The organism is Bacillus cereus group sp. N6 (genome assembly GCF_016483705.1).
Lineage (GTDB): Bacteria > Bacillota > Bacilli > Bacillales > Bacillaceae_G > Bacillus_A > Bacillus_A wiedmannii.
The window spans coordinates 1-57,671 of record NZ_JAEHBI010000023.1 but is presented as its reverse complement, the minus strand read 5'-3'; the positions used below and the strand labels follow the sequence as shown (position 1 = coordinate 57,671).

The following is a 57,671-nucleotide window of genomic DNA, read 5'->3' as shown; positions in this document are numbered from 1 at the left end:
TCTCAAATGAAGAGGTAGAAATAGATAAGGCGAAACTAAAAGCAAAATCCGCTGTTATTTATAATCATGGGAAGAAAACAATGTATACACCGCTTGAGGGATAATATGAAATGTATTGTTGCATTACTAATTTTTCAGGTGAAAATTGAAGGGTTCGAAACGAATAAATTTATAAATCTGTAATTTCGGATGTTACGAAGCGTTAAATTTTTGAAGTTGAAAAATAGTGACTTGCCAAAAATAAGCACGAGAGTATAATGTGAAATGGAATACATATTGGATTCACCATGTAACCTTACAAAAATGTAAGGTGTTTGAAAGGAAATTCAATATGAAGATTGCTAGACATACATTATACTAGGGAAAGAGAAAGAGAGGCGAATGAAGATGAGCTCTGAATTAGAACAAAATACGAGAAGCAATAAAAAACGTTCTAAAAGAAAGTCAATAAAATGGTTCATTTTAATTCCATTTTTCCTACTTATTTTTGGAGGAGTAGGATATGGATCATTAATATATAATAAAGCAAAAGCTGTTGTAAGTGATGCGTATGCACAAATTGATAAATCATCAAAACGTGATAAAGAAGTTGAGCCTTTAAAGGATAACATCTCTATTTTAATTATGGGTGTAGATGGTAGTGAAATGCGAAAAAGTCAATACGGAGAAGCAGTTCGAACAGATGCACTTTTATTAGCAACAATTAATAAAGATGATAAATCAGTAAAATTAGTAAGTATTCCGCGTGATTCACGTGTATATATTCCATCTAGAAAGAAATTAGATAAAATTACACACGCACACGTATTTGGTGGTGTTGAAAGTACACGAGATACAGTGGAAAGATTTTTAAATGTTCCTGTTGATTATTATGTGAAGTTTAACTTTGAATCATTCGTACAAATTGTCGATTCACTTGGTGGTATTGATATTGATGTACCTGTTACTTTCACAGAGCAAGATAGTAAAGACCAAGCAGGTATGATTCATTTAGAAAAAGGCTTCCAACATTTAAATGGAGAACAAGCACTTGCACTTGCAAGAACGCGTAAAATTGATAGTGACGCAATGCGTGGCCAAAGACAACAACTTGTAATAGAAGCAATTGCAAAAAAAGCAATGTCTGTCCAATCTATTAGCAAAATGGGCTCTTTACTTGATGCGGTTGATAAAAATATGAAAACGAACTTAACTTTCGATGATATGATTGCCATTACAAAAAATATGGCAGGATCTAATTTGGAAATGGAAAAAATGCAAATAGAAGGTACGGATAAACGTATCGGAGGTATTTATTATTACATTCCAAATGAAAAAAATGTGAAAGATATTTCGAAAAAATTAAATGATCATCTAGGTGTAACACCAAAACCAGTTCGAAATGAATAATAAAAAAAGATTGGCCTTTGCCAATCTTTTTTTATCGAGATGGATTTGTAACTTTTCTGTAACGATTTTTTATTTTAGAAAAATTATACTCATATGTATGAGAATATTGGAGAAGTAGAAAGTAAAGAGAAATAATGAAAATCTGTAATAAGGAAAGATATCATATGCAGAAATGGATAGGCATTATGGGAATCATTTTTATGTTGACTGGATGTAAAATGTCTGAAGCTCCAACAAGTTTAATGGGGGCTCCTGCCAATGAAAAATGGATTAATGAACTAAAAGAGCAAATAGATAAAGATTTGCCTGTAAATTATCGATTGCTTACTCCAATGTCTAATAAAGATAAACAGATGATTTGGTCAATGGATTTTAAACAAGATAATAAGAAAGAAGCCATCTTATTTTATAAATTGCCGAATGAAGATCATAGCGTATATTTAGCTGTATATGAAGAAGTCGGAAATGGCTGGAAAGTAAAATCCACGCAAAAATTTGATGGTGGAGATGTAGATATCGTTGAAGTCGGTGATTTTACAGGGAACGGGAAGCGAGAGTTATTAATCGGAATTTCTGTAAGTCGTGAATCGTTAGAACATGTTATGTATGTTTTTTCAGAAGAAAATGAAGATATGAAGGGAATATATAATCGAAGTTATACGAAGTTATTCATAGAGGATCTAAATAAAAATGGATTGAAAGATATAAGCCTTGTTACGTATGAAAAAGATGAGAAATTGACAGTTGAGTTCATGGAACAATTTAAGACTTTATCTGAAGCGTCATTCGATCCATTTATAAATAGCATCCAAAGAATACAAATGGGCCGCATTTCTAAATCACTAAAGGCGGTTGTAATTGACGCAGGTGTTGGCGCTCATTCAGGGATAACATATGTAGCAAAATTTGATAAGGGTCATTATGAGCCACTACCTATAGATGGAAAAGAAGATTTATTCAATGATTATGTAGTTGAAAGCAAAGATATAAATGAAGACGGCATTATTGAATTTGTTCGTACAGTGCGTCCAAAAGGTTGGGAAGAGGTAGCGTACGGAGAGAGTACGATGTTTGAACGTTATATTCAGTGGAGTGAAGATGGAATTAAACCGATAGAAGAAAGATATGTAAATATAGAGAAAGGTTATTTTGTGAAAATCCCGCAAGCGTTAATTGGGAAAATAACTGTTCCAGTTCAGCGAGAAGTATCAGATGTTCAAAAATTTATAGATACTACGACAAATGAACTATGGCTTGAAGTCCATATATTTAAGCGGAAAGAATGGTTCAAAATAAAAGGATACGAGGCAGCAGTAAAAACGGCCTCTCACGTATACGCCGTACCGAAACAACCACATTTTGAAAAAGTGAAAGCATATGTAAAGCCGCTAGCGGATTATCAACAAGAGTAGGGAGGTGGGAAGTATGCCAACAATTTTAGTTTTAGAAGATGAAATGCCTATTCGTAGTTTTATCGTATTAAATTTGAAACGTGCTGGATTTTATGTATTAGAAGCTAGTACTGGAGAAGAGGCGTTACAGATATTATGTGAACATACTGTTGATGTAGCATTGCTTGATGTAATGTTACCAGGAATTGATGGTTTTCAAGTTTGTAAAGCGATTCGGGAAGAAAATAAAACAATCGGTATTATTATGTTAACCGCACGTGTGCAAGATGAAGATAAGGTACAAGGATTAGGAATTGGTGCAGATGATTATATCGCAAAGCCGTTTAGTCCAGTGGAATTAACTGCACGTATACAATCGTTATTAAGAAGAATAGAAGTACATGATGAAAAAGCGAATACGATCACATCTGGCCCGTTTTTGTTAAATATTATAGAAGAAAGATTATATAAAAGTGGACAATTAGTCGATCTAACCCCTACAGAGTATATGATATTACAGTATTTAATGAATCAGGCTGCAAAGCCGGTTTCGCGTGATGAAATTTTAAATATGATTTGGGGAACGAATTATGTAGGTGAGACGAAAGTAGTAGATGTAAATATGAGACGGTTACGTCAAAAAATAGAATGTAATCCATCAGAACCTGAATTTATTCTTACTGTGTGGGGAAAAGGATATGTGTGGAAGGAAAGTATGAGATGAAAAGAAAAGTGACTTTATATTTTATGACGGTCATTATACTTATGCTTGTATTATTTGAAGTCGTATTTTCAGTCTCCATTTATCGTTATTATTATAATGGTATTGTGCAATATATAGAATCTCATGCGAAGACAAGTACACGATTTTTCTCTGAATACAATTCACTATACTTTATTCGGTTGCAAGAATACAGCGGTGATATAATTGAGAGCTTTCAGTTAGAAGGAACAGAATTACAATTAATTGATCGACATGGTACGATTATACAGTCATCAAGTGGACGAAAGGTAGAAGGTAAAATAGTTATTCCGTATACGTTACTAGAAGGAGAAATGTATCATCAAGTGACTACTACGAAAGACAATGTGAAACAATTAGAAGTGATTAGTCCGCTTATTCATCAAGGACAAACGATTGGTGTTTTGAAATATACGACTATTTTAACGAATGTAAATGCCAAGATTATCGAAATCATTGTGTTTACTATTTCTGTAGGCATTGTTATTTCAGGAATTGTCTTCTTAATCAGTAGACGATTAGCGAATTCGTTTGTTAAACCTATCGAATCTATTATTCATGCTTCTTCACAAATCGCAGAAGGTACATTAAAGAAGAAAATTAAAGAGGATTATCCTGGTGAATTAGGTGAGTTGGCACATAGTTTAAATCATATGTCTAATAAAATAGAAAAAGCGGAACAGATGAAAAATGAATTTATTGCTTCGATTTCTCATGAAATACGAACGCCTTTAACTGGAATTAAAGGTTGGAGTGAGACGTTAAAAACGGTAGATCATTTAACGGAAGAAGAGATAAAGCAAGGCATGGGAATTATATCAGGTGAAACAGACCGATTGATTCATTTAGTAGAAGAATTGCTAGATTTTTCAAGATTACAATCAAATCATTTTAATTTATATAAACAAAAGGTGCAATTATACGATATACTAGAGGAGACGATTTGGCAATTAACTCCTAATGCTGAAGAGAAGCAAATGCAATTCATCAAAACTATAGAACGAATTGAATTGATAGGAGATCGAAATAGGCTAAAGCAAGTTTTCTTGAATATTGTTCAAAATGCCATTAAATATTCACATAAAAATGGTAAAGTATATATTGAAGCGACTAAAAATGAAGGACAAGCAGTGATAAAGGTGAAAGACGAAGGGATTGGAATTGCTAAAGAGCATTTACCATATATAGAACAGTCATTTTACCAGATTAATAACCATGCTACAGGTGCCGGTCTTGGTTTAGCTATCGTTAAAAAAATGGTAGAGCTTCATGGAGGTACACTTAGTTTTATAAGTAAAGAAGGAATAGGAACAACTATTTTGATAAAACTCCCATTATAATACATATATAGATCTGTTTATATAGTGTAATAAAATAAATAGATGTATAATTATATTGGGTGATTTATATATAAGATTAATAGGGAGAGGAATTCGATAGAATGGAAAAAGCTTTTAAAATTAAACGAGTAGTAGTCGTTTTAATAGCGATTGCAGCAGTAGCTATTGGGTATTTCATGTTTCAATCCATTACTTCACCAGCAAAGGCTGTTGCAAAACAAGAAAACATAGTACAGCTTGCAAGTGAACAACCGAAAGTAGAAATGAATAAAACGGCACCAAGTCGTTTTAATGGGAAAGAAAGAAAAGTTGCTTATCTTACATTTGATGATGGCCCAGGGAAATATACGGCTGAATTGTTAAATATGTTAAAACAGCATGATGCGAAGGCGACGTTCTTTTTAATTGGAGCGAATGTAAAAGAATTTCCAGATTTAGTGAAACGTGAAAATGCAGAGGGTCATTATGTAGGTATGCATAGTATGACACATAATTTTGCAAAGTTATATAAAAATGGCGAGTATGTAAATGAAATGAAAGAAGATCAAAGCTTAATCGCAAATATTATTGGAAAATCACCTAAATTAACACGTCCGCCATACGGTTCGATGCCTGGATTAAATGAAGGTCTTCGAAACAAAGTGGTAGAGGGCGGTTTTAAAGTATGGGATTGGACAATTGATTCATTAGATTGGAGATATAACAAAGTGCAAGTTGATGCAGCGGCAGCACAAATTGCTCAAAACGTAATAACAAATGCAACAAAACCACAGGAAGTTATTTTAATGCATGACATTCACCCACAATCAGTTGCTGCTGTGCCAGCAATTTTAAAAGGGTTAAAAGAAAAGGGTTATGAGTTTGAAGCTTATCATGAAGAGAGTCACTTCCCAGTGAATTTCTGGCATGATAACCGTATGTAATGGAGGAATGAACGTTGAAGTATGGAAAAGTAGCAGTAGTTGGAGCACTATCAGTAGGACTATTAACAGGTTGTTTCGGTGAAAAACCAGAAGAAAATCTTTATACAGCTTTTGAAACAGCGGCAACACAAGAAAAATCATTAGTTGATGAAGCGAAGAAGTTAGAGAAGTTAGAGAAGGAAGGTCAAGAGCTATATTCTCAAATTTTACAAGAAGGTAAAGATCATAATGACGCTGTTATGAAGAAAATAGAGCAAGCTACTGCAAATGTAGATGACCGTGAAAAAGTATTGAAAAATGAAAAAGAAATGCTAGAAAAAGCTCAGAAAGAAACAAAATCTGTGCAAGGAAATATAGAGAAGCTTGAAGATAAGAAGTTACAAAAACAAGCGAAAGCAGTAGAAGAGTCGTATAAAAACCGTTATGATGCATTCCAAAAGATGAATGAAAATTATACGAAGGCGTTAGCGACTGAAAAAGAACTGTATGAAAAATTAAAAGTAAAAGAAACGAAATTAAAAGAGATTGGTGAAAAAGTTAAAGCTGTTAATGAATCAACTGTGGAAGCACAAAAATCAAAAGAGCAATTTAACAATTTTACAAAAGAGTATAATGACAGTAAATTAGCATTCTACAAAGATGCAGAGATTAAGATTAAAGATCAGAAATAAAGAAGAATCTTAAGCATAATAAAAAGCCGGAGAAACATCGTTACAAATGTTTTTTCGGCTTTTTACGTTAAATGAATAGAAAAGACTGGAATTGATATCATAAAAGAGTTATAGTGAATTGTTCCAAGGGAAACATTGTAAAGTAAGGAGAATGAAATATGTCATATGAATTTTTATTCAAATTAGGTTTAGCACTCTTTTTAGGATTATTCATCGGGATAGATAGGCAGCTAAAGAATAAACCGCTTGGTGTGAAAACAAGTATGGTTATTTCTGTAGCAAGTTGTTTAATTACAATGGTTTCAATTGAATCAGTGAATGTTTATTCTGTACCGGGTCATACAAATATGGATCCAATGCGTCTTGCTGCTCAAATTGTGAGTGGGATTGGTTTTCTTGGGGCAGGTGTTATTTTACGAAGAAGTAATGATGTTATTTCTGGATTAACGACAGCTTCTATGGTGTGGGCTGCTTCAGCTTTAGGTATTGCGATTGGAGCAGGATTTTATGTACAAGCGACGGTTGCTATGATTTTAATTATTTTAGCGATTAACGTACTTCCGCAAATTGTGAAAATTGCAGGCCCTTATTCATTAAGACAAAAGGACTTATCTATAAAAATTACTGTAAAAGAGCATCATGAATTAGATGGTATATTTAAGCAAATTAAAAATTTAGGTATGCATGTGAAACGAGTGAAAATTAAAGATATTGATAATGGAGCATTCCAGCAATTGGAGATGGTTATTTTAGCTCCAGAAGATTTATATACAACTGAGTTATACAGTTCCCTAAAAGAGATTGATCGTGTTGTTTCAGTTGAAGTGGAAAGTAGATAATTGTGATAAAAAGAGTGAAGTGCATTCACTCTTTTTTTATTTGGATTTTTAAGGAAATAAATTGATATAATGATGAATAACAAGGGGGAGAAATGATGGAAATACATATTAGAAGAGCGATAAAAGATGATATACGAGGTATAGCCAAGGTGCATGTTGATAGCTGGAAAACAACATATAAAGGGATATTTGCTGACGAATTTTTAGAAAATATAACATATGAGCAACGAGAAAAACAATGGAAAAATATTTTTCAACAAGAAGATACATACCAATATAGATTTGTAGCAGAGACGTCAGATGAAACAATAATCGGATTCATTGACGGGGGAGTGGAAAGAAGTGGTACATATAATTGTGATGGGGAATTATATGCAATCTACCTTTTACAAGAGTATCAAGGAATGAAAATAGGACAAAAGTTATTTCAAGCTTTATTATCGGAATGTATAAACAATGATATGCAATCACTTTTAGTGTGGGTTGTTACGAATAATCCTTCTAAAAATTTTTATGAAAAATTTAATCCGGAAAAAATTGATACAAAATTTTTAGAGCGAGTACAGGTAGAAGAGACAGCGTATTGTTGGAGAGATATAAATAATATTATTATGTAAACTTTATGTTTGAAAGAGGTATACCAATTAAGGTATACCTCTTTTGTTTAACTATTTTGAAGGGGATTATTAATGAAATAAATAAGTATGTAGTTTGAAAGAGAGAATTTTTCTTGTTTATTATTAATTAGATTAAAGAAAAGAGAGAAAACAAGAAAAATTAAATTAGATAAAAAAATTCTGAAATATACTATTGAATTGAATATCATTATCAATTAGAATCATAGTTGATAACGATATTCAATTGTTGTTTATTATATAAAATTTCGATAGCTTTAATATAAAGAGGAGGACCAACATGCAGCATGCGAAACAAATCGCAGAACATGCAACATTACAAAGTTTTTTAAACTGTTATTTAAGGGAAACAGGGAGTGGAGAATGGATTACAGAGGATGAAAAAATGAAAAGTATCTTCAGTAATACGTTGAATAGAGATATAGTCCCCACATATTTATATTGTCGGCTATCGGCGCAGAACGTTACTTTGTATGGAGAAGTTATATATAAATCAGCAACAGATCGCCATTTGTTTGGAGAACAATTTTATTATCAAATGGGAGAAAATAAGAATGTTATAAAAGCAGATTACGTTACAGTTATTACATTCTTAATAAAAGAGATGTCTATCAACTACGGAGAAGGGACGAATCCTGCTGAACTTATGCTTCGAGTTATTCGTAGTTGTCAAAATATTGAAGAATTTACAAAGGAGAGAATAGAAGATACATCTGCATTATACGGTTTCCATACATCCTTTATAGAAGCGGAGCAATCTTTATTATTTGGACATTTAACTCATCCAACCCCAAAGAGTAGACAAGGTATTTTGGAATGGAAAAGCGCAATGTATTCTCCAGAATTAAAAGGAGAATGTCAGCTTCATTATTTTAGGGCACATAAAAATATAGTAAATGAAAAATCATTATTGTTAGATTCTACAACAGTAATTCTAAAAGAAGAGTTACGTAATGATGAGATGGTTTGTAAAGAATTTATATCGAAGTATTGTAATGAAGATGAATATTCATTACTTCCAATTCATCCGCTTCAGGCAGAATGGCTATTACACCAATCATACGTACAGGATTGGATAGATCAAGGAGTACTTGAATATATCGGTCCTGTCGGTAAGTATTATATGGCAACATCATCACTTAGGACGTTATATCATCCCCAATCAAAATATATGCTTAAGTTTTCATTCCCAGTAAAAGTAACAAATTCAATGCGTATTAATAAATTGAAGGAACTAGAGAGTGGTCTTGAAGGAAAGGAAATGCTAAATACAGCAATTGGTGAAGTATTAGAGAAGTTTCCAGGATTTGATTTTATTTGTGATCCAGCATTTATTACATTAAATTACGGAGCAGAAGAATCCGGATTTGAAGTAATTATACGAGAGAATCCTTTTTATAGAGAACATGCAAACGACGCTACATTAATTGCTGGACTAGTGCAAGATGCTATACCTGGGGAACGCACTCGTTTATCGAATGTTATACATCGACTAGCAGATGTAGAAAGTAGAAGCTGCGAAGAAGTAAGTTTAGATTGGTTTAGACGATATATGAATATTTCTTTAAAGCCAATGGTATGGATGTACTTACGTTATGGTGTGGCGTTAGAAGCGCATCAGCAAAATAGTGTTGTTCAGCTAAAGGACGGTTACCCGGTAAAATATTATTTCCGTGATAATCAAGGGTTTTATTTCTGTAATTCAATGAAAGAGATGCTTAATAATGAGTTAGCTGGTATTGGAGAACGTACTGGAAATTTATATGACGATTATATTGTAGATGAAAGATTTCGTTACTACTTAATTTTTAATCATATGTTTGGACTCATTAACGGATTTGGTACAGCTGGATTAATTCAGGAGGAAATTCTGCTCTCGGAATTAAGATCGGTACTTGAATCATTCCTTCCTTATAATCGTGAACCTTCGACCTTTTTAAGAGAATTGTTAGAAGAGGGTAAATTGGCATGTAAAGCAAATTTATTAACGAGATTTTTCGATGTCGACGAGTTAAGTAATCCTTTAGAACAAGCAATTTACGTACAGGTACAGAATCCGCTTGTTAGAGAAGTGGCTGTCCGTTCATAAATAACGATAAAATTTCACGTAATACAAATAATGGTATTTTTATAAGGTGGAGGGGCTTATGAGAGTGGACATGTATCATACGAAAATATTGAAAGCGCTTGAATCAGAAGATTACATTTCAGTGCGAAGAAGAGTGTTATGTCAATTAGTAGAATCGTTAATTTATGAGGGAATCATTACGCCAGTTCGTATAGAAAGTGAAGAACAAATTCTTTTTCTTATAGAAGGACTCAATGAAGACAACAAAAGTGTCACGTACGAATGTTATGGAAGAGAACGAATGACATTTGGACGTATTTCTATAGATTCATTAATAGTAAGATTTCAAGAGGAAAAACAAGAAGTACAATCAGTTTCGCAATTTTTAGAAGAAGTTTTTCGAGTTGTTAACGTAGAACAAACGAAATTAGATTCTTTTATTCACGAATTAGAACAAACGATATTTAAGGACACGGTTGCACAATATGAAAGACATAATAAGGTGAAATATACTCGAAAATCATACGATGAATTTGAAAGCCTTTTAATAGACGGTCATCCATATCATCCTAGCTATAAAGCACGCATTGGGTTTCAATATCGTGACAATTTTCAATATGGATATGAATTTATGAGACCTATAAAAATTATATGGATTGCAGCTCATAAGAAGTATGCGACTGTAGGTTATGAAAATGAAGTGATTTATGACAATATTTTAAAAGGTGAGATAGGCGCGCATACATTAGAAACGTATATGGAACGAATTCACAGTGCGGGATGTAATCCAAAACAGTACGTGTTTATACCTGTTCATCCTTGGCAGTGGGAGAATTTCATCATTCCAAATTACGCTGATCATATACAGGATAAAAATATAATTTATTTAGGACAATCAGCGGATGATTATTGCGCGCAACAATCGATGAGGACGTTAAGAAATGTTACGAATCCAAAGAGACCATATGTAAAGTTATCGCTGAACATACTTAACACTTCAACACTCCGTACGCTGAAACCATATTCAGTTGTGAGTGCACCAGCTATATCGAATTGGTTAAGTGATGTCGTAAGTCAGGATTCTTATTTAAGGGATGAATCGCGCATTATTTTGTTAAAGGAATTTTCGAGTGTAACGTATGATACGAATAAGAAAGCCACATATGGTTCATTAGGGTGCATTTGGCGTGAAAGCGTTCATAAATATTTAGATGAGCAAGAGGATGCGGTTCCCTTTAACGGCTTATATGCAAAGGAGAAAGACGGGACACCAGTTATTGATGCATGGTTAAACAAATATGGGATAGAAAATTGGCTACGATTACTGATTCAAAAAGCGATCATACCAGTTATACATCTTGTTGTAGAGTATGGAATCGCATTAGAATCACACGGACAAAATATGATTTTAGTTCATAAAGAAGGGCTACCTGTCCGTATTGCATTAAAGGATTTCCATGAAGGACTTGAGTTTTATCGTCCATTCTTAAAAGAAATGAATAAATGTCCAGACTTTACTAAAATGCATAAAACGTATGCGAATGGGAAAATGAATGATTTCTTTGAAATGGATCGTATTGAATGTTTACAAGAGATGGTATTAGATGCACTGTTCTTATTTAATGTAGGAGAATTAGCTTTCGTACTTGCAGACGAATATGATTGGAAAGAAGAAATTTTTTGGATGATAGTTGTCGAAGAAATTGAAAATCATTTTAGAAAATATCCACACTTGAAAGATAGATTTGAAAGTATTCAGCTATACACTCCTACATTCTATGCTGAGCAATTAACGAAGCGACGATTATATATGGATGTGGACTCGCTTGTTCATGAAGTTCCAAATCCATTGTATAGAGCAAGACAACTTATCAAACAAAAATCAGTTGTTACAGGGGGAAATTATGCTAATCGTTAATAAACAAGAGTATAGCAAAAGTGATTTTGATTTGAGATTACAAGTTTATGAGGAAATGGAACAATTTCAAAAAGCAGCAGGAAATAGATTCGCGCTTTGTCTGAAAGATCCATTCGATATTATTACGCTTGTGTTTTTCTTAAAAGAAAAGAAATCATCAGTATTGCTTATACATGAAGATACGCCAAAAGAAACGGCTATTGAAATGGCAAAGCGTGCAAATTGTATCGGGATATTATATGGAGAATATCCCGATTTTACGAAATTAGAAGTAGTGAACGCTTTACTAGAAGAGCCTTCTTTATTGCAATATAGTTCTGGAACAACAGGAGAACCAAAACTGATTCGTAGAGCATGGGCGGAAGTGGATACAGAAATTACTGCTTATAATGAAGCTTTAAACTGTGAAGTAGATGAAGTGCCGATCGTTATGGCTCCTGTTTCACATTCATACGGACTAATATGTGGTACGTTATCTGCAATTACGCGAGGAAGCAAACCTATCATCATTACGAATAAAAACCCTAAATTCGCATTAAATATAGTTCGCAATACAGAAAAACATATCATTTATGCAGTACCGCTTATGTTACATATTATGGGGAGTTTCCCGCAAGGAACGTTTCAGTTTCATAAAATTATGACATCCGGAGCACCTTTACCAGAAGCATTATTTTATAAACTAAAAGAAATGACAACATATATGATGCAGCAATACGGTTGTTCTGAAGCAGGTTGTATTAGTATATGTCATGATATGAAAAGCCATTTAGATTTAGGTAATCCACTACCTCATGCGAGTATAAGTATAGGTTCAGATGAAAATATGCCCGAAGAAATCGTAGTGAAAATGAAAGATAAGGAAATTTTCACGAAAGATTTGGGGTATAAATCTGAGCATGGTCTTCATTTTATGGGGCGCATGGATGATGTGATTAACGTTTCAGGATTAAAAGTCTTTCCGATAGAGGTAGAAGAAACAATGCTTCGACTAGAAGGCGTTCAAGAGGCAATTGTATATCGGGGAAAACATCCTGTGATGGGCGAAGTTGTTAAAGCGAAAGTAATCTCTCATGTTGATCCAGTGCGAATAAGAGAATGGTGTATGCAGCATTTACCATCTTATAAAGTTCCGCATGAGATTGAAAGTGTAACTGAAATTCCGAAAAATAAAACTGGAAAAGTAAGTAGAAAATTACTAGAGATGGGAGAGGTTACAACATGAGACGTGAAACATTAAAAAATGAAGTGTTGAAAATTATGACAGAAAAAATGGAGCTAAAAAATGTAACGCATTTAGAAGAAACGATGCGTTTAAACCAAGATTTATATATAGATTCGGTAATGATGTTACAACTCATAGTCTACATAGAAATGGATGTAAAGCTATGCGTTCCAGAGGATGAGGTAGACCCAAAAGCATTTCTTACTGTAGGATCTTTGCTTGATTTTATGGAGGGGTTACAGCCGGTATAAGTAGTAAATGTGAATAATTAACCTTTAGGAAAGTGGATGAGAATATGACTTCAATTAAAGTTCACTGTTTAGTGAGTTGTTTTTGTGAAATTATAAAAAGGTGTAGCGATATAGATTTCCGTCCATTTTATTTTGGATTATGGGACGGAGATTTTGATATAACAGAAGGCGGCATTATCTCGTATCACTCCGAAAATATTAACCATGATAATTATTTATTATGGTATGAAAAATTGTACGGTATGAAAGTGAACGAATGGTATGATCATGCAAAAGGTAAAGATAGCAATGTAGAAACGTTTTTACAATTAGTAGAAAACAAGCCAGAAAATCGCTATGTCATTGTAATGGTTGATATGTCTCTATTGCCAGAGAGGGAAAATAAATTTCATCAAAAACCGTTTCCGCATTATTTAATGATATCGAAGACAGAGAAAGATGAAGAATGGTTCATGCTAGATCCTGATTTTCGCTGGGAAGGGAATATGGAAAGAGAAAAAGTGCTTCACTCTGTTCAAGATAACCCATTTGGTGGAGGGTATTTCATTGATGTAGAAGAAATTCAGGAGCCAACAGAAGAAATGGTAGCGAGTTATTTCATAGAAACTTTCAAAAGAAATGACAATGAACTGACTATGGAATTGAAAAATTTAATTATAAAAATGGCAAATGAAGAAGAAGGTTATTCGCTTTCTGGTCTTGTAGCGGCAGTGAAGCAAATACCAGTACTTGCAATTCGTAAATATAGTTATGAACATGCCTTTGCATACTTCCGTGAAACGTTGCAATATTCGGAGCAAGAGTTTGATTATTGGTGTGATCGGGTAGAGGATATTGTACAAGGATTTACAAATGTACAGTATCGAGCAATTAAAATGGCGATGACGAATAATAAAGGCATGTTATTATCAATTGTTGAAAAGTTGGATGAAATGAATGCAATTGAACTGCAAATTAAGGCTGAATTAGAGAGACAGTTTTTATCGTGGAAAGAAATGGAAACAAACGAGTCTGTCTTAGCATTTTAAAAACCTAACTGAATTTAAGATAAGGGAGTTCAAACCTATGAAATATTCATTATGTACTATTTCCTTTCGTCATCAATTAATTTCATTTACTGATATTGTTCAATTTGCATATGAAAACGGTTTTAAAGGAATTGAATTGTGGGGGACTCATGCACGAAATTTGTATATGCAAGAGTATGAAACGACAGAACGAGAATTGAATTGTTTAAAGGATAAAAACTTGGAAATTACGATGATAAGTGATTACTTAGACATATCATTATCGGCAGATTTTGAAAAAACGATAGAGAAATGTGAACAACTTGCAATATTAGCTAATTGGTTTAAAACAAACAAAATTCGTACGTTTGCTGGACAAAAAGGTAGCGAAGGTTTCTCGGAACAGGAGAGAAAAGAGTATGTGAATCGTATTCGCATGATTTGTGAAGTATTTGCTCAGCATAATATGTATGTACTTTTAGAAACACATCCAAATACGTTAACGGATACGCTGCCTTCTACTTTGGAATTATTAGGAGAAGTAGATCATCCGAATTTGAAAATAAACCTTGATTTTCTTCATATATGGGAGTCTGGTGCAGATCCAATAGACAGCTTCCATCGACTAAAGCCGTGGATACAACATTACCATTTTAAGAATATATCGTCAGCAGATTATTTGCATGTGTTTGAACCAAATAATGTATATGCAGCAGCGGGAAGTCGAATTGGTATGGTTCCATTATTTGAAGGTGTGGTAAATTATGATGAGATTATTCAGGAAGTGAGAGATACTGACCATTTTGCTTCACTCGAATGGTTTGGACATAATGCGAAAGATATATTAAAAGAAGAAATGAAAGTATTAACAAATAGAAATTTAGAAGTAGTAACTTCTTAATATAAAATGATGTAAGAGTCTCTCATTGTAGAGACTCTTTTTTTAAAAATATAAATAACCAAAAATTACCATGTATTTAAATTAAAATTTAACACAATTTATATATAAATAAGGAGGTGATTGGTAATGGCTAGAAATCGTAACTCTAATCAATTAGCATCACATGGAGCACAAGCAGCTTTAGATCAAATGAAATATGAAATTGCACAAGAATTTGGTGTACAACTTGGCGCTGATACTTCTTCACGTGCAAACGGTTCTGTAGGCGGTGAAATTACAAAACGTCTAGTAGCGATGGCAGAACAACAACTTGGTGGCGGATATACTCGCTAATTGTAGAAGGTTATAGGAGAAAGGAAGGATTCTTCCTTTCTTTTTTTTCAATTAATTGGTATGAATATATTGCGAACTGGATTCAAAGAATAGGAATAATACTATATTTTCCCCAATTTCTTTTGTTGTAAATGGGAAGTAGTAAAGATGTAATAGCCCTGGTGGAATGAAAAATTACGTTCCAGCAGGGCTATTATATGGTCAGAAATATACGATGAAAGGGTTCCGAAGCCAACATGTTAAAAAAAGAAAACTGTTGTTTAATTGCGCTTGCATCAGTTCCACTTGTTATGACATTAGGGAATTCAATGCTCATTCCAATTCTACCGACAATAGAAAAGAAATTACATATTTCATCGTTTCAAGTATCCATGATTATTACAATTTACTCTATCGTAGCCATTCTTCTTATACCGATTGCTGGTTATTTATCAGATAGATGGGGACGAAAGATGATAATGGTTCCGAGTTTGCTGATTGCGGCTATAGGAGGAGCGATAACTGGTTGGGTATCATGGAAAGTTGATAATCCCTACACTTGGATATTGGTCGGTAGAGCGATTCAAGGTATTGGTGCTGCTGGTGCAATGCCAGTTGTTATACCATGTGTTGGTGATTTATACAAGGATGAAAAACAAGTTAGTACAGGTTTAGGAATCATTGAAACATCCAATACATTTGGAAAAGTGCTGAGCCCTATTTTAGGATCTGCTCTTGCTGCCATTGTATGGTTCTTACCATTTTGGGCAATTCCAGTTTTATGCATAGTATCAATTGTTTTATTACTTATTCTAGTAAAGGCAAAGAAACAAGAAGGAGAAGTGCCACCACTTAAAGAGTTTATAAAATCGATTATCTCTACATTTCGAGAAAAGGGGAGATGGTTAATTGCCATTTTTGTATTAGGTGCAATTATTATGCTTATTTTATTCGGAATTCTCTTTTATTTGTCGACGATACTGGAATCAAAGTATGACATACATGGTATATGGAAAGGTTGTGTACTTGCTATCCCGTTACTTGTACTGTCACTTAGTTCATATATGGCGGGTAAAAAAATTGGAGATAATCAAAATGTAATGAAGAAGTGTATTTATATTGGTTTTTTAATGGCAGCTGCATCAGTCATCATTCCTTTATTTATAAAAGGGATTTATTTACTACTTCTTTGTCTCGTTATCATGGGGATAGGAATTGGTATGGCACTCCCATGTTTAGACTCCCTAATTACACAAGGAATTGAAAAGGAGCAAAGGGGAACGGTTACATCTTTTTATAGTTCCATGCGATTTATCGGTGTAGCAGCCGGCCCACCTCTATACTCTTTTTTCATGAAAGGTGCTGACCATGAAGTGTTTTATGTAACAAGTATTTTCGCTGGTATCGGTGCTGTTATAGCAATGATTTGGATTAAACCAGCAAAAGATGCAAAGAACGTAAAACAGAAACCGGAACCTACTTCATAATTTGAAAGAGAATTGCATGATGTTTTCAGTAACATGCAATTCTCTTTCATTCATTAAGAATACATAACTTGTTTTAACATATAAAGCGCGACGCCCCATATGATGAGGCCAGAAAATTTATTTAATAATACGATTGTCTTTCCGGTTGAGTCTATTCTTTTTAGAAATTTCCCCGCTAAAGCTAAGCTTATAAACCAAATCCACGAAACGATAATAGTTGCAAGTGTGAAAGCCCATTTTTCACTTCCTATGTATTGAATAGAATTTGTTCCGATTACACCGATTGTATCTAAAATTGCATGTGGATTTAATAACGAAACCGATGCAGCGAAAAGGATTTGCTTTTTTAATGGCATACTGTTTTCTTTTTTTATATCGTTGGAAGGGTTACTTCTCCAAATAACAAAGCCCATATATAGGAGAAAGAAAAATCCAATTATATATAACGTGTTAGTTAGCCAAGAAAAAGTAAGGAGTACAAGGGAGACACCCTGCACTGCAATCAATATGAGTAACGTATCACATATAGAGGCAGTTAATACTACAGGGGCTGCCCTCCAAATGTTTGGTTGGCTCGCACCTTGGTTAAAGACGAAAACATTTTGGACACCTAATGGAATGATAAGACCAAATGCAAGAATGATACCATGAATAATTGCTTCACTCATCATATTACCTCCTATTTTAATTCAGTATGATAGTGTATATTGTATAGAAGAAATGAAAATTTGTATCCATCCATATGGTTGGAGAGGTTACCAACCAAAAAGAATATAAGGTGATATGATGGAAAGATTTGTTTGGAAACCGAATATGTCTCTAGCGACTCCTCTGTATAAACAAATAGAAACGTATATAAAAGAAAGAATCGTTAATGGAGAATGGACTGTTGGAACGAAATTACCTTCACAAAGAGATTTGGCACATACATTCGGTGTGAACCGGAGTACAATTGTAATGGCTTTCGATGAACTAGTGGCAAAGGGATACATTGAAGGGAATGGCAGGAAAGGAACAATTGTTGTAAATAATAATGAGAATGCTTCAACGTACGCGCCCCCGCCTAACTGGCAGTCTTATGTAGAAACAGGACTTCATTATCCGAATCTGCCTGCTATTCAAGAGATTAATCAAGCTGAATTTTATCCGCATGTAATTCGTTTAGGAACAGGTGAGCTCGCGCCGAGTCTTTTACCTGAAAAAAAGATGAAAGATATTATGAATAAGCTTTTAAAGTCGAGCATGATACTTGGGTATGAAGAACCAAAAGGGAATTTCTATTTAAGGAAGAAAATTGCGGACTATTTAAAAGGACATGGTATAGATGTAACTCCTGATTCTATATTAATTGTTTCAGGAGCAATTCAAGCGTTGCAACTTATTTCTATGGGACTTCTTCCAAAAGGGGCATCCATCTTATTAGAAAAACCATCTTATTTATATTCTCTTAATGTTTTTCAATCAGCAGGAATGCGTTTAATTGGTATACCAATGGATGAGAACGGTTTACATGCATCATATATTACGAAATATAAGAAGCAATTTAATGCATCTATTTTATATACAATTCCGTCTTTTCATAATCCGACGAACTTTAGTATGAATGCGAAGAAACGAATAGAAGTGATGGAAATATGTAACGAAATTGGTTTGCCTATTATAGAAGACGCGGTGTACCAAGACTTATGGTTTGATGAGCCTGTTTCAAAGCCTTTAAAAGCATATGATAAAAACGGAATTGTACTACATATTGGGAGTATGTCTAAAGTCATTAGTCCAGGATTAAGAATTGGATGGATTGTTGGATCTGAGCCAGTCATTCAAAGATTGGCAGACATAAAAATGCAAACAGATTATGGTTCAAGTTCTATATCCCAGCAAATTGCAGCGGAATGGTTTGCAGATGGATTGTATGATGAACATTTACAGTTTGTAAGAACTAAGTTGAAAAAACGTAGAGATTTTATGTTGCAAATGTTAGAGAAATATTGTCGTGATATAGCAACATGGTATGAACCGACAGGTGGTTTTTATATTTGGTTACATATGAATGTACCCGTTTCGAACCGTAGCTTATTTGACAAAGCTTTGAAAGAAAAGATTTTATTAAATCCAGGTACTTTGTATGATAGAAGTGCAAACCAATTTTTGCGTCTATCCTATTCATACGCAACGTTAGAAGAAATTGAAATAGGTATAAAAAAGCTTGCACAACTAATGAAAAAGTAAGAGGAGAAAGTAATGAAACAATACGTAATTTGCCAAATTATTAATGGAGAAAAATATTTAGCTGCTTATGCGGAGACGAAGCAGGATGCAATTGAAAAAGCAGAATTGTTAGGGTTACGAACGGGAAATCGATATACCGTTATTACTGCGGAAGAAGCTAAAGGGTTAACGTATCCTTAAGAGACGTATAATAATTTATGCAGGAAGTAAATAAGCCTCGTAATCTATGATATTACTAGGCTTATTTTTTTTGAAAGCGTTACGTGTTCTCGTATGAAAAATAATAGTATTATGAGTCAAGTTGACGGAAATACCGATTTGTTTTTCGGTCCTGATTTCCGTTTCTATAGTCATCAATATATTGTCTGAAGTTCCAAGATTGTAAAAACTTATTTGCGGCGTTATAACCAGAATTGTAAAGCCACTCTTTTTCTTCCTTTGTTAACTCAAAGTTGGTACTTGTAATGGATCCTGTTGGAATTGTAATCGTTCTTGCTTTTGATTCCTTATCTAAATGACGTAAATCATGGGCTTGCATCATTGTTTTAAAAAGTCCTTTGAACATGGAGATAGGCTCGTTATAATGGGCAGGATCAGCTTGAATCTCATCTTTTACGAAATGAAATCCAAATGTTGGCCAGCGAGGAGAGGAAGGTGAGTCGAAAATCCAAATTGGGTAATTGCTTAAAATCCCTCCATCAACCATATAACAAGGTTGCTTCCATTTAGGGGTTCTCCATTTTACCGGTTCAAAGAAGAAAGGGATTGTACTACTCATTCTTACAGCTTTAGCAATAGAGAAGCGATAATTTAAAAATCCGTAGTTCGGTAAGTCATCGGGAAAGATAACCATTTTGCCATTACTTATATCAGAAGCGATAATTTTAAGCTTATTTAAATCAGGTAAATCTGTAAATAAGTGAACTCCTTTTTTGCGAAGTAATTCTTCAATCCATTCTTCTATAAAAATATTAGAGTAAATACCAAGAGTAGTCCATGCGCTTAATCCTTTTCCGATAAACGGGATTCTGTCAATAAAGGTTCTCTTCGTAAATTTATTATAATCGATATCAGTTATAATCGTTTTTAACTCTGAACAAGAATATCCTGCTGCTAGGAGCGCAGCGATAATGGAACCAGCTGATGTTCCAGCTACACGCTCCCATTCATAGCCTTTTTCAGCTAACGCGCAAATTGCTCCTACATGCGCAATTCCGCGTACACCGCCTCCTTCAAAAACACCATCAATCTTCATCAATCATACTTCCTTTCGAATAAAAGATTTGAAAATGGCAAAAAAGCACGTATTGTACGTGCTTTTTTGCAATAGTTTTTAAATTTACTAGCAGCCTACAAAGCCGCCCCAACAGCTAGCTCCGATGATGATTAGAAGGATAAATAAAACGATTAATAAAGCGAAACCTCCATAACCACATCCACCACAACTACCGCCGTAACCGCCGTAACCGTAACCGCCGCAACTATATCCGTAACCCATGTGGAATTCCTCCTTAAATTAAAAATAAAAATGAACGAGGGGAAAATGTACTGGAAGAAATAATGAACTATCGTGTTTGTAGGAACAATGTATACTATGCTTTTTTTAACTTGTTCGCGTATGGAGGAAGAGCCCGTTTTTTTGGAGGCTTGTTGTTTTTACAAAGAATGGAGTATAATTTTTGTGCGATGATACAAATAAGTATGTAAATATAAGGAGAATTTATGAATAAACAAATTGAAGTATTAATTGATAAATATGGGCTGACACATTTAAAAGAGGAACTTATTCACACTGTATTTCCTTGTGTAAAAGTTGTGCCAAAGCAGGAGGAAACAGTTGCGGTAGGTAGTTCGAAAATGGGAGGAGTTCCTGACTTGCCAGCTACATTGGAATACCCAATGCACAAAGGAAATCCATTACAATTTATCGCTCAATTTAATTTAAATGATTTACAAAATGTTGGTATGGGTCACAATCTTCCTAAGACAGGGATGTTATATTTCTTTAGCATTGAAAATTACTTTGAAGAAGATGTGAATCCAACTGAAGCGGGGCGTGTACTTTATTATGATGTTCCTGTAGAGCAATTACGAAGAGCAGATGAATTGCAAACAAATTATAACCAGTGTGCAACTACTTTTGAACTGACATATAAATTGCCAGAGCTTTTCATTGAAGATGAGGCTGATTCAGATCGTTTCTTACAATTGCTTGAAGAACTAATCCCAGACAACTATGATAACCATCAAATGTTTGGTGAGCCATTCTCTGTACAAGAGGAAGTATTATATGAGACAGGAGAATATATGGGGATAGACCCGCAGCAAATGACGCTTTTATTCCAAATCGATTCAGATACTAAAAATTGTAATATGATGTGGGGAGATTTAGGAATGCTTTATTTCTGTATTGGAAATGAAGACTTAAAAAATCGACGTTTTGAAAATGCGTGTTGTGTATTACAAACTTGTTAATGAAAAAGGTTGTTCTTGTAAAAAGAACAACCTTTTTACAATGTTAAATATGCATAATCTCATATGACCTATACGGAAAAGTATTGTATACTCTGAAACTATACGATACTTTTTCGTATAGTTATAGAATGTAAGGAGTGACGAGATGAGAAAGACAAGTAAGTATGTGACAGCTACCCTGCTTTGTTCAACTATAGTAATGGGAGGCTTACACGCGTCAACGGTATCTTATGCAGCTACGAATCCGTCTGTAGCGACAACACAATCAGATGCAAAGCTATTAGATGATTTCCGAAAAGAATTAAAAAAACAGGTTGATAATCGAGAAGAAAATATTACAATCACATATAAAACGAAAGATAGAAATGCTAGAAATGTTATGGACCAATTGTATGGCGAGTTTAATAAAATTGTAGATGCAGATGAGTATGTAAAATATAATGTAGCGTCTACTAAATATTCTATTAAAGGGTTACCAGGAAACTATACGTTTACATTGCAAGTGAAATACCGTGAATCAAAAGAGCAAACACAATATGTAAAATCTCAGGCAAAAGCAATTATCGGTTCAATTGTAAAAACAGGGATGGATGAGCATGAGAAAGTAAAAGCTATTCACGATTATGTTGTAAAACATGTATCTTATGATACGTCTTATAAAGCGTATACAGCATATGAAGCATTAGCGAATCGTTCTGCTGTTTGCCAAGGCTATACGTTATTAACGTATGAGTTGTTAAAAGAAGCAGGTATTCAAAATCATATTGTAACAGGCACAGGGAATGGACAAGCTCATGCATGGAATTTAGTAAACATTGAAAACAAATGGTACCACATTGATACGACATTGGATGATCCAGTACCAGATAAAGCTGGGCGTGTAACATATTCATATTTTAATATGTCTGACGAGCAATTAAGTAAAGATCATGAATGGGATCGTAGTAAATATCCGGCGGCAACTGCAAGTTACTTTAATGAATTAACAAACAAAATAGAAACGGGTAGTTCAAAGACTGCTGCGTATGAACAAATGTTAAAAGAAACAAATTTAAAATATTTGTCTGCACAATACGGGGCAGATAATTATAGTGAATTTAAGAAAAAATTACAGCAACAATTCGCTTCTAAGCCAGAAAAGGTAGAAGTACGATATAAGCAATCTATGGATGGAACAATGCAAGATATAAAGAAAGTGTTAAATGAAATAAATTGGCCAAAAGGTGCAAAACGTGTATCTTATGAAGTAGCACCATATAGTGCGATGGCAGATTATTCATTAGCGACAATTACATTTACGTATTAATTAATGAAGAAGAGCATCTGTAAAAGGTGCTCTTTTTATTATGTATCACTTTAAAAAACAGAATTGTGTGATAAAATATAAAAAGGAAGGATGTGGGATTTGAATGAATTTGTTCGAAAGTAATATTTTTACATTGATATATACTTGTTTAGTAATCGGACTTATCGTTTTGTTTTTCCTATCATTTAATTTGTTCCTTAGAAGATTATTGCAAAACAGCGCTGCAAAAAAACAACATGTAATTAATATGAATAAGAAGCTAGATCGAATGATTGAATTGCTTGAAAAAGATAAGAAATAATGATAGAAGACTTATGAAAAGGGGAAGAGGATGGCTAATTATATAAAAGAATTACGTAAAAAAGTAGGGCACGACTGTGTTCTCATAAACTTTGCGGGTGGTTGTGTGTTGAATGAACATGGAGAAGTATTGCTGCAAAAAAGAGGTGATTTCAACGCTTGGGGATTTCCTGGTGGTGCAATGGAAATTGGAGAATCTGCCGCAGAAACTGCGATTCGAGAAATAAAAGAAGAAACAGGTTATGACGTGGAAATAAATGAGCTTATCGGGGTGTATACAAAATATTTTCAAGCATATCCAAATGGAGATAATGCCCAGTCAATTTTAATATTCTTTTCATGCTCAATTGCCGGTGGAGAGCAAAAAGTAGACGGTGATGAAACGTTGGAATTGAAGTTTTTCCCGCTAAACAAAATGCCGCCATTGTTTAATCAACAACATGAGGATTGTTTGCAGGATTTACTAGAGAAAAGAGTAGGGGTGTATCGTTAACAAAAAAGAAGCTAATGAGGTTAGCTTCTTTTTTATGTTTTATTTATTTCCACCAATCATCAAACATTGATGCTGGAACTTGTCTTTTATGTTCACTCACTGTGTAACGTTTTTCAATTTTTTCTGCAACGTCAGTTGGAACTGCTTTACCTTCTAAATAATCATCTAGTTGATCATACGAAATACCTAACTCCGTTTCATCAGCTTGACCTGGTTTTTCATCCAATAAATCAGCAGTTGGCATTTTTAAGTAAAGTCGCTCATCCGCACCTAATTCTTGTAAAAGAGCACGTCCTTGACGTTTCGTTAAACCCGTTAATGGTAATAGGTCTGCACCACCATCTCCGAATTTTGTAAAGAATCCTGTAACAGCTTCTGCCGCGTGATCAGTTCCGATAACAAGTAGACCTTTTTGTCCTCCAATTGCATATTGTGTAACCATACGGATACGTGCTTTCACGTTACCTTTATTGAAATCTGTTAATGATTCACCCAATAAGTTTTCGTATTGATTTGAGAAAGCATCAACTGTTGAAGCGATATCAAATGCAACAGATTGATCAGCTTGAATAAATTGTAATGCTAATTGCGCATCATCTTCATCTTTTTGCACTTTATAAGGAAGGCGCACGGCGATAAATATTGCGTTACCACCTTCATTACGAATTTCCTCCACTGCAAGCTGAGCTAAACGTCCAGCTAATGTAGAGTCTTGTCCGCCGCTAATTCCAAGTACAAATCCTTTCGCACCTGTTTTTTTCACATAATCTTTTAAGAAATCAACACGTTTACGGATTTCTGCTTTCGGATCAATTACAGGCTGAACATGTAATGCTTTCATAATCTGTTCTTGTAATGTCATTATGTTTCCTCCTATTCATATTAAAGCAGTAATTAAGTTTATATGTATATTGGTACATACTTCTATCCTTTATTATTTCGCAAAACTAACGAATATACAATAGGATGCGTGTATGAATATGAATGTAGTCATTATAATGAAACTGCTTCGTTTAAGCAATTTTTTTGAAACCTTTCAATAATGTAAGGTTTTTGTCATTTGAATCGATGGAAGGTATTTCCGTATTTTACTAATATAAAAACATAGTTAGTAGAAGGGCGGAGAAGTAATATGAACATTAGAGAACTCGCATATCGAAATGTAACACGAAATAGACGAACATACTCAGCATATTTTTTAAGTAGTGCATTTGCCATTATGGCCTTTTTTGTTTATTCATTTTTTGCGTTTCATCCCGCATTAAGTGCTGGAGAATTGGGACGATACGTATTCGTAAGTATGTCTTTTGCACAGTCCATTATTTACTTATTTACGTTTTTCTTTATTTTATATTCGATGGGAATGTTTTTAAAAACGAGAAAGCGTGAATTAGGAATTTTAATGATGTTAGGTATGACGAAATATCAATTAAAGCGTCTTATCTTCTTTGAAAATATTATGATTGGGATAGGGGCCATTATTTTTGGAATATTTGCTGGAATGTTATTTTCTGGAATATTACTATTTGTAGCTCCGATGATATTAAAATTAGATATTACTTTAGCTTATTACATTCCAATGAAAGCCATTGTTGTAACGAGTATTATGTTTTTCGTATTATTTATGATTATTTCATTGTTTAGTGCAGGAATGATTCGAAAAAATAAAATTATGAAATTGTTTAGAGGATCCGCAGAAGCGAAGCCGGAACCGAAAGCATCGATTATTTCTTCTATATTAGCGGTTATATTGCTTAGTGCGGGATATGCAGGAGCACTTATGTCACACGGGGCAATGGTATTTGTCATGATGATTCCTGTTACAACGGTAGTCATTATTGGTACGTATTTGCTGTACAAGCAGTTGAGTGTCTTTATTATTAGACTATGTAAAAAAAGTAAACGTTTCTATTGGACACAGACAAATATTGTTACGTTATCAGATTTAGCTTACCGTATGAGAGACAACGCCAGAATGTTCTTTATTGTAACTATTATTTCAACTGTAGCATTTTCAGCAATAGGTACATTAGTAGGTTTCACGTCCATGACGAAAGGGATTATGGAGAGACCAATTGCGTTTCAGTATCATTCTAAGCAAGGAAATAGTAATGAATCACAGCATTTGAAGATGATTGATGAAGGATTAAAGAAACATAGTATAACAGCTTCTAAAGCCACTATTTCAACGAAAAGGGCAGAGGAGCAGTCGTTAAGAAGTGCTATTTTTATAAAAGAATCAGATTATAAGGAATATGCGAAGTTAACAGGAGAATCATTTCAAACTGTAGCAAATAAAGAAGCTTTATTTTTATCAGTCGATATACCAGGCCCATCGATGAAAGAAAGAAAAGAAATTACTTTACCACATTTGAATGAATCTTTAAAAGTGAAAAAAGTTAATACTTCTTCATTAAGTAAAATACTAAGAGGTAACGTTTATGTAATCTCTAAAAATCAATATGATGCATTACAAGAAGGATGTAAAGAGGAAAAAGATTATGTGTACAAAACAGAAGGAACGAAAGATGAAATAGAGGTTGGTAAAGAGCTTACTCATCAAATGAAGACTTATGAAGAACATGCAACGTTTAGTGCGGAAGAGTACGAACAAAACCAAAGTTTACAAATAGCAGGACCAATTTTATTTGTAGGTTTCTTTATTGGTATAGTATTTTTCGTATGTGCAGGAAGCTTCCTTTACTTCCGTTTGTTTTCTGATTTAGAGGATGATACTCGTTTGTTTGAAATGATTAGAAAAGTAGGTTTAACGAGCGGAGAATTATCGAAAGTAGTTACAATTCGATTAGCACTATTATTCTTCGTTCCAATAGGTGTTGCAACATTACACGGGGCAGTAGCGTTAACTGCACTGGGACAGATGTTTGAGTACTCATTATTTAAAGAAAATGCGATTGTATTAAGTGTTTTCGTAGGAATTCAAGTTGTATATTTCTTATTGATACGATCTCGTTATTTAAAACAATTGAAAGAGAGATTACGTATTCGTTAAATGTGTATTTTTAACTTGAGTACAAAATTTTCTGAAAAGATACAAGTATTACCAAAAAGTGATAAAATGGAAAGAGCGAGGTGGAAAAATTAATAGAAAGTAAGGGGGGAGTAATATGAAAGCAACAGGAATTATTCGAAAAGTAGACGAATTAGGACGAATTGTTATTCCTAAAGAGTTACGAGAAGTATTAGGAATACAAATCAAATCACCACTTGAAATTTTCGTAGAAGAAGATAAAGTCATTTTACAAAAATATCAACCTTACAATGCTTGTCAAATAACAGGTGATGTTTCAAATCAAAACATATCATTAGCAAATGGAAACATTACTGTTAGTATAGATGGAGCGAAACATTTAATAAAAGAAATAGAGAAGTTTTTAAATAAGAGTGAGGCTTAGTCTTAATTTATTTTATTTTTAAAATTTCATATCATTCTTTAAAAACTATGAAAGGACCATTAAATTGGTCCTTTTATTTTGGTTATTGGTTGTACCAATCGAATTTTTGGTGAATAAAAATTACGAGATAAATAAAAAGAGTAGTATAAAATTAGTAAGCTATATTGAGAAATATTTTTAAGGAAGGAAAACGAAACGAATAAAACGAATGTTACATTTAAACCTTTTCAAAAGTGGTCTGAAATGAAAATAATATATTTTCAGGAGGGATTACGATGAATAGTAGTACAGCGAATAAACAAAAAGGTATACAATTGATTCCTTTTACAGTAGATAAGGTGGTTGAACAAGTAAATGAAATTCCACCAGGTGTACAACTCATTCATGCTCCACAAGTATGGGAGAAGAGTGCGAAAGGAAATGATATTGTTGTTGCCGTATTAGATACAGGTTGTGATGTGAATCATATAGATTTAAAGGAACGCATTATCGGTGGAAGAAATTTCACGAAAGATTACGAAGGGGATCCAAATATTTATCTTGATAATAACGGACACGGTACTCATGTAGCGGGGACAATTGCAGCGACTGAAAATGGTGTCGGTGTTTTAGGAGTCGCACCACTTGCTAAAATGTTAGTGTTAAAGGTTTTAGCGGGAGATGGTTCTGGAAGTTATGAGCAAATTATTGAGGCGATTCATTATGCTGTAAATTGGAGAGGGCCTAATAAAGAAAGAGTTAGGGTTATTTCAATGTCACTTGGTGGCCCGCAGGACGTCCCAGAATTACATGAAGCGATTCAAAATGCAGTAAAGCAAGATGTTCTCGTCGTATGTGCTGCTGGGAATAATGGAGATTGTAATGATAATACAGAGGAACTAGATTTCCCAGGTGCTTATTCCGAAGTAATTGAAGTCGGCGCTGTCAATTTAGAACGGAAAATCGCATGTTTTAGTAATTCGAATCAAGAAATTGATTTAGTGGCGCCAGGTGATGAAATATTATCTACGTATCCTGAAGGGAAATATGCGGTATTAAGTGGAACTTCTATGGCGACACCGCATGTCGCTGGAGCGCTGGCATTGCTCATTAAGCAGTGTGAGAGAGAATATGGTAGAAAGTTATCAGAGCCAGAAATATATGCACAACTTATTAAAAGAACTGTACCTTTAGGGTATGAACGTACATCTGAAGGGAATGGATTAATAGATTTATTAAAAGAATAGCAAATACTAAAAACATCTCATAATTTTATGAGATGTTTTTTTGTATGGCTTTGTCGAATATATCGTGGAATCTAGTATTTATTTCTTTTTCATGAAATGTTTATTAGGGTGGTGGTTATCCCATAGATCTGTTCATAAAATGATAAAAGGTACATAGAACTGGCATCGTAACAACGAAAACCGCTATAAGGTTAGAGGAGGTATATACTGATGATATATCAAGCTATCCAGCAGTTAATTGATCGTGCTATTGAAGTTCAATTAATTGAAAAAGAAGATGAAATATATACAAGGAATCAAATCCTTTCCTTACTTCGTTTAGATGACTTTGTAGTGGAAGCGTCAGCGCCCGCACCCGCAAAGAAAGCAATTTCGGAGTTATTGGAAGAGTTAATTGAATATGCTTGTATGCATAAAGTCATTGAGGCAGTAATGGACGAGAAGGAGATTTTAGCAAGTGCAATTATGGATGTTTTTATGTCCAAACCGTCCGTTATCAATTCTCTATTTTATGAAAAATACGAACAAAATCCGAAGGCTGCGACAAATTACTTCTATGAGTTAAGTAAAAACAGCAACTATATACAAATGAAGCAAATTGCCAAAAATATAAATTATAAAGTAAATACGGAATATGGACCCATTGATATAACGATTAACTTATCAAAACCGGAAAAAGACCCGAAACAAATTGCTAGAGAGAGAGTATTGGAAAGTACAAATTATCCAAAATGTTTACTCTGTATTGAGAATGAAGGATATAGAGGCAGAATTGGACATCCAGCACGCTCGAATCATCGTATGATTCGTATGAATCTTACAGATGAAAGCTGGTTTCTACAGTATTCTCCGTATATATATTTCAATGAACACTGTATTGTATTGTCTTCAGAACACCGTGATATGAAAATTGACCGTCAAACATTTTTACGTTTGTTAAAATTTGTAGAAAAATTCCCGCATTATTTCCTTGGTTCTAATGCAGATTTGCCTATTGTAGGAGGATCTATTCTAACACATGACCATTATCAAGGTGGAAATTATGAATTTGCTATGGCAAATGCATCAAACGACCTAATTTTTGAACTAACTAACTTTCCAGAAATGCAATGTTCTATTATTAAATGGCCTATGTCAGTTATTCGCTTAAGAAGTAAAGACATAGAACAAATAGTAAATGCAGGGGAGTACATATTAGAGAGGTGGAAGGGATATAGTGATCCATCTGTTAATATATTTGCATTTACGAATGATGTTCCACATAATACGATTACGCCAATTGCTCGTTACCGGAATAGTATGTACGAATTGGATCTTGTTTTGCGGAACAATCGTACAAGTGAAGAACATTCGATAGGTATTTTCCACCCTCATGCGGAAATACAGCATATTAAAAAGGAAAATATCGGTCTAATTGAAGTAATGGGGTTAGCAGTACTTCCGGCGCGTTTAAAAACAGAACTTCAGGAAGTGGAAAAATTCTTACTTAACATTCCAAGTGATATTCCAACGCTTCATATACGATGGGCAGAACAATTAAAAATCAAATATTACAATCGGATACATGAACAAAATGTACAGGAGATAGTAAGAGCAGAATTAGGACAGAAATTTATACAGGCGCTTGAAGATGCTGGCGTTTTTAAACGAGATGACGAAGGAATATCGGCGTTTAAACGTTTTATTCAGAGGTTAAATAAGGAATGAACTTAGTAGTGATGGTGATTACAAAATGCCCTAATTATATGATAAGGGAGGTAATAATATGGAGGAGTGTGAACATAAGCAACTACAGGAATTGAAACAGATAGGCGGCCCTATATTAATGATGTGTATAAAATGTAATCAAATAATTAAAGTGTCCAAAGGATCCAGTACAAAAATAAAGTGAAAAAGAATGAAGCGTATATATTTCTAGTGTGTGATGAACAAAGTTCCTTCTGATTAAAGTTGCATTTTATTAAAAGAATAGAACCATACTAAAAAACATCTCATATGAATATGAGATGTTTTTTAGTATGGTTCTGTCGCATGTAATACGACGTCTAATAAACCGGGGAATCTAGCATGTAAGTCATCTTCACGAATTGAAATGAAACGCTGTGTTCCTTCAATGCGTGTATACATAACACCGGATTCACGTAAAACCTTGAAATGGTGAGATAAAGTTGATTTCGCAATTGGAATGTTTAACGCACCACAAGATTGTTCATTTTTCTCTAATAGCATCGTTACAATTTGTAAACGAATTTGATCGCTAAGTGCGTATAAGACAGAAGAGAATTGAATTTCTTCTCGATTTGGATGATAGAGAGTACGCATTTTTTCACCTGCTTGTATAAGTTAATATAGTTTGCACTATAACATATAAAGTGGTATATTTCTATTGTTCGAATATATTCGAACAATAGAAATATAGGGGGAGAAAAAATGAAATATACCAAATTGCAAAAGGCAGGACTACATATTTCGAAGTTAGGGCTAGGAACAAATGCTGTAGGGGGACATAATTTATATGCTGATGTGAATGAAGAAGAAGGAAAACGATTAATAGAAGAAGCTATCCAGCGAGGGGTTACATTTTTTGATACAGCGGATTCATACGGTCTCGGTAGATCAGAGGAATTAGTAGGAGAAGTATTGAAAGAAAAACGTCAAGAAGTTGTACTTGCTACAAAAGGTGGAATACAGCCGTTATTAAATGGAGAAGTTTATATTAATAATGAACGAAGCTATTTAAGAAATGCTGTGGAAAATAGCTTAAGAAGATTACAAACTGATTATATTGATTTATATTATTTACATTTTACAAATCTAGAAACAAGTTACATAGATTCAATTGGAGAGCTTGCTCGTCTAAAAGAAGAAGGTAAAATTCGTGCAATTGGAATATCTAACGTAAACGTAGAGCAATTAAAAGAAGCGAATCAGCACGAACAAATAGATGTTGTACAATCACCGTATAATATGTTGGATCGTACTGCTGGAGAAGAACTTTTGCCGTATTGTATAGAATCAGGTATTTCATTTATACCATACGGGCCTCTTGCTTTTGGGATACTAGGTGGAAAATATACAGAAGATTTTAAATTAAACGAAGGCGATTGGCGTCAAAGTGTAAATCTATTTGAAGAAAATACATATAAGAGTAACTTTAAAAAAGTTGAGAAGTTAAAAGGTTTAGCTAAAGAAATGAATCTTGAAGTATCACATTTAGCTTTAGCATGGCTATTAAATAAAAAAGGCATTGATACTGTTATTCCTGGTGGGAAACGAGCGGAGCAAATAAGAGAAAGTGTAAGAGCGGTGGAAGTTTCATTGAATGAAAAGGTTATGGAAGAAATTAAATCTATTTTAGAAGATTAGTTGACAAGAGGGGGACTTCCCTCTTTTTATATAAAAGGAGAAGGTTTAAATGAAAAGAGTACTAGCTGTATTCTTTACGATCATGTTTATGATAGGTACAGATACTTTCTTAATTTCACCACTTTTACCGACATTACAGAAGGTGTATCATGTTTCAACTGAGCTGTCAGGGTGGATGGTGAGTTCATATGCTTTAGGATACGCTGGATTTGCGCTTATTGCTGGTCCTATATCAGATGGCTTAAACAGAAAAAAAGTGATGGTAATAGGAATGAGTTTTTTTGCGTTAAGTACGTTTTTATGTGGAATGGCACCGAGTTTTCTATGGATGCTAGCATTTAGATTTTTAGCAGGTGTAAGTGCAGCCTTTGTATCTCCACAAGTGTGGGCATCTATTCCGCTCCTTATAGAGAAGGAGCAAATTGTAAAGGCAATTGGAATTGTAACAGCAGGGTTAGCAATCTCTCAAATTTTAGGGTTGCCAGTTGGATCGTATTTGGCAATGATACACTATACAACACCATTCTTCGTCATTGGTATATTATCAACACTACTTGTAATTCTTATCTATATAGTATTACCAGAAATACAACCGGTTCATATAGGTGGAAGTAAAACAAACATCTTAAAGCGCTATAAACAATTACTTACAGATTCAAAGGTTTCGATTTCTTATTTTGCATATTTTGTTTTTCAAACTGGTAATTTTGCTGCATTTTCATTTTTTGGTGTATGGCTGTCCATTCAATTTGGCTTACAAGTTCATGAAGTAGGTACAATTATGCTTATATTAGGATTAGGGAATTTAACTGGTAATATTTTTGGCCCTAGAATCACAAATAAAATTGGTTATAACCTTTCTTTCTATGGTGGAATTATATTTACAGCAGTGCTATATGTATTACTTCCTCATGTAAAGAACATTATATTGGTGGAGTTATTGTTCTTTGTTTTGTTTTTTGTGACAGGAATTTTGTTTGTATTAATGATGAGGCACTTACAAAACATATCTAGTGTAGCAAGAGGAACAGGAGCCGCGCTTGCTAATGCTTCTATGTATATTGGTCAAATGATTGGAGCGGCAATAGCAGGACTGCTATTTGCAGCATCTCACAATTTTATACTTATAGGTAGTTTTACTGCGTTACTATATATAGGAGCTTTATTTTTGTTTAGAAAAAGTGAAAAGCTTAATGAAGATAGTGAAACAGGAATTGTATCATAAAGCCTGTACAAATAAAAAAGAGCTATATCTCCTCTTTTGAGGTGACATCAAATAAAGCGAGTGCAAGAAGTGCAGTTAGTCTATCAATGAAAATAGCAGTTAGAAACCACATATGAAATCAATATTAGAAGAGTAATAATACATGAAGGGATCTTTGAGTGCAGAGATTAAAGAAAATAGACAAATAGTATAAAGGTATCGTAATAAAGTTATGAGGAATCCAAAAATAAAAAATCCCTACAGAGATAGGGATTCATATATCGGCATATAGTTCCTTGGAAAAGGATATACTTAGTTTAGCATATAGGACTACTTATATTTGTGAAATAGATGTGAAAAAATTCTAAATAAAAAGCACTGTTTTAGCTAATGTAACTAAAACAGTGCTTTTCTCTTTGATTGAACTGTTGCTGCATTTTCATCATGTATGCCTGCATCTTTAATAATTCGTTGTTTTGCTTTATTTAATAGATGGTCTACTGCTTCACCAAAATAATTAGCTTCGCTTTTTGTGCGGGCTTCTCGTAAACATTTATAGTTTTCTAGCAGTTCCTCTTTTTCAGTGTTTGTTAAGAAATCTTCTATTTTCTTTTTTGTCATACGAAACACCCTTTCTTCTGACAAACGACGCAATAGAAAATATTTATTGTTAATTATAGCAATAATTTTTAAAGAAAGTATAGACTAACGTCGTAATAATTTGTCAATTTCTTGAATCTTCTCATCAGCTTTCCCAATTTGTTTATTTTTAGCCTGCTCACCACCAAGCGCTTGGTGCAGTAAGAAAGTCTGACCGGAAATAGCAGTCACAATGGATACTTTAATAATTTCTTTTATTAAGGTAACATCGAATAAAACGAGTCCAAGAAGTGCAGCTAGACTACCAGTGAAAATATCAGTCAAAAACCCAAAGTGAAAAAAAGTTTTCAAACGGCGTGGAAGCAATAACTTACCTTGGTTATTGATTAGATGGGAAACGAAACCGGTAATGCCACCAACGAGTATAGCGGTTAGCCATTGATACATTTCCATCGAATCCACTCCTTTTAGTGAATAAGATTCGATTCTTTTATATTGATTCCTTTTAATATTTCATAGAAGCATATTGAGAAAGTTTGTTTGGGTTTATTACGTATTCAATTTAATTATAACAGAAAAATCTGACATATTTCAGTCTATTATATGAAGCGGTTATTCCTTAATATGAATGTAGAAAGGGGTGCGTGAGATGAATATAGATTATCGAATAAGAAGTATGGATGGTTATACAAAAAATATAGGGGAATTAGTAAGCATGCTGGAGCATACGAGGGCTGTAACATTACAGGAAATAAACGATCTATCAGTTGAGCAAGTAGATTTCATTATGACGAGTGGAGGGAATTCCATCGGAGCGTTACTAAAGCATATAGCAGCTATAGAAAAAGCCCATCAACTTATTTCATTTCAAGAGCGCGACTTTACAAAAGAAGAATTAGAAATATGGGAAGACGCACTGTATTTAGGGAAAGCGGGGAGAACAATCCGTGGTAATGAAATACAGTATTATATACAAATTCTACAAAGTGTTCGAGAAGAATCTCTGAAGTATTTGAATGAACAAGATGATGAATGGCTTATGTCAGAAAGAAAGTGGCCTAACGGTGTAGTGCATAACCAACACTATCTGTGGTTTCATGTGCTAGAAGATGAGGTTAGTCACCGTGGACAAATTAGAATGATAAAAAATGTTTGAAAATTGCGTTAAATAAGGTAGCTTTTTAAATAAATATTCCATATAATGAGAGTAATTAAAATGAGAACGGGGTGATGTATTATGGTGAAAATAACGTATATGAATCATAAACCAAATACAAAGGTGGATGGAAAGGGCGAGACTGTATAAGTGAGCGCACGATCCTTCCGCTTAGCTTAAACTAGGGAGGATATCAATTTGAATCAAAATATTTTAGAATCATTCGGCTGGGATTCTTTTTTTGAAGAACAAGCTGTAGAGAACTTTGAAGTAGGGCGTATTTTACTAGAGCATAAACATATATATCGAATTATTTGTAATGATGGTGAATATATGGCAGAGCTGTCTGGAAAGTTTCGGCATGAAGCAGTAACGAAGGGAGATTATCCAGCGGTTGGTGATTGGGTGTATATAAAGAAAATAGAGAATGAAAAGAAAGCAATTATTCATCGTATTTTTCAAAGAAGAAGCTCTTTTTCTAGACAAGAGGCTGGTAATCGAACGGAAGAACAAGTAATAGCAGCAAATGTAGATTATCTATTTTTAGTAAATGCACTTAACCATGATTTTAACGTAAGAAGAATAGAACGTTATTTACTATTAGCGTATGAAAGTGGTGCAATGCCTGTTATTGTTTTAACAAAGAGTAGCTTATGTGAAGACGTGGAACAGAAAATTGTTGAAACGGAAGCTGTGGCAATTGGTGTTCCGATCTTCGTCGTTGATAGTTTAAAGCATACTGGTATTGAATCGCTGCAGCAATTTGTTTCTTCAGGAAAAACAATTGCTTTAGTCGGGTCATCGGGGGTTGGAAAATCCACTTTGTTAAATGCACTCATAGGACTTGAAGTAGCAAAAACGGGAGATATTCGTGAGGAAGATAGTAAAGGAAGGCATACGACAACTCATCGTGAATTGTTCCGATTACCGAGTGGTGGTTTAGTTATTGATACTCCGGGTATGAGGGAGCTACAGCTTTGGGAAGGAAGCGATGCAATTCAAACAACATTTTCTGATATTGAAGAATTAGCAAAAACGTGCCGTTTTAGGGATTGTAAACATGAAAATGAGCCAGGGTGCGCAGTGCATAGTGCAATTGATAACGGAATTATTACGATAAATCGTTTGCAAAGCTATAAAAAATTACAAAGAGAACTGGCGTATTTTATGAAAAAACAAGATGCTATTCTTGCGAGAGCAGAGCGTGATAAGTGGAAAAAGATTTCTAAACAGCATAAAAAAATATGAAAAGCCAAAGGGTGGTTCCCTTTGGCTTTTTTTGTATTTGTAAATTTTATAATAATATTATTCAAATATATAGACAAAGGGAATTTAATTGTTTAAACTTTACAAAGTATTCATCGTAATAGATTATGAAAATAATAATTTAGGGATGGGAAATGTTTACAACTCGCTAGATTTAACTATTGAAATTGAAAAGCAGGAGGTTTGTAATGGGTAGACTATTAAATTGGTTTCGTGATATGAAAGTAGCAAAAAAACTACTAATTTCGTTTTTTGTCATTTTAATTGCGGCTGTCTCTATTATTGGAGGCATGTCTTATCAAACAGCTAAAAAGAACTTTGAATCACAAATTACGAGCAGTGCTCACGACAATATAAAAATATTAGATAATTTAATCAATCAAATGATTGAGGCGAAATTTAATGATGTAAATAATTTTGCACGGGTGATTCAAGGTAATATGTATCAAGGGGATAATCAAGATGAATTAAGAAAAATGTTATCTCAATATATTAATTTGAATAAAGATGTTGAACAAGTATACTTTGCTGGGAATGATAAGAAATTTGTGCAAGAACCAAATATACAAATGGCAGCAGACTATGATCCAACAGAACGTTCTTGGTATAAAGATGCAGTGGCAAAACAAGGGGGTATTGTCGTTACTGAGCCATATAAGGCGCAAGGAAATGGACATATTGTCGTAACGATTGCAAAACAAGCAGAAGATAAAAACGGTGTTGTAGCAATAGATTTAAGTTTAGATAATTTATTAAAAACAACAAAGTTAATCAATATCGGTAAAAAGGGATATGCTTTCATTTTAGATGGAAAACAAAAAATAATTGCACATCCTCAAGAAAAATCAGGAGAAAAAGCAGCTGATTCTTGGGCGAAGAAAATTTATGAAGATAACCATGGTGCTTTTTCATATATGTATGATGGCAGCGAAAAACAAATGGTATTTGCTACAAATGTAAAAACAGGTTGGAAAATCGGTGGAACGATGTACTCAAATGAAATAATTGAAGCTGCGCAGCCTGTATTTTATAATATGTTAATTGTTATGTTCATTTCATTAGTTATAGGCGGAGCACTTATTTATTTTGTGACACTTTCTATAACGAAGCCATTAAAAAGATTAGTTGCTACTTCTAAAGAAATAAGTGAGGGAGATTTAACGCAAACAATCGAGATTCATTCTAATGATGAAATTGGCCAACTTGCAAAAGGATTCAATGAGATGACAGATGCATTGCGAACGTTAATTGGAAGAATTAATACGTCGGCTGGACATGTTGCAGCAGCATCAGAAGAGCTAACGGCAAGTGTAAGACAAGCGAGTGAAGCAACTGAGCAAATTACAATGGCAATGGATGAAATATCGAGCGGGGCAACAACGCAAACAACGAGCGTAGAAAATGGTGCAATGTTATTATTTGATGTAACAGAAGGAATTCAGCATGTAGCAAATAGTTCATCATCAATTAGTACGGCTTCTGCTCATACTCGTGAAAAAGCAGAAGATGGCGGGAAACTAGTAGGAAAAACAGTAAATCAAATGCAGTCTATTGCAGAATCTGTTTCACAATCAGATGAAGTTATACAGTTGCTAAATAATAAATCAAAACAAATTGGTGACATACTAGAAGTCATTCAAAATATTGCAGATCAAACGAATCTTCTAGCTTTGAATGCGGCAATTGAAGCTGCAAGAGCAGGAGAGCACGGAAGAGGATTTGCGATTGTTGCAGATGAAGTACGTAAATTGGCGGAGAAGTCTAGTGTATCTTCTAGTGAAATTAGTAAATTAATATGTGAAATACAAGATGACATGAGTAAGACGGTAAAATCAATGGGGCATGTAAATGAAGAAGTTCAATCTGGACTTGTTATTGCGAATGAAACGAAGCAAAACTTTACTGAGATTTTACTATCTACAAATGAAATTGCAGATCAAATTAAAACGATGGTTGAAACGGCTAACGGGATGTCAAAAGGTGCAAATGAAGTGTCTATTTCAGTAGGTCAAATTGCAATGACAGCACAGAACAATGCGACGAGTACTCAAAACGTTGCAGCATCAGCAGAAGAACAACTAGCGTCCATTGAGGAGATTAGTTCGGCGGCTGGTACATTATCTCAAATGGCTGAAGAGTTACAAGGGTTAATTGAAAGATTTAAAGTTTAACAGAGGACAGACTATCTCCAAAATAGCAGTATGCTATTGGAGTAGTCTGTTTTTATTATGTAAAATGAAATGAGATTGAGAGTATCTTTATAATATTTAAAGGTATATTTTGTATGATATTTGTCGAAAAATAGAGGTATTTGTTTGCTTTGTGTATAATTATAATCGTATAAAATGCAAATAAAGGAGATTACTATGGGAGTTTATTGGGGTACCAAAAGACATTCTTGGCTTAGTTATGTCTCATTTTGGTTAAGTATTTCATTTTTTATTGTCTTTCTAATTGAAGTGTTTATTTTAAAAACACTTTCGAATAGTTCGGTGCAAATTGTTAAATATTTTTATTTTATACTTGTACCAGTAAACATCTTTCTTAGTTTAAAGTTACTCTTTAAGAAGAATGAAAAGAAAGCATTACCTATTTTTAGTTTCATCGTATCATTATTATTTACAATTTTAATACTAGTATTAGCGTTAGTAGCTACGGGGAAATTCTTTTAAGGGGAGTGATAAAAGTCACTCTTCTTTTTTGTGATTGTAAGGAAATACTAAGCGGAGGATGGACAAAGAGTGCATTTACTTATGTTTGATATGATTGGAAAGCGTTAGAAGCATATTAAGAAATACAATGAGAGACAATTCATATAATAATGAAGAGAATCAGGTGTTTTACATGCAATTATGAAGCAAATGAATACGGTAAAAACGACGATATATGGTACAATACATATGGATAGTGATAGAGATAAAGGGTATATAAAATACTCATCGTTTTTTAGTAAGAGAGGGGTTATCTTATGCTATACGAGGATTTGATGACATTATTTCAAGCAGCTCCGAAAGAAGAAGGTAGAGGCGGCTGGAAATATATAATCCAGGAACGAAATGATAAATATGAAATTGTTGATGAACTGTTGAAAAATCAAATGAGTGTTGAATTGTATTTTAATGAATATGATGAGGTGAAAATCACTTTATATAAAGATGGAATGCCTATTTCTACTATGCAAAGAATTGCGATTTCAAAAGTTGAATTAGACGAAGAGGAAGAAGGAATTCAATTCGTTTTAGAACGTATGCCTAGTCGGATGATTCGGTTGCAATTAAAGCCATATTTAGCACTCGAAATGGGGCCGTACTGGGAAGTATGCGATGATTGTGAATGAACATAAAAGAAGCATCCAATAACATGGATGCTTCTTTTATGTTTTTTGAAGTTGTTTAAAAGCAATAATTGGCAGTAAAATGATGCTGACCCATCCAATTATAGGATATAGAATGTGGAGTAATTCACTGTAACCAATGTAACTAAAGCAATAACTAATTAGTAAAATGAAGAAAATAATATTGTTACTTTTCCATCTGGTGATGGATTGAATTTGTTTTGTCATTCCGAACACATTACCAACTAAAGTTGTGAACACTTCACCGAAAATGATAAGAACAAAGAAAAAGTGAAAAGTTGCATTGAATTTTCTTATGACTTCAGCCATTGGGATATTATATTGATAAAATTGATCGACTGATAAAATAGCTAAATGGCTACATAATAAAATTAAAGAAAGTCCTGCACCGCCTAAAATACCGCCCCATAAAATGGCCTTTCGATCTTTTACTTCACTGGCTAACGGGACGAGAACGCTTTGGGCGAGAGAAAGATTTAAGGCGACATATGTAATAGGACTAGTAATCCACTTCATATTCCAGCTTTCTGCAGGAATAGTGTCACTAATAGGAGTTGTACCGTGAAAAAAAGTTGTAATAGCAAGTCCGATAATAAAAATCATCATAATAGGTACGACAAGTGTATTAACTTCAAAAACCCCTTGTAATCCGCGACTACCTATAATGAGACAGGCGATCAATATAATGAAAATACCAAGTTGTCTTGGTAAACGAAGTTGCTCTTCAAATACCGCCCCAGCTCCTGATAACATAACGCTCGTTACACCAAATAATACGAGTAATAATAGTGTGTTTACAATATTGCCAACTACATCCCCAAATAAATATTTGTTAAATTCTTGCGCTGAAAATGCACCGATTTGTGATGAAAGTAACATCATCTTTGTGCCAAGCCAAATAAAAAAAAATCCACTTACACATATGCCAATTGTTCCATATAATCCGTTCACTGTAAAAAATTCAACGATTTCTCGTCCAGTAGCAAATCCAGCTCCAACGACTGTTCCAATATAAGTAGCAGCGACCTTCTTTGCTACTTGCCATTGTTGATTGTCCATGTTATCCCTCTTTCTACTACGATGAGCTTGATTTACTATTATGCATATGTATGAGCTTGGACAATTAGACGTATGAAGTGTTTGAAAACATACATGAATTAAAAGATATTAGGGAAGTATTAAAGGTGTTAAAACTTTGTTACATATGAGCCAATCGTTCGAAAGGATAGGAAATGTATGGTAACATGTAACTAGGTTATTAAAAGATAAACATTATGAAATGATAAGAGGAGTGGATTGTATGAGTACGAAAACAAATGTTGTTGAAGTATTAAACAAGCAGGTAGCAAACTGGAATGTGTTATATGTGAAACTACATAATTATCACTGGTATGTGACAGGACCACACTTCTTTACGTTACATGAGAAATTTGAAGAGTTTTACAATGAAGCTGGAACAAATATTGATGAATTAGCAGAACGTATTTTAGCGTTGGAAGGTAAACCGCTAGCGACAATGAAAGAATATCTTGCAACATCTAGTGTGAGTGAAGGGACAAGCAAGGAATCTGCAGAAGAAATGGTGCAAACATTAGTGAATGATTACTCTGCACTTATTCAAGAATTAAAAGAAGGTATGGAAGTTGCTGGCGAAGCTGGCGATGAAACATCAGCAGATATGTTGTTAGCGATTCATACAACATTAGAACAACATGTATGGATGCTAAGTGCGTTCTTAAAATAAATATAAGTATATAAAGAAAAAAGTCATTGAAAAATTCTTTCAATGGCTTTTTTTGTCATTTTTCAGTTTTCTTTTATGCTATAATATAGTAAAAAGGAGGCGATGCAATGTTTCGCTTTTTCAGAACTGGAAAAGAAGAGCGTGAAATTACGAAAGATGAATTAGAACAAGCGATGGCTAAGTTTCTAGAAACGAATGCTAATATTGTTTATACAGTATTAGTAAATGATGATTATACAGTAAATTATGATTTGTTAAAGCCGTATTTACTTGCATTTCCAACAAATAGTTTTCTTATTACGAAGGAAACGCTTGAGGTATTTGAACATACAGAAGAAAATCTAAACCTAGTTAAAGAAATTGATATCGTACAAAAAGCAGTAGATCAATACGTAACAGAAAAAGAAATGTTTCCAATTGTTGAAGGTAGTGAAGATCGCCTTATATGCGGGATGAAATTAGGGCCGTATTTAAATCGTATATTAAAAAGAGACTTATATATTTCAGAAAAACACTATTTAGTTTCAAGTAAACCAGACAGAAAAAAACAAAAGAGTGGGTAGATGTATTGAAAACAACAATAAATATATTGTTGTCTTTTTTTGTTTAGTAAAATATTGATTTTTCAGTTTATTAAGTTTTATACTAAACTTATTGGACGAAGAGAAGTAATGATTAAGTATTGTTAGCGTGAGTTATATACAGTGATTACAGAATGGTATAAAGGTTTGAGAAATAAATATTATAAAAGATTACGGGGGAATGGATGTATGAAAAATAGTATGACTTACATTCAATTATTAAATGAAACGTTACATTGTTACGCAAATAAAGGGAGTTTGGAAGCGTACACTTATATAATGGAGCATGCTAAAGGTGTAGTGGGGAATAAAGCGCAAATATATAATTTTAAATATGCGCTAGCGAGTGCAGCGGGGCTTGAAGAAGAAGCGTTACAGATAATGAAGGAAGCTATTATAGACAATGGATTTTGGTACGGAAATGAGTATTTAATTTCGGACGATGATTTAACACCACTACATAAATTTGAAGAGTTTCATAAAATGGTTCAATTATGTAAAGAAAGAGAAGAATTAGCAAAGAAAACAGAACGAGCAGACGTGAAATATTTAGACAGCAATAAAGAAGGAAAACTATTTATTGCAATGCACGGGGATCAAGAAAATATAGAAATAATAGAACCATATTGGAAATCTGTTTTGACACAAGATTATACGTTAGCTTTACCACAATCTTCGCAAATTCAGTTTTCAGATGGATTTGTTTGGGATGATAAACATAGAGGGAAAGAGGAATTAAAAGAGCATTACGTTATGTTTATAGAAAATCATACAGTAGAAAGTGTAATAATTGGTGGTTTTTCTGCTGGCGCAAGAGTAGCTTTGTATACAATTTTACAAAAAGATATAGATGTAGATGGTTTTATTTTTGTGGCGCCGTGGCTTCCAGAGATTGAAGAATGGAATGAGTTGTTGGAAGTGTTACAGAATAAAAATATAAAGGGATATATAGTGTGTGGGGATCAAGATGAAGATTGTTTCGAATGTACGCAGCAATTTGTACAATTATTAAGAGATAAGAATATAGAACATGAGTTTAAAGTTATACCCAATTTAAATCATGATTATCCTAAGGATTTTGATGAACTATTAAAAGAAGCTATTGAATATATAGACGACAAAAATAATAAGTAGTAAAAAAGGGAGATGCATCATAATTGATGTATCTCCCTTTTGTCATTATAAATGAAAAGCATTTGCTAGTAAGCGATAAGAATTCAATTTATCTTCAAATCGATGAGTAATTGTGACAATCATAAATTCATCAGTATTGTACGCTTTGCTTAAGTTTACGATTTGTTCTTTCACAGAAGATGGATCACCGACGATCATACGTTGACGATTTTCTTTTATACGGAATAAATCATAAGCGCTGTATGAATAATTTTGTGCAGTTTCGATAGAAGGAGTACCAGTTGTACGCTTTCCTTGTTCTAGTAATAAGATTGATAAATCTAAACTAGAAGCAATTTTTTCCGCCTCTTCATTCGTTTCTCCGCAAATAACAAAAATAGAGACGATTGATTTTGGTTTATCTCCTAAATAAGAAGGTTGGAACTGTTCTTGATAAGCATTCATTACTTCAGGGCCACCGTATCCGTTAATGAACTGTGCGAATGCAAAAGAAGCACCTTGTTTTGCGGCAATCATTGCACTCTCTCCGCTAGAACCAAGCATCCACATCTCGGGAGATGTTGGAATGACAGGAGTAGCCTTTAAATTTGCATAATGATGGTTTTCTGGTACTTGATCATGTAAGTACATTGCAACATCTGCAATTTGTTCTGGGTATTGATCAAGTGAGACCATTTTGCCTTCTTGAAGTGCGCGAGTTGCAATTGGCATACCACCAGGTGCTCTGCCGACACCAAGATCAATACGATTTGGATAAAGCGCTTCTAAAACACGGAAATTCTCAGCAACTTTATATGGGCTATAGTGCGGCAACATAACACCACCTGAACCCACTCTCATACGATCTGTTTTTGCTGCAATATGTGAAATAAGTATTTCAGGACTTGAACCAGCAAGGCTGACAGAGTTGTGATGCTCCGATACCCAAAAGCGTGTATATCCGAGTTTTTCAACTTCTTGCGCAAGTGTAACTGTATGTGAAAAAGCTTGGGCTGCTGTACTACCATCTGAAATAGGTGATTGGTCTAATACGCTTAATTTAATCATAGAATATACCTCTCAATCTTAATGTACATCCTATTATATATTTACTTACGAAAAATGCGTAATAAAATGCTCAAAATAAAAAGTGGATAAATTCTATATTTACTTTTAACGAGAAAATCCTCGTTCATAATGATTCATTTCGGCTAAATTTAATATATATTCGTAGTTATCAATCTCAAGTTTTAGTTGTTCACGCTCTTTTTTAGATAGATGCTTACAACTAAGTTTGTTGCATAGTTGTTGTTTCTTTTCTTCTAAATACTTCTTTGTAGCTTGGTAGTCGTAAGTTTGTTTCATTTTTAACCACTCCTTCTTTGCTGTTGCTATATTATACGAAGCGTGAAGAGGTGTGAAAGCTAACTCTTATGTACTTTTAGTGAATATTCCTCTTTCTATGTTGTTATGTTTATAGGAATTTATGAATAAAATGCACTAAACCACTAATGCCCATAAAAGCCCGATTGGTTCAACTAATAATCAGTAGGGGAAGACCCCCCACTGATTATAGTTTCACTTTATGAAGTAAGGGGTGGAATTGTGCAGAAAGATATAATGTATAACACTGAGATGGATGAAACGTTAAAAGTTATAAATAAAGGGTTAAAGAAGACGACTCGTCCGAAGCGAATTATAGTAGTAGGGGCCGGTATGGCTGGGTTGGTTTCGGCATCTTTATTAAAAGCTGCAGGACATGATGTGAAGATTTTTGAAGCAAACAACCGGGTAGGTGGCCGCATAGAGACGGTTAGAATGGAAGATACCGGATTATATTTAGATGTTGGGGCAATGAGAATTCCGTATTCGCACACATTAACGATGGCATATATAAGAAAATTCGGGCTACAGGTAAGCCCTTTTATTAATAGGAATGAGACAGATATCGTTTACGTAAATGGCCGAAAAACGACATTAAAACAATATGAAAAAGATCCAAGTATATTAAAGTATCCTGTGGAAATGAATGAAGTTGGGAAAACGTCTGAGGAGCTATTAATGTTAGCGGTGCAGCCCATTATAAATTTTATAAAAAAGAACCCAGAGAAAAATTGGGATATTGTAGTAAAGGATTTTGGGAGATACTCTACAGGACAATTTTTAAAGTATTACCCTTATCAATATAATACTTACTTTTCACCAGTAACAATCGAGATGATTGGTGTTTTATTAGATTTAGAAGGTTTTTTGGAAAGGTCATTTGTTGAGACGTTACGCTTTTTATATATTATGCAAGTGGAGAGTGGATTTTGTGAAATAGTAGGCGGGAATGATAGATTACCGAAGTCCTTTTTACCACAATTAGAAGAAAATATTATATATAATCAAAAATTAATGAAGCTACAACAACATGATAATGGTGTGACAGCTTTCTATCGAAACGAGGAAACTTTTGAGTATAGTAGTATTACAGGGGATTTAGTTATTATTACAATTCCATTTTCGACAATGCGCTTTGTGGAAGTAGATCCATTTAATTCTATATCTCATGAAAAATGGAAAGCGATTCGTGAATTGCATTATATGCCAGCGACGAAAATAGGAATTCAATTTAAAAGTCGATTTTGGGAAGAACAAGGACAATTAGGTGGCAGAATTATAACGGATTTACCAATTCGTTACGCCTATTATCCAAGTCACGGAATTGGAGAAAAAGGACCTGCTATGATGTTAGGAAGCTATACATGGTCTTATGATGCGTTGTTATGGGATGGGTTATCAAAAGGTGATCGTATTTATTACACACTACAAAATTTAGCGACCATATTAGGCGGTCAAGTATATGATGAGTTCATGTCTGGCATATCAAAAAGTTGGACATTGGATCCATATGCACTTGGAGGATTTGCGCTATTTCAGGCAGGTCAAGAATCTGAGCTACAACCAGCGATTATAAAACCAGAGGGGAGATTATACTTTGCAGGTGATCATACAACGTTATATCACGGATGGATACAAGGTGCAATTGAATCTGGAGTTCGTGTAGCGGTAGAGGTAAATAATTAAAATGTATAAAATTCAGAAATTTCTTTACTGTATAGTTTGAGATGGATATTATTATATATAAAAGAATTAAAAGGAGTGTTGAAAGTGAATCCGTTATTATTTGATTTTCCTTCTGAATTTTATACTGATAGGCTATTTATTCGAATGCCGAAACCGGGTGACGGTAAATCTGTATACGATGCAATTCAAGCTTCTATGAAAGAATTAAAACCTTGGATGGTTTTTGCACAAAAAGAGCAAACAGAGGAAGAAGTAGAAGTGAGCATTAGAAAATCGCATATTCAATTTTTACAGCGTGAGGATTTAAGATTACTAGTTTTTTCGAAAGAAACAGGTGAATTTATTGCATCAGCTGGATTGCATCGTATTAATTGGGATATACCTCAATTTGAAATTGGGTATTGGATTGATTCAAGGTTTAGTGGAAAGGGTTATATGGTAGAGGCTGCAAAGGGTATAACAGATTATGCTTTTTCTGAGCTGAAAGCAAATCGCGTAGAAATTCGATGTGATTCTTTAAATAAGAAGAGTAGAGCGATACCTGAGAAATTAGGATTTAAGTTAGAAGGTACATTGGAAAGTGCGAGTGTAGCGGTAGATGGAAATGGATTAAGGGATATGTGTGTATTTGCCATGACTAGAAATACATATGAAAAAGAAGAGCTGTAAAGAAACAGCTCTTCTTTTTGTGTATTATGGTACAGGATGTCCATTAGAGCTTTCGAAAATTGTAAACCATTGTTGACGATCTAAATTAACTTTTGTAGCAAGGGCGGCTGTTTTAACACGATCTAATTTACCAGATCCAACGATTGGCATCATGTTAGCTGGATGAGCAAGCAGCCATGCATACATAACTGTATCGATGCTAGTAACATCTAGTTCAGTAGCAACCTTCTGTAAAGTTTCACGTAAACGTACAGCACGTTCTGATTGACCAGTAAAGATTTCTCCGCCAGCAAGAGGCGACCAAATCATAGGATTGATTCGCTTTTCTTGGCATAAATCAATTGTCCCTTTTTCGAAATGTTCAAGCTGCATCGCAGATACTTCAATTTGATTTGTAATGAGCGGGAAATCTAAATAAGAACTTAACATATTAAACTGTGAAGGTAAAAAGTTAGATACACCGAAGTGACGGACTTTTCCTTCTTGCTTTAAGCGTGAGAACGCTTCTGCTACTTCATTTGGATCCATAAATGGATCAGGGCGATGAATGAGCAGTACATCAATATAATCTGTATGTAAGTTTTGTAGTGAGTCTTCCGCGCTTTTTATTATATGTTCAGCACTCGTATTGTAGTGCGCAACATATCTCTCTGGAAATTTTGGTGATGGGGGAGCGATTCCACATTTTGTGATAATTTGCATGTCTTCGCGTAAGGAAGGCTTGAGTTGTAACGCTTCTCCAAATAATCCTTCACACGTATATCCGCCATAAATATCAGCATGATCGAAAGTAGTAATTCCCATATCCATACAAGCTTCCATAAAAGAAAGTAACTCTTGCTTTGGCATATTCCATTCTGCTAAACGCCAAAAACCTTGAATAATACGAGAAAATTCTAGTGTTTCGGCCATTTGAACTCGTTCCATTATAAGTACCTCCTTGATGAATGAATCATTTTTTGAAAAGGCTTTCTTGCTACATATTATTATATAGTTACAGTGTCGTACATACAATAAATATGTTTTGCTACAAAAACGATTTTCTCTATATGCTATAATGTAAAAACATATAGCTATAAGGAGATGTACGAAATGATTCCAGTAACAATATTAACTGGTTTTCTTGGATCAGGGAAAACGACATTATTAAATCGCATTTTATCAGAAAATCACGGTCATAAATTAGCAGTGATTGTAAATGAAATAGGACAAATTGGTATTGATAATCAGCTGATTATGAATGTCGAAGAAGAGATTATGGAGATGACGAATGGATGTTTATGTTGTACTGTACGTGAAGATTTACTAGTCGCTTTAAAACAATTACTGGACGTAAAAGCAGAAGGTAAAATGGAATTTGATGGATTAGTAATTGAAACGACTGGTCTTGCAAATCCAGGTCCGATTATTCAAACATTCTTTTTAGATCCTGTGATTCAATCTGCATACCAAATTAACGGCGTTGTAACAGTAGTAGATAGTTATCATATACATAAACATTTTGAAAAAGGACTAGAAGCAAAGGAACAAATTGCATTTGCTGATGTCGTTTTAGTAAATAAATTAGATTTAGTGGATGAAAGTGAAAAGGAAAATCTATTGCAGGAACTGCAAGGTATTAACCCAACTGCAAAGTTAATCGAGGCGACTAACTGTGATGTAGATATTCCATCGTTACTACAAATTCAAACGTTTAAAACGAAAGATACGTTACAAATTTATCCTCATAAAGAGCATAATCATCTAGAAGGGGTAAAGTCGTTTGTACTACGCGAAGAGCGACCGTTAGATTTACAAAAACTAAATGAGTGGATGTCAGCTGTCGTTCAAGAGCTAGGGGAGTATTTATATCGCTACAAAGGAATTTTATCGATTGATGGAGTAGATAAACGTATCGTTTTCCAAGGTGTGCATACACTGTTTGCTGCATCATATGATAGAGAGTGGCAAGAGGGCGAAGAACGAGTAAGTGAAGTTGTGTTTATCGGAAAAGATATTAATAAAGAATGGTTCCAAGAACATTTCGGGGAGTGTGTGAAATAAGTCTGCATATATTGCAGGCTTATTTTTTAACTTAACTAAGTATTTTGTAGAAAAATGCTAGATTGCAAAAAACGAAGGATAATAAAAAGCCTGTTTTCACAGGCTTGTATGTTCATCTAATAGTAACTCCATTACAACACCTACAACTGGACCTTCGTCATCAATATCACCATTTAAACGGAAACCAAATGACTCGTATAATCCCATTGCGAGTTTGTTGTCTGGATGTAAACTTAAATAAATTATTTTACATTCAAATTTATCTTGTAAGAATTGAATGAGTATGCGAAGGAAACGTTTTGCGTATCCTTTTCCTTGATATTGCTCGTCAATCATAAAGCGATCTAACCACACACTTTTACGTTTTTCCCAATACCATCCATACATTGCGTATCCTACAAGTGTTTCTCCATCATATAAACCTACTGACGTTCCGTTTCCCTCATATAATGATTCTGCTAGAGAAAACGCATTGCTTTCAATAAATTGCTGCTGGTCTTTTGCGACGTTTAAAGCAGCTACCGAACGCCAATTTTTTGCTGTAACTTCACAAATGTGAAGAGTCATAATTCCAACTCACCTTCTAAATTAATATAGCTTAAAAGCTAATATGGATAATTTTACTTGTTATTTTGGTCAAGTCAAGTAAGAACAAATAAAAAAGAAGCTGAATGACATATTCAGCTTCTTTTAAAAATTTGATTAGTTAGTAGCTTCTTTTAATGTATTTACGTTTTCTTCCATTAAAGTGAAGTAATCTTTATTGCTCTTCGCATCATCTTCAGAAATAGTAGCAAGATGATTTAAGCGTAAAATTTTTGTACCCGTCTCTTTTTGAATTACGGACGCTACCTTTGGTGTAGAGAATGTTTCAAATAAAATATATTGTAGATTATGTTCTTTTACTGTTTTTGTAATGTCAGCAAGCTGTTTTTGAGATGGTTCATTAGAAGCTGAAATACCAGCGATAGCAATTTGTTTCAGGCCATAGCGTTGTTCCCAGTATCCATAAGCCGCATGAGAAACTAAAATGTCTTTCGTTTTTGCATTCGCAACAGCTGCTTTAAATTGATCATCTAAATCAGTAAATTTTGTTTGCAGTGCTGCGAAATTTTTTTCGAACTCTTGTTGATGATCAGGCTGTAATTCTACAAGTGCATTTTTAATTTTTTCTGCCTGTTTCATTGCTAGAGTAGGGTCTAACCAAATGTGTGGGTCTTTATCGTGATGATGTTCATCCTCTTTATGGCCGTCTCCGTGATCATGATGCTCTTCTTCAGTAGAAGTACGCAGTTCAATACCTTTTGATGCATTTACAATTTTAACATTTTCTTTTTGTAATGCTTTTTCCATTTTTTCAGCAAATGGTTCTAATTCAGCGCCGTTATAAACGAATAAATCGGCTTTTGCAACTTGTACTGTTTGTTTTTGACTTGGTTCAAATGTATGTGAATCTGCACCAGGTGGGTAAATCGCTTCAACAGTTACATAGTCGCCACCAATTTTTTTTGCAAAATCTGCAAGAGGAAAAATAGTAGTATAAACAGTTAGCTTTCCGTCTTTCTTGGCATTACCTTCTTTTTTATTTGAGCAGCCAGTAAAAATTAAAGTGAAAATAAGTAAGAATGAAAATATAGTCAATCTTTTAGGCATGAAGTTCTCCTCTTTTCTTTTTTTACGGATATATTTTCCCCAATTATAGAAGAAAAATATCATTTTAATACAAAACGGAATAATTACGTTTTAGTTTGCGAACTTAGTATAATACATCTTTTATAAAGTTGCAATAAATAATAATCATTCCGATTTGTTTTTGTTATAAAGTTGTCAAATTTGGATGTATTATTTTTAGGAATGCATGCATATGTGACAACGCTACGTTCATATATTTGAAAGGAGGGTGTAGAGGGGGATGAGTGTTTGGGTTACTTAATGGAAGCTATTTTATTGATATTAGCGGTAGTATTACCATTAGCATTAGTCTTAATTTTTTTAAGAAGATTAATAAGTAATTTAGGAGATGCATCAACAGTAACAAAATTGCGAGAGAAAGATGAGAAAAAACAGTGAGTAAAGCACTATGCGTACGCATAGTGCTTTACTTGTGGTAAAATGAGAGCAGGAAACTCCTAAAAGTTGTATTTTACTGAAGGAGAGAAAAGTAAAATAAGAGGTATATGCATATATGAATAAGCGAACAGCGTTAGTACTTGGTGCAAGTGGTTTAGTTGGACAAGAGATAACGCGTCTATTACTTGAATCAGATTACTACGATTCGGTTACTATTTTTGTAAGGGAACCAATGCAATGGCAACATGAAAAATTACAGCAAAAGCAAATAGATTTTTCGATGTTAGAGGAATATAAAGAGTTTTTTGCTGTAGATGACGTATTTAGTTGTCTAGGAACAACAATCAAAAAAGCAAAAACAAAGGCAAATTTCAAAAAGGTAGATTATGAATATACGTTACGAGCTGCTTGTTTAGCTGAAAAACAAGGGGTACAAAATTTCCTTGTTGTGTCTTCAATGGGAGCAAAACCTAAATCGTTTTTCTTTTATTCGCAAGTTAAAGGGAGAATGGAAGAGGAATTACAAAAGTTAGTCATTGGTGGTATTCACATTTTTAGGCCATCTTTATTAGTAGGAAATCGACAAGAATTTCGTTTCGGTGAACGAATGGCTGAAAAGTTATCTCGTATCATTCCTTTTATATTTAAAGGGGCTTTCAAAAAGTATAAACCAATTTCAGCGAAAGATGTGGCGAAAGGGATGTATATAACTGCATTGAGAGAAGAAACGGGTATTTATATTTATAACTCAAATGAAATTACAACGATAGAATAAAAAACGTGAAAAATGGCATGTATTAAAAATCAAGTTTGAATCTTGAATGAATAGTAAATACATGTAGTTTAGCAATTATAAGAAAGTAAAAAAGGAGTGGGAATCCCACTCCTTTTTTACGATAATTTATTATGCAAATCGCATTCTTATCCCGCTATTTGTGGACAGCAAAACCCCCGCGGATTAAAGTTTCACTTTATACGTCTCCAACTCTAGTACGACAAGTGACCTCGTTTATTGCAATGCTATTTTTAGAGTCGTATTATACTAACGGATGATTTCGTCTTATAAGAATGTTTCACTTCATTTGAAAATATACTACTATCATATATCCATTGTTTGTAATGCCAATAAATCAAATAGAATATACTTTCTATTTGGAAATAATCTGTTTGAGTAAAATCTGAAGGGAATTGGGTTCCGAAGATATAAAAGTCCTATATGTACTACTCCGTATTTTTGGGAGATTTGCAAAAGGAGGATATAAGAATGAGTAAAAAAGAAATGTTGCAAAATGGAATTAAGCAAGTGTTTTACGAAGAAGAATGGTATCCACCTTTATCAGACGCGTTAAAGCACCTTACTGCTGCACAAGCATGTTGGCAACCAGAAGGAGAGGCTAGTAATACGATTTGGGAAAATGTAAACCATTTACTTATCTTTAAAGAACGCTTACTTGCCCGCTTGCATCAAGATGAAACATTTGTGGCGCCACAAAATAATGATGAAACGTTTGTCCAAGGTGGACGTAATGATGAGGATGCTTGGCAACAAACAGTGTTGCGAACAATTCAAGTGCATGATGCCTTACAATCTGCATTAATATCCCTTCAAGAAGCAGAACTAAATCAATTAACTCCTTCTCTACCAATTTGGCAACAATATATGAACATCCTTTTGCACGATGCTTATCATACCGGGCAAATTGTGCAACTTCGCAAGCTTCAAGGTTCATGGCCAGCGCATCGTTCTTATTTGTAAATGATACTTAAAATTGTTGGAGTTATAAACGAAACAAACGAATTAATATGTAGAATACTACTATATGAAAAAACAATTTCTCACTTAATCTGAGGAATTGTTTTTTTTCGTAATCATGATTGTGGAATTCGATTTTTAACCCTGTCACATATTCAGAAAGGGAGATAAATACATAAAAAAATAGGTGTATCAAGCAAAATGTTGATCCACCTTAAAACGATATTATGAAATAACATACGTTATCTTATAGTATACTTTTTATTCCTCTAGATTCAGTAGTACATATTATTCTCGGTTTTATTTATTTGTATGGAGTTTCCCCGGTGCTCGTTTGTATTGATACGGTTCTTCTAACTCAAAACTAAGTTCATTGGCGGCTATTCTTGGAAAGTAAGGATTGCGAAGTAACTCACGTCCGATAAAAATTAAATCTGCTTCGTTATTATTTAAAATTTGTTCTGCCTGTACTCCATTCGTAATCAAACCAACAGCCCCAGTTGCAATGTTAGCATGTTCTTTAATATGTTTAGCATATTGCACTTGATACCCGGGATATACATCGATGTGTGCCGGAACAACAGCTCCAGAACTACAATCAATTAAATCTACTCCTTGTTCTTTCATCCAGTTTGTATATGGAACGTAATCTTGAACCGTTAAACCGTCAGGATGATAATCGTTTGCTGAAATACGAACAAATAACGGTCCGTTCCAAACTTCATTTATTGAGTCAATGATTTCACGTAAGAAACGATAGCGATTTTCAGGTGAACCTCCATATTCATCGGTCCGTTTATTAGAAAGTGGAGAAAGAAATTCATTAATAAGATAACCGTGAGCGCCGTGTATTTCAATAACGTCAAATCCAGCTTGTTTGGATCGTATTGCAGCCTCTTGAAAAGCTAATATGGTCTTTTTTATTTGCTGTATACTCATTTCTACTGGGATTTTCATAGTTTCATTAAACGGAATTGCGGATGGAGCGAGAGCATCCGTTTCTAATTCAGCTTTTCTTCCGGCGTGAGCAAGTTGAATGGCGGCTTTTGCGCCGTTATCATGTATAAAAGTTGTCGTTTTATGTAAGCCTTCAATTAGGCTATCATCCCATATACCTAGGTCTTTATTAGAAATTCTTCCTTCAGGTAACACGGCTGTTGCTTCGATCATAACTAAACCAACTTGACCAGCAGCTCTTGTTCCGTAATGAACGTGATGGAAATTAGTTACTTGGCCATCCTCGTTTTCTGATGAATACATGCACATAGGTGACATAACGATACGGTTTTTTAATGTAACGTCCTTAATTGTATAAGGTGAAAAAAGTTCAGAATTCATCCAATAGCCTCCTAGATTGAATTTTCTTACATTGTATCATTCTTGTTTTTGTTTCCCTAATAAAACGCTTATACGAAAAATTTTGTCTATTCGTGTTACAATAATTAATATGAATTGAATTGGAGGATGACATATGTACCAGGCTTATTATGAAAGTGAATTAGGCTTGCTGGAAATTACAGCGAACGATAAAGGAATTACGTCTGTTATATTTGTTGATGAGAGACAAGAAGAACATAAAAATGAAATAATAGATCAATGTATAAATGAGCTAGATGAATATTTTAAGGGGAAAAGAAAAGAGTTCACAGTCCCGCTATCTGCTGAGGGAACAGTATTTCAAAAAAATGTATGGGATGCGCTTTATACTATCCCTTATGGCGTAAGTGCTTCATATTTAGATATTGCAGAGAAGGTTGGAAATACGAAAGCTGTACGGGCGATAGGAGGGGCAAATAGTCGGAATCCAATTTCAATAATCGTTCCATGTCACCGTGTAATAGGAAAGAGTGGAAAGCTTGTTGGATATGCTGGTGGTTTATGGAGGAAAGAGTGGTTATTAAAACACGAAGGTATTATGAAATGACGTATGGATGGGAAGAGGGATTGTTTTGAAATGTATAAATTGTGGGCAACCTTGCGAGGAGGAACAGTTAAATTGTGCAAGTTGTCAGCGAAAGTTGGATAATGAACAAGGTGAAAGTAGCTCGTTAATAGATAAAGAACTAGAAGTATATGTAGGGAGACAATATCCGTATTACAAAAGAAAATGGGAGCTTGAGAATAAGCGGATTGCTAGGTGGAGCTGGAATGGTTGGGCAACTATTTTCAATATAGGTTGGCTTGGATATCGTAAGTACTATTTACCGGCAGCATTATTTGTATTGTTATTAGTAGCGTGTGATGCGTTTTCTTATTATATGGGTTTCAATGTAGCACTGCCAATCATTAATATGGTGCCTCTTACGTTTTTATTACTCATTTTTATTCTGTTTGGAATGGGGATTTTTGCAAATGGATTATACTATCAATTTGCGGAAAGACGTATATACCGAATAAAAGCAAGAGAAATAAAAGATAAATCAGTTGAAAACTATCTTATCCATGATAGCGGCGGAACGAGCAAAATGGGAGCGACAATTGTTACTATTTTAGCAGTTGCTAGCATATTTTTTAGTCATTTCTTTTTTCCGACTGATCGAGACGTTATACAAAAGGTTCGTACAAGCTCGCTTTATGAATATCCTTTCTTTTCAATAGGTGAATCTTTCGAAAATTATTTTCAAAATTCAGGTTGGATATATTATCGTGGAACGGAAGGGTTAGAATTAGTAGAATTCCAAGGATATAACGCGGGAGCACCAAGACAAAAGGTGACGATTCAATTTGTTGTCGATTATAAATTGGGTGAAGTGGAACCGTACTCGCTTACGGTTAATGGTGAATCTAAAAATGAAGAAGAGTTTTTGAAGATGATGGACGAAATATTTAAGGTTCAAAATCCATTTGATATAGAGGATGGATTACAAGTAAATGCGATTCAAAAAAGCGGCTGGAAAGAAACTTCCGACCGCTTTTTTCTATGTTTGTTAAAATAAATATTTAAAATAATCAGAATCTTTTGTATAATGAAATATATTATACGAGATTTAACTTATACATATAGATTGGGGGAAGGAAGAATGAAGAGAAAGACAACAACAATTGCTGCACTTGCGTTAACGACAAGTGTATTGGTTGCAGGATGTGGGAATGGTGAGAAGGCTTCGACAACGAAGAAAGAATCGAATAAGGAAATGGCAGATAAACAAGTTTTAAATTTGCTAGAAACAGCTGAAATTCCTTCAATGGATACATCTAAATCAACGGATTCTGTATCTTTCCGTGCCTTTGTAAATGCAATGGAAGGTTTATATCGTCTAGATAAAGATAATAAACCAACACCAGGCATGGCAAAAGATGTGAAGATTAGTGAAGATAAAAAGACATATACATTTGAATTACGTGATGCGAAATGGTCAAATGGTGATCCAGTTCGAGCACAAGATTTTGTATATGCATGGCAACGTACATTAGATAAAGCAATAGCGGCAGAATATGCATTCATTTTATTTGATGTGAAAAATGCACAGAAAGTAAATAAAGGAGAATTACCATCAGATCAATTGGGTGTTAAAGCGAAGGATGATAAAACGTTGGTAGTAGAATTAGAGCAACCAGCACCTTATTTTCTTGAGCTTACGTCGTTCCCTACATTTTTCCCATTAAATGAAAAATATGTGAAAGAGCAAGGAGATAAATACGGATTAGAAGCAGATAAATTATTATATAATGGACCATTTACAATGAGTCAATGGAAACATGAACAAAATTATCAGTTAAAGAAAAATCCTAATTATTGGGATAAAGATACTGTAAAGTTAGACGAAATTAATGTAAGTATTGTGAAGGAAACAAGCACTGGAGTAAATTTATATGATAGTGATCAAGCAGATCGAGTTATTTTAACTTCTGAATTTGTTGATAAATATAAAAAGAATAAGCCAGATGAATTTAAAACGAAGTTAGATCCACGTATGTATTTCTTGCGTTTTAACCAAAAAAATGCAACATTTAAAAACCAAAAAGTACGTGAAGCGATTGATTTAGCATACGATAAAAAAGGAATTGCTGATGTCATTTTAAATGACGGTTCTTTGCCAGCATATTTCTTAGTACCTGAAAAATTCACGACAGGTCCGGATGGAAAAGACTTCCGCTCTGTAAATAAAAACTTCCGTGATAGTAAAGATAACGCAGCGAAAGCAAAAAAATTATGGGAAGAAGCGAAGAAAGAGCTTGGTCAAGATACAATTACGGTTGAATTACTAAATGATGATAATGGTAGCCGTAAAAAAGTAGGCGACTTTATTAAAGAAGAATTAGAGAAAAACTTACCTGGTATTAAAGTGAATTTGAAACAGCAACCATACAAGCAGAAGCTAGATTTAGAAAAGAAATTCGAATATGAATTCTCATTATCTGCATGGAGCCCTGACTATCCAGATCCAATGACTTATATTGATATGTTTGTTACTGGAAGCTCATTTAATGAAATGAATTATTCTAATCCGAAGTATGATGATTTAGTAGCGAAATCAAAAGGAGAGCTATTAAAAGATGATAAAGCACGCTGGAATGCACTTGCGGAAGCTGAAAAAATCTTAATTGGTCAAGATGCTGCCATTTCTCCTACGTATCAACAAAGCACAGCTTATTTAGAGAAGCCGTTTGTAAAAGGTATTGCTAATCATACGTTTGGCGGGGACTTCAGTTATAAATGGGCATATATTACAAAGAAATAGTATAATAAAAGGTGAGTGAATTTTCGCTCATCTTTTTTGTATAAGGAGGAATTATAGTTGTTAAGGGGAATCAATCATCTTTGTTTTTCAGTGTCTAATTTAGAAAACTCTATTATGTTTTATGAAAAAGTATTAGGGGGAGAATTATTAGTTAAAGGGAGAAAATTGGCGTATTTTAACATATGTGGAGTATGGATAGCACTTAATGAAGAGAAACATATTCCGAGAAATGAGATTCATCAATCTTATACGCACATTGCATTTTCTGTTGAACAAGAAGACTTTGAACGTCTAATACAGCGATTAGAAGAAAATGATGTTCATATTTGATATTAAGTCAATAAAATAGACACAGATAATTTCAATTATGCAGCCTCCGATTCGTACATACGTTCTTTTTTAGCCGGTGATAAGTAACCATTCGCTGAATGAATTCTTTTACGATTATAGAAAATT

At 34.0% G+C, this 57,671-nt stretch carries 60 protein-coding genes and 2 pseudogenes (1 of these 62 running past the window's edge); 48 read left to right on the top strand and 14 right to left on the bottom strand.

The genetic code is table 11. The annotated features are described in order from the left end of the window. From JDS99_RS17035 to JDS99_RS16955, 17 genes are all read left to right on the top strand, one after another. Positions 1 to 104 carry the final stretch of a glycoside hydrolase gene (locus tag JDS99_RS17035; protein WP_098856705.1) on the top strand. Its footprint begins 2,200 nt before the window's first position, so only the last 104 of its 2,304 coding nucleotides appear in the window; its start codon lies off the left edge, out of view; it ends in the stop codon at positions 102 to 104. Between the two features lie 283 nt (positions 105 to 387). Beyond that, on the top strand, positions 388 to 1,389 hold the full coding sequence (locus tag JDS99_RS17030; protein WP_098856706.1) for an LCP family protein: 1,002 nt from the start codon (positions 388 to 390) through the stop codon (positions 1,387 to 1,389). 164 nt (positions 1,390 to 1,553) lie between these two features. Then, positions 1,554 to 2,801, top strand: coding sequence for a hypothetical protein (locus JDS99_RS17025; protein ID WP_098856707.1), 1,248 nt, complete (start codon positions 1,554 to 1,556; stop codon positions 2,799 to 2,801). A gap of 13 nt (positions 2,802 to 2,814) precedes the next feature. After that, on the top strand, positions 2,815 to 3,504 hold the full coding sequence (locus JDS99_RS17020) for a response regulator transcription factor (RefSeq protein WP_098856708.1): 690 nt from the start codon (positions 2,815 to 2,817) through the stop codon (positions 3,502 to 3,504). After that, positions 3,501 to 4,862 carry a sensor histidine kinase gene (locus tag JDS99_RS17015; protein WP_199695409.1) on the top strand — a complete coding sequence of 454 codons (1,362 nt, stop codon included), beginning with the start codon at positions 3,501 to 3,503 and terminating at the stop codon, positions 4,860 to 4,862. The genes JDS99_RS17020 and JDS99_RS17015 overlap by 4 nt, the downstream gene beginning before the upstream one ends. 101 nt (positions 4,863 to 4,963) lie before the next feature. Next, a complete protein-coding gene (locus JDS99_RS17010) occupies positions 4,964 to 5,785 on the top strand; it encodes a peptidoglycan-N-acetylglucosamine deacetylase (RefSeq protein WP_098856710.1) in 822 nt (273 codons plus the stop codon). Between the two features lie 14 nt (positions 5,786 to 5,799). Beyond that, positions 5,800 to 6,456, top strand: coding sequence for a YkyA family protein (locus JDS99_RS17005; protein ID WP_199695408.1), 657 nt, complete (start codon positions 5,800 to 5,802; stop codon positions 6,454 to 6,456). Positions 6,457 to 6,614: 158 nt separating this feature from the next. Further along, positions 6,615 to 7,295 (top strand): MgtC/SapB family protein, encoded by a 681-nt coding sequence (locus tag JDS99_RS17000; RefSeq protein ID WP_097889407.1) that lies wholly within the window; start codon positions 6,615 to 6,617, stop codon positions 7,293 to 7,295. Positions 7,296 to 7,390: 95 nt separating this feature from the next. Next, entirely contained in the window at positions 7,391 to 7,912 is a 522-nt protein-coding gene (locus JDS99_RS16995; protein WP_098856712.1) for a GNAT family N-acetyltransferase, read from the top strand. A 298-nt stretch (positions 7,913 to 8,210) separates the two neighbouring features. Beyond that, complete coding sequence (locus tag JDS99_RS16990; RefSeq protein WP_199695407.1) at positions 8,211 to 10,019, top strand: IucA/IucC family protein; 1,809 nt, start codon at positions 8,211 to 8,213, stop codon at positions 10,017 to 10,019. A gap of 58 nt (positions 10,020 to 10,077) precedes the next feature. Then, complete coding sequence (locus JDS99_RS16985; protein ID WP_199695406.1) at positions 10,078 to 11,916, top strand: IucA/IucC family protein; 1,839 nt, start codon at positions 10,078 to 10,080, stop codon at positions 11,914 to 11,916. After that, positions 11,903 to 13,141, top strand: a complete 1,239-nt coding sequence (gene asbC / locus JDS99_RS16980; protein ID WP_098088416.1) for a 3,4-dihydroxybenzoic acid-AMP ligase AsbC — start codon at positions 11,903 to 11,905, stop codon at positions 13,139 to 13,141. Before JDS99_RS16985 ends, asbC begins: the two co-directional genes overlap by 14 nt. Then, a complete protein-coding gene (gene asbD, locus JDS99_RS16975) occupies positions 13,138 to 13,392 on the top strand; it encodes a petrobactin biosynthesis protein AsbD (protein ID WP_098856714.1) in 255 nt (84 codons plus the stop codon). Before asbC ends, asbD begins: the two co-directional genes overlap by 4 nt. A gap of 44 nt (positions 13,393 to 13,436) precedes the next feature. Next, complete coding sequence (gene asbE / locus JDS99_RS16970; protein ID WP_199695405.1) at positions 13,437 to 14,420, top strand: petrobactin biosynthesis protein AsbE; 984 nt, start codon at positions 13,437 to 13,439, stop codon at positions 14,418 to 14,420. Positions 14,421 to 14,457: 37 nt separating this feature from the next. Beyond that, the gene (asbF, locus tag JDS99_RS16965; protein ID WP_088063085.1) at positions 14,458 to 15,300 is read left to right on the top strand and encodes a petrobactin biosynthesis 3-dehydroshikimate dehydratase AsbF; all 843 of its coding nucleotides are present in this window, start codon (positions 14,458 to 14,460) and stop codon (positions 15,298 to 15,300) included. Positions 15,301 to 15,426: 126 nt separating this feature from the next. Further along, on the top strand, positions 15,427 to 15,633 hold the full coding sequence (locus JDS99_RS16960; protein WP_000113545.1) for an alpha/beta-type small acid-soluble spore protein: 207 nt from the start codon (positions 15,427 to 15,429) through the stop codon (positions 15,631 to 15,633). Between the two features lie 236 nt (positions 15,634 to 15,869). Further along, positions 15,870 to 17,099, top strand: coding sequence for a bacillibactin exporter BcbE (locus JDS99_RS16955; protein WP_088063087.1), 1,230 nt, complete (start codon positions 15,870 to 15,872; stop codon positions 17,097 to 17,099). A gap of 53 nt (positions 17,100 to 17,152) precedes the next feature. Here the strand turns inward: JDS99_RS16955 and JDS99_RS16950 are convergent, their stop codons facing one another. Further along, complete coding sequence (locus tag JDS99_RS16950) at positions 17,153 to 17,767, bottom strand: LysE/ArgO family amino acid transporter (RefSeq protein ID WP_048543181.1); 615 nt, start codon at positions 17,765 to 17,767, stop codon at positions 17,153 to 17,155. Between the two features lie 118 nt (positions 17,768 to 17,885). On the opposite strand from JDS99_RS16950, the gene JDS99_RS16945 reads away from it, so the two are divergent. Next, positions 17,886 to 19,328, top strand: a complete 1,443-nt coding sequence (locus JDS99_RS16945) for an aminotransferase-like domain-containing protein (protein WP_088063088.1) — start codon at positions 17,886 to 17,888, stop codon at positions 19,326 to 19,328. A gap of 12 nt (positions 19,329 to 19,340) precedes the next feature. Continuing rightward, positions 19,341 to 19,508 (top strand): DUF3933 family protein, encoded by a 168-nt coding sequence (locus JDS99_RS16940; protein WP_087982849.1) that lies wholly within the window; start codon positions 19,341 to 19,343, stop codon positions 19,506 to 19,508. A gap of 109 nt (positions 19,509 to 19,617) precedes the next feature. Here JDS99_RS16940 and JDS99_RS16935 read toward each other — a convergent pair whose 3' ends face one another. Continuing rightward, positions 19,618 to 20,583: a patatin-like phospholipase family protein gene (locus tag JDS99_RS16935; protein ID WP_000686805.1), complete on the bottom strand. Its 966-nt coding sequence runs from the start codon at positions 20,581 to 20,583 to the stop codon at positions 19,618 to 19,620. An 87-nt stretch (positions 20,584 to 20,670) separates the two neighbouring features. Continuing rightward, positions 20,671 to 20,826, bottom strand: a complete 156-nt coding sequence (locus tag JDS99_RS16930; RefSeq protein WP_000540426.1) for a YjcZ family sporulation protein — start codon at positions 20,824 to 20,826, stop codon at positions 20,671 to 20,673. A 224-nt stretch (positions 20,827 to 21,050) separates the two neighbouring features. Here JDS99_RS16930 and JDS99_RS16925 point away from each other — a divergent pair, with 224 nt between their 5' ends. From JDS99_RS16925 to JDS99_RS16910, 4 genes are all read left to right on the top strand, one after another. Then, the gene (locus JDS99_RS16925) at positions 21,051 to 21,803 is read left to right on the top strand and encodes a YwqG family protein (protein ID WP_088063091.1); all 753 of its coding nucleotides are present in this window, start codon (positions 21,051 to 21,053) and stop codon (positions 21,801 to 21,803) included. Positions 21,804 to 21,948: 145 nt separating this feature from the next. After that, positions 21,949 to 23,109 (top strand): transglutaminase domain-containing protein, encoded by a 1,161-nt coding sequence (locus JDS99_RS16920; RefSeq protein ID WP_199695404.1) that lies wholly within the window; start codon positions 21,949 to 21,951, stop codon positions 23,107 to 23,109. Between the two features lie 103 nt (positions 23,110 to 23,212). Further along, entirely contained in the window at positions 23,213 to 23,410 is a 198-nt protein-coding gene (locus JDS99_RS16915) for a DUF4083 domain-containing protein (RefSeq protein WP_098856718.1), read from the top strand. A gap of 30 nt (positions 23,411 to 23,440) precedes the next feature. Then, positions 23,441 to 23,902 carry an NUDIX hydrolase gene (locus JDS99_RS16910; RefSeq protein ID WP_098856719.1) on the top strand — a complete coding sequence of 154 codons (462 nt, stop codon included), beginning with the start codon at positions 23,441 to 23,443 and terminating at the stop codon, positions 23,900 to 23,902. 43 nt (positions 23,903 to 23,945) lie between these two features. On the opposite strand, the gene nadE is transcribed toward JDS99_RS16910, so the two are convergent. Beyond that, the gene (gene nadE, locus JDS99_RS16905) at positions 23,946 to 24,764 is read right to left on the bottom strand and encodes an ammonia-dependent NAD(+) synthetase (protein WP_098856720.1); all 819 of its coding nucleotides are present in this window, start codon (positions 24,762 to 24,764) and stop codon (positions 23,946 to 23,948) included. A 270-nt stretch (positions 24,765 to 25,034) separates the two neighbouring features. Here nadE and JDS99_RS16900 point away from each other — a divergent pair, with 270 nt between their 5' ends. The 4 genes from JDS99_RS16900 to galT all read left to right on the top strand — a co-directional run bounded on the left by JDS99_RS16900 (position 25,035) and on the right by galT (position 30,251). After that, complete coding sequence (locus JDS99_RS16900) at positions 25,035 to 26,915, top strand: ABC transporter permease (RefSeq protein WP_098856721.1); 1,881 nt, start codon at positions 25,035 to 25,037, stop codon at positions 26,913 to 26,915. A 115-nt stretch (positions 26,916 to 27,030) separates the two neighbouring features. Continuing rightward, positions 27,031 to 27,318, top strand: a complete 288-nt coding sequence (locus JDS99_RS16895; RefSeq protein ID WP_048543174.1) for an AbrB/MazE/SpoVT family DNA-binding domain-containing protein — start codon at positions 27,031 to 27,033, stop codon at positions 27,316 to 27,318. A 275-nt stretch (positions 27,319 to 27,593) separates the two neighbouring features. Further along, the gene (locus tag JDS99_RS16890; protein ID WP_098199442.1) at positions 27,594 to 28,544 is read left to right on the top strand and encodes a serine protease; all 951 of its coding nucleotides are present in this window, start codon (positions 27,594 to 27,596) and stop codon (positions 28,542 to 28,544) included. Positions 28,545 to 28,754: 210 nt separating this feature from the next. Continuing rightward, positions 28,755 to 30,251, top strand: coding sequence for a UDP-glucose--hexose-1-phosphate uridylyltransferase (gene galT / locus JDS99_RS16885; protein WP_098856723.1), 1,497 nt, complete (start codon positions 28,755 to 28,757; stop codon positions 30,249 to 30,251). Positions 30,252 to 30,557: 306 nt separating this feature from the next. Here galT and JDS99_RS16880 read toward each other — a convergent pair whose 3' ends face one another. Beyond that, positions 30,558 to 30,866 carry an ArsR/SmtB family transcription factor gene (locus JDS99_RS16880; protein ID WP_064474209.1) on the bottom strand — a complete coding sequence of 103 codons (309 nt, stop codon included), beginning with the start codon at positions 30,864 to 30,866 and terminating at the stop codon, positions 30,558 to 30,560. A gap of 108 nt (positions 30,867 to 30,974) precedes the next feature. Between JDS99_RS16880 and JDS99_RS16875 the strand changes: the two genes are divergently transcribed. The 3 genes and pseudogenes from JDS99_RS16875 to JDS99_RS32585 all read left to right on the top strand — a co-directional run bounded on the left by JDS99_RS16875 (position 30,975) and on the right by JDS99_RS32585 (position 33,482). Next, the gene (locus tag JDS99_RS16875; protein WP_199695403.1) at positions 30,975 to 31,910 is read left to right on the top strand and encodes an aldo/keto reductase; all 936 of its coding nucleotides are present in this window, start codon (positions 30,975 to 30,977) and stop codon (positions 31,908 to 31,910) included. 49 nt (positions 31,911 to 31,959) lie between these two features. After that, complete coding sequence (locus tag JDS99_RS16870) at positions 31,960 to 33,135, top strand: MFS transporter (RefSeq protein ID WP_199695402.1); 1,176 nt, start codon at positions 31,960 to 31,962, stop codon at positions 33,133 to 33,135. A gap of 142 nt (positions 33,136 to 33,277) precedes the next feature. Continuing rightward, positions 33,278 to 33,482 (top strand): annotated as a pseudogene (locus tag JDS99_RS32585) (hypothetical protein). 28 nt (positions 33,483 to 33,510) lie between these two features. On the opposite strand, the gene JDS99_RS16865 reads toward JDS99_RS32585, so the two are convergent. Both JDS99_RS16865 and JDS99_RS16860 read right to left on the bottom strand, forming a co-directional pair. Further along, positions 33,511 to 33,735 carry a hypothetical protein gene (locus tag JDS99_RS16865; RefSeq protein ID WP_000162604.1) on the bottom strand — a complete coding sequence of 75 codons (225 nt, stop codon included), beginning with the start codon at positions 33,733 to 33,735 and terminating at the stop codon, positions 33,511 to 33,513. Between the two features lie 84 nt (positions 33,736 to 33,819). Continuing rightward, the gene (locus JDS99_RS16860) at positions 33,820 to 34,167 is read right to left on the bottom strand and encodes a DUF4257 domain-containing protein (RefSeq protein ID WP_060490074.1); all 348 of its coding nucleotides are present in this window, start codon (positions 34,165 to 34,167) and stop codon (positions 33,820 to 33,822) included. Between the two features lie 196 nt (positions 34,168 to 34,363). On the opposite strand from JDS99_RS16860, the gene JDS99_RS16855 reads away from it, so the two are divergent. From JDS99_RS16855 to JDS99_RS16835, 5 genes are all read left to right on the top strand, one after another. After that, positions 34,364 to 34,870: a DinB family protein gene (locus tag JDS99_RS16855; protein ID WP_472926333.1), complete on the top strand. Its 507-nt coding sequence runs from the start codon at positions 34,364 to 34,366 to the stop codon at positions 34,868 to 34,870. A gap of 198 nt (positions 34,871 to 35,068) precedes the next feature. Further along, positions 35,069 to 36,118 (top strand): ribosome small subunit-dependent GTPase A, encoded by a 1,050-nt coding sequence (gene rsgA, locus JDS99_RS16850; RefSeq protein ID WP_199695401.1) that lies wholly within the window; start codon positions 35,069 to 35,071, stop codon positions 36,116 to 36,118. Positions 36,119 to 36,324: 206 nt separating this feature from the next. Then, entirely contained in the window at positions 36,325 to 38,307 is a 1,983-nt protein-coding gene (locus JDS99_RS16845) for a HAMP domain-containing methyl-accepting chemotaxis protein (protein ID WP_088063101.1), read from the top strand. 195 nt (positions 38,308 to 38,502) lie between these two features. Beyond that, positions 38,503 to 38,808, top strand: a complete 306-nt coding sequence (locus JDS99_RS16840; protein ID WP_000539573.1) for a hypothetical protein — start codon at positions 38,503 to 38,505, stop codon at positions 38,806 to 38,808. 296 nt (positions 38,809 to 39,104) lie between these two features. After that, on the top strand, positions 39,105 to 39,473 hold the full coding sequence (locus JDS99_RS16835) for a DUF3979 family protein (protein WP_000965083.1): 369 nt from the start codon (positions 39,105 to 39,107) through the stop codon (positions 39,471 to 39,473). A 36-nt stretch (positions 39,474 to 39,509) separates the two neighbouring features. Here JDS99_RS16835 and JDS99_RS16830 read toward each other — a convergent pair whose 3' ends face one another. After that, positions 39,510 to 40,550 carry a YkvI family membrane protein gene (locus JDS99_RS16830; protein ID WP_199695400.1) on the bottom strand — a complete coding sequence of 347 codons (1,041 nt, stop codon included), beginning with the start codon at positions 40,548 to 40,550 and terminating at the stop codon, positions 39,510 to 39,512. A gap of 241 nt (positions 40,551 to 40,791) precedes the next feature. Here JDS99_RS16830 and JDS99_RS16825 point away from each other — a divergent pair, with 241 nt between their 5' ends. From JDS99_RS16825 to JDS99_RS16815, 3 genes are all read left to right on the top strand, one after another. Further along, positions 40,792 to 41,235, top strand: a complete 444-nt coding sequence (locus tag JDS99_RS16825; RefSeq protein WP_000105195.1) for a Dps family protein — start codon at positions 40,792 to 40,794, stop codon at positions 41,233 to 41,235. A gap of 107 nt (positions 41,236 to 41,342) precedes the next feature. After that, entirely contained in the window at positions 41,343 to 41,798 is a 456-nt protein-coding gene (locus tag JDS99_RS16820) for a DUF3939 domain-containing protein (protein ID WP_060490081.1), read from the top strand. A 207-nt stretch (positions 41,799 to 42,005) separates the two neighbouring features. Then, positions 42,006 to 42,950, top strand: coding sequence for an alpha/beta hydrolase (locus JDS99_RS16815; protein WP_097908270.1), 945 nt, complete (start codon positions 42,006 to 42,008; stop codon positions 42,948 to 42,950). Between the two features lie 45 nt (positions 42,951 to 42,995). On the opposite strand, the gene JDS99_RS16810 is transcribed toward JDS99_RS16815, so the two are convergent. Together JDS99_RS16810 and JDS99_RS16805 are read right to left on the bottom strand one after the other, a co-directional pair. Then, on the bottom strand, positions 42,996 to 43,997 hold the full coding sequence (locus JDS99_RS16810) for an LLM class flavin-dependent oxidoreductase (protein WP_048543155.1): 1,002 nt from the start codon (positions 43,995 to 43,997) through the stop codon (positions 42,996 to 42,998). 105 nt (positions 43,998 to 44,102) lie between these two features. Beyond that, positions 44,103 to 44,294 carry a DUF3896 family protein gene (locus tag JDS99_RS16805; RefSeq protein ID WP_199695399.1) on the bottom strand — a complete coding sequence of 64 codons (192 nt, stop codon included), beginning with the start codon at positions 44,292 to 44,294 and terminating at the stop codon, positions 44,103 to 44,105. 240 nt (positions 44,295 to 44,534) lie between these two features. Here JDS99_RS16805 and JDS99_RS16800 point away from each other — a divergent pair, with 240 nt between their 5' ends. Then, positions 44,535 to 45,998, top strand: a complete 1,464-nt coding sequence (locus JDS99_RS16800; RefSeq protein ID WP_098649353.1) for a flavin monoamine oxidase family protein — start codon at positions 44,535 to 44,537, stop codon at positions 45,996 to 45,998. Between the two features lie 84 nt (positions 45,999 to 46,082). Continuing rightward, on the top strand, positions 46,083 to 46,667 hold the full coding sequence (locus JDS99_RS16795) for a GNAT family N-acetyltransferase (protein WP_048543150.1): 585 nt from the start codon (positions 46,083 to 46,085) through the stop codon (positions 46,665 to 46,667). 24 nt (positions 46,668 to 46,691) lie between these two features. On the opposite strand, the gene JDS99_RS16790 is transcribed toward JDS99_RS16795, so the two are convergent. Then, entirely contained in the window at positions 46,692 to 47,594 is a 903-nt protein-coding gene (locus JDS99_RS16790; protein WP_088063104.1) for an aldo/keto reductase, read from the bottom strand. A 165-nt stretch (positions 47,595 to 47,759) separates the two neighbouring features. Here JDS99_RS16790 and JDS99_RS16785 point away from each other — a divergent pair, with 165 nt between their 5' ends. Beyond that, on the top strand, positions 47,760 to 48,710 hold the full coding sequence (locus JDS99_RS16785) for a CobW family GTP-binding protein (RefSeq protein WP_000613417.1): 951 nt from the start codon (positions 47,760 to 47,762) through the stop codon (positions 48,708 to 48,710). A 96-nt stretch (positions 48,711 to 48,806) separates the two neighbouring features. On the opposite strand, the gene JDS99_RS16780 is transcribed toward JDS99_RS16785, so the two are convergent. Further along, positions 48,807 to 49,277 carry a GNAT family N-acetyltransferase gene (locus tag JDS99_RS16780; protein WP_088063105.1) on the bottom strand — a complete coding sequence of 157 codons (471 nt, stop codon included), beginning with the start codon at positions 49,275 to 49,277 and terminating at the stop codon, positions 48,807 to 48,809. A gap of 135 nt (positions 49,278 to 49,412) precedes the next feature. Continuing rightward, the gene (locus JDS99_RS16775; protein ID WP_098856728.1) at positions 49,413 to 50,363 is read right to left on the bottom strand and encodes a metal ABC transporter substrate-binding protein; all 951 of its coding nucleotides are present in this window, start codon (positions 50,361 to 50,363) and stop codon (positions 49,413 to 49,415) included. 267 nt (positions 50,364 to 50,630) lie between these two features. Between JDS99_RS16775 and JDS99_RS16770 the strand changes: the two genes are divergently transcribed. The 3 genes from JDS99_RS16770 (at position 50,631) to JDS99_RS16760 (ending at position 52,536) form a co-directional block, all read left to right on the top strand. Continuing rightward, a complete protein-coding gene (locus JDS99_RS16770) occupies positions 50,631 to 50,780 on the top strand; it encodes a hypothetical protein (RefSeq protein ID WP_199695398.1) in 150 nt (49 codons plus the stop codon). 115 nt (positions 50,781 to 50,895) lie between these two features. Then, positions 50,896 to 51,555, top strand: a complete 660-nt coding sequence (locus tag JDS99_RS16765; protein WP_048559679.1) for an oxidoreductase — start codon at positions 50,896 to 50,898, stop codon at positions 51,553 to 51,555. A gap of 489 nt (positions 51,556 to 52,044) precedes the next feature. Then, entirely contained in the window at positions 52,045 to 52,536 is a 492-nt protein-coding gene (locus JDS99_RS16760) for a DinB family protein (protein WP_088063107.1), read from the top strand. 297 nt (positions 52,537 to 52,833) lie between these two features. On the opposite strand, the gene namA is transcribed toward JDS99_RS16760, so the two are convergent. Then, complete coding sequence (namA, locus tag JDS99_RS16755) at positions 52,834 to 53,871, bottom strand: NADPH dehydrogenase NamA (protein WP_087982772.1); 1,038 nt, start codon at positions 53,869 to 53,871, stop codon at positions 52,834 to 52,836. Between the two features lie 133 nt (positions 53,872 to 54,004). On the opposite strand from namA, the gene JDS99_RS16750 reads away from it, so the two are divergent. The 4 genes and pseudogenes from JDS99_RS16750 to JDS99_RS16735 all read left to right on the top strand — a co-directional run. Then, the gene (locus JDS99_RS16750; RefSeq protein WP_087982770.1) at positions 54,005 to 54,457 is read left to right on the top strand and encodes a methylated-DNA--[protein]-cysteine S-methyltransferase; all 453 of its coding nucleotides are present in this window, start codon (positions 54,005 to 54,007) and stop codon (positions 54,455 to 54,457) included. 7 nt (positions 54,458 to 54,464) lie between these two features. Continuing rightward, on the top strand, positions 54,465 to 55,469 hold the full coding sequence (locus JDS99_RS16745) for a DUF2628 domain-containing protein (RefSeq protein ID WP_098133674.1): 1,005 nt from the start codon (positions 54,465 to 54,467) through the stop codon (positions 55,467 to 55,469). Positions 55,470 to 55,553: 84 nt separating this feature from the next. Beyond that, on the top strand, positions 55,554 to 57,215 hold the full coding sequence (locus JDS99_RS16740) for a peptide ABC transporter substrate-binding protein (RefSeq protein ID WP_097906697.1): 1,662 nt from the start codon (positions 55,554 to 55,556) through the stop codon (positions 57,213 to 57,215). A gap of 57 nt (positions 57,216 to 57,272) precedes the next feature. After that, positions 57,273 to 57,542: pseudogene (locus tag JDS99_RS16735) on the top strand (VOC family protein); the annotation flags it as partial. Positions 57,543 to 57,671 lie beyond the last annotated feature (129 nt).

Bases quoted from the DNA above. Each gene is read 5' to 3' on its own strand.
- JDS99_RS17030 (WP_098856706.1), top strand. From the start codon at position 388: ATGAGCTCTGAATTAGAACAAAATACGAGAAGCAATAAAAAACGTTCT.
- JDS99_RS17025 (WP_098856707.1), top strand. From the start codon at position 1,554: ATGCAGAAATGGATAGGCATTATGGGAATCATTTTTATGTTGACTGGA.
- JDS99_RS17020 (WP_098856708.1), top strand. From the start codon at position 2,815: ATGCCAACAATTTTAGTTTTAGAAGATGAAATGCCTATTCGTAGTTTT.
- JDS99_RS17015 (WP_199695409.1), top strand. From the start codon at position 3,501: ATGAAAAGAAAAGTGACTTTATATTTTATGACGGTCATTATACTTATG.
- JDS99_RS17010 (WP_098856710.1), top strand. From the start codon at position 4,964: ATGGAAAAAGCTTTTAAAATTAAACGAGTAGTAGTCGTTTTAATAGCG.
- JDS99_RS17000 (WP_097889407.1), top strand. From the start codon at position 6,615: ATGTCATATGAATTTTTATTCAAATTAGGTTTAGCACTCTTTTTAGGA.
- JDS99_RS16995 (WP_098856712.1), top strand. From the start codon at position 7,391: ATGGAAATACATATTAGAAGAGCGATAAAAGATGATATACGAGGTATA.
- JDS99_RS16990 (WP_199695407.1), top strand. From the start codon at position 8,211: ATGCAGCATGCGAAACAAATCGCAGAACATGCAACATTACAAAGTTTT.
- JDS99_RS16985 (WP_199695406.1), top strand. From the start codon at position 10,078: ATGAGAGTGGACATGTATCATACGAAAATATTGAAAGCGCTTGAATCA.
- asbC (WP_098088416.1), top strand. From the start codon at position 11,903: ATGCTAATCGTTAATAAACAAGAGTATAGCAAAAGTGATTTTGATTTG.
- asbD (WP_098856714.1), top strand. From the start codon at position 13,138: ATGAGACGTGAAACATTAAAAAATGAAGTGTTGAAAATTATGACAGAA.
- asbE (WP_199695405.1), top strand. From the start codon at position 13,437: ATGACTTCAATTAAAGTTCACTGTTTAGTGAGTTGTTTTTGTGAAATT.
- asbF (WP_088063085.1), top strand. From the start codon at position 14,458: ATGAAATATTCATTATGTACTATTTCCTTTCGTCATCAATTAATTTCA.
- JDS99_RS16960 (WP_000113545.1), top strand. From the start codon at position 15,427: ATGGCTAGAAATCGTAACTCTAATCAATTAGCATCACATGGAGCACAA.
- JDS99_RS16955 (WP_088063087.1), top strand. From the start codon at position 15,870: ATGTTAAAAAAAGAAAACTGTTGTTTAATTGCGCTTGCATCAGTTCCA.
- JDS99_RS16950 (WP_048543181.1), bottom strand. From the start codon at position 17,767: ATGAGTGAAGCAATTATTCATGGTATCATTCTTGCATTTGGTCTTATC.
- JDS99_RS16945 (WP_088063088.1), top strand. From the start codon at position 17,886: ATGGAAAGATTTGTTTGGAAACCGAATATGTCTCTAGCGACTCCTCTG.
- JDS99_RS16940 (WP_087982849.1), top strand. From the start codon at position 19,341: ATGAAACAATACGTAATTTGCCAAATTATTAATGGAGAAAAATATTTA.
- JDS99_RS16935 (WP_000686805.1), bottom strand. From the start codon at position 20,583: ATGAAGATTGATGGTGTTTTTGAAGGAGGCGGTGTACGCGGAATTGCG.
- JDS99_RS16930 (WP_000540426.1), bottom strand. From the start codon at position 20,826: ATGGGTTACGGATATAGTTGCGGCGGTTACGGTTACGGCGGTTACGGC.
- JDS99_RS16925 (WP_088063091.1), top strand. From the start codon at position 21,051: ATGAATAAACAAATTGAAGTATTAATTGATAAATATGGGCTGACACAT.
- JDS99_RS16920 (WP_199695404.1), top strand. From the start codon at position 21,949: ATGAGAAAGACAAGTAAGTATGTGACAGCTACCCTGCTTTGTTCAACT.
- JDS99_RS16915 (WP_098856718.1), top strand. From the start codon at position 23,213: ATGAATTTGTTCGAAAGTAATATTTTTACATTGATATATACTTGTTTA.
- JDS99_RS16910 (WP_098856719.1), top strand. From the start codon at position 23,441: ATGGCTAATTATATAAAAGAATTACGTAAAAAAGTAGGGCACGACTGT.
- nadE (WP_098856720.1), bottom strand. From the start codon at position 24,764: ATGACATTACAAGAACAGATTATGAAAGCATTACATGTTCAGCCTGTA.
- JDS99_RS16900 (WP_098856721.1), top strand. From the start codon at position 25,035: ATGAACATTAGAGAACTCGCATATCGAAATGTAACACGAAATAGACGA.
- JDS99_RS16895 (WP_048543174.1), top strand. From the start codon at position 27,031: ATGAAAGCAACAGGAATTATTCGAAAAGTAGACGAATTAGGACGAATT.
- JDS99_RS16890 (WP_098199442.1), top strand. From the start codon at position 27,594: ATGAATAGTAGTACAGCGAATAAACAAAAAGGTATACAATTGATTCCT.
- galT (WP_098856723.1), top strand. From the start codon at position 28,755: ATGATATATCAAGCTATCCAGCAGTTAATTGATCGTGCTATTGAAGTT.
- JDS99_RS16880 (WP_064474209.1), bottom strand. From the start codon at position 30,866: ATGCGTACTCTCTATCATCCAAATCGAGAAGAAATTCAATTCTCTTCT.
- JDS99_RS16875 (WP_199695403.1), top strand. From the start codon at position 30,975: ATGAAATATACCAAATTGCAAAAGGCAGGACTACATATTTCGAAGTTA.
- JDS99_RS16870 (WP_199695402.1), top strand. From the start codon at position 31,960: ATGAAAAGAGTACTAGCTGTATTCTTTACGATCATGTTTATGATAGGT.
- JDS99_RS16865 (WP_000162604.1), bottom strand. From the start codon at position 33,735: ATGACAAAAAAGAAAATAGAAGATTTCTTAACAAACACTGAAAAAGAG.
- JDS99_RS16860 (WP_060490074.1), bottom strand. From the start codon at position 34,167: ATGGAAATGTATCAATGGCTAACCGCTATACTCGTTGGTGGCATTACC.
- JDS99_RS16855 (WP_472926333.1), top strand. From the start codon at position 34,364: ATGAATATAGATTATCGAATAAGAAGTATGGATGGTTATACAAAAAAT.
- JDS99_RS16845 (WP_088063101.1), top strand. From the start codon at position 36,325: ATGGGTAGACTATTAAATTGGTTTCGTGATATGAAAGTAGCAAAAAAA.
- JDS99_RS16840 (WP_000539573.1), top strand. From the start codon at position 38,503: ATGGGAGTTTATTGGGGTACCAAAAGACATTCTTGGCTTAGTTATGTC.
- JDS99_RS16835 (WP_000965083.1), top strand. From the start codon at position 39,105: ATGCTATACGAGGATTTGATGACATTATTTCAAGCAGCTCCGAAAGAA.
- JDS99_RS16830 (WP_199695400.1), bottom strand. From the start codon at position 40,550: ATGGACAATCAACAATGGCAAGTAGCAAAGAAGGTCGCTGCTACTTAT.
- JDS99_RS16825 (WP_000105195.1), top strand. From the start codon at position 40,792: ATGAGTACGAAAACAAATGTTGTTGAAGTATTAAACAAGCAGGTAGCA.
- JDS99_RS16820 (WP_060490081.1), top strand. From the start codon at position 41,343: ATGTTTCGCTTTTTCAGAACTGGAAAAGAAGAGCGTGAAATTACGAAA.
- JDS99_RS16815 (WP_097908270.1), top strand. From the start codon at position 42,006: ATGAAAAATAGTATGACTTACATTCAATTATTAAATGAAACGTTACAT.
- JDS99_RS16810 (WP_048543155.1), bottom strand. From the start codon at position 43,997: ATGATTAAATTAAGCGTATTAGACCAATCACCTATTTCAGATGGTAGT.
- JDS99_RS16805 (WP_199695399.1), bottom strand. From the start codon at position 44,294: ATGAAACAAACTTACGACTACCAAGCTACAAAGAAGTATTTAGAAGAA.
- JDS99_RS16790 (WP_088063104.1), bottom strand. From the start codon at position 47,594: ATGGAACGAGTTCAAATGGCCGAAACACTAGAATTTTCTCGTATTATT.
- JDS99_RS16785 (WP_000613417.1), top strand. From the start codon at position 47,760: ATGATTCCAGTAACAATATTAACTGGTTTTCTTGGATCAGGGAAAACG.
- JDS99_RS16780 (WP_088063105.1), bottom strand. From the start codon at position 49,277: ATGACTCTTCACATTTGTGAAGTTACAGCAAAAAATTGGCGTTCGGTA.
- JDS99_RS16775 (WP_098856728.1), bottom strand. From the start codon at position 50,363: ATGCCTAAAAGATTGACTATATTTTCATTCTTACTTATTTTCACTTTA.
- JDS99_RS16765 (WP_048559679.1), top strand. From the start codon at position 50,896: ATGAATAAGCGAACAGCGTTAGTACTTGGTGCAAGTGGTTTAGTTGGA.
- JDS99_RS16760 (WP_088063107.1), top strand. From the start codon at position 52,045: ATGAGTAAAAAAGAAATGTTGCAAAATGGAATTAAGCAAGTGTTTTAC.
- namA (WP_087982772.1), bottom strand. From the start codon at position 53,871: ATGAATTCTGAACTTTTTTCACCTTATACAATTAAGGACGTTACATTA.
- JDS99_RS16750 (WP_087982770.1), top strand. From the start codon at position 54,005: ATGTACCAGGCTTATTATGAAAGTGAATTAGGCTTGCTGGAAATTACA.
- JDS99_RS16745 (WP_098133674.1), top strand. From the start codon at position 54,465: ATGGGAAGAGGGATTGTTTTGAAATGTATAAATTGTGGGCAACCTTGC.
- JDS99_RS16740 (WP_097906697.1), top strand. From the start codon at position 55,554: ATGAAGAGAAAGACAACAACAATTGCTGCACTTGCGTTAACGACAAGT.